At 61.4% G+C, this 56,332-nt stretch carries 52 protein-coding genes (2 of these 52 running past the window's edge); 34 read left to right on the top strand and 18 right to left on the bottom strand.

Features of this window, described 5'->3' with window-relative positions; translation table 11 throughout:
• Positions 1-190, top strand: partial view of a hypothetical protein gene (locus tag AC0JZ8_RS19445; protein WP_062453719.1) — the 3' portion only. 131 nt of this gene lie to the left of the window's left edge; the window shows 190 of its 321 coding nt (coding positions 132-321); the start codon falls outside the window, past its left edge; its stop codon occupies positions 188-190.
• 118 nt (positions 191-308) lie between these two features.
• Here AC0JZ8_RS19445 and AC0JZ8_RS19440 read toward each other — a convergent pair whose 3' ends face one another.
• From AC0JZ8_RS19440 to groES, 3 genes are all read right to left on the bottom strand, one after another.
• A complete protein-coding gene (locus AC0JZ8_RS19440) occupies positions 309-2,243 on the bottom strand; it encodes a methyl-accepting chemotaxis protein (RefSeq protein WP_471893237.1) in 1,935 nt (644 codons plus the stop codon).
• A gap of 239 nt (positions 2,244-2,482) precedes the next feature.
• Entirely contained in the window at positions 2,483-4,129 is a 1,647-nt protein-coding gene (gene groL, locus AC0JZ8_RS19435; RefSeq protein ID WP_062453717.1) for a chaperonin GroEL, read from the bottom strand.
• Between the two features lie 59 nt (positions 4,130-4,188).
• Positions 4,189-4,485: a co-chaperone GroES gene (gene groES / locus AC0JZ8_RS19430; RefSeq protein WP_062453716.1), complete on the bottom strand. Its 297-nt coding sequence runs from the start codon at positions 4,483-4,485 to the stop codon at positions 4,189-4,191.
• A gap of 158 nt (positions 4,486-4,643) precedes the next feature.
• Here groES and chrA point away from each other — a divergent pair, with 158 nt between their 5' ends.
• The 4 genes from chrA (at position 4,644) to AC0JZ8_RS19410 (ending at position 8,249) form a co-directional block, all read left to right on the top strand.
• Positions 4,644-5,993 carry a chromate efflux transporter gene (gene chrA / locus AC0JZ8_RS19425; protein WP_471893236.1) on the top strand — a complete coding sequence of 450 codons (1,350 nt, stop codon included), beginning with the start codon at positions 4,644-4,646 and terminating at the stop codon, positions 5,991-5,993.
• A 145-nt stretch (positions 5,994-6,138) separates the two neighbouring features.
• The gene (locus AC0JZ8_RS19420) at positions 6,139-6,987 is read left to right on the top strand and encodes a TIGR01459 family HAD-type hydrolase (RefSeq protein ID WP_471893235.1); all 849 of its coding nucleotides are present in this window, start codon (positions 6,139-6,141) and stop codon (positions 6,985-6,987) included.
• Between the two features lie 13 nt (positions 6,988-7,000).
• Positions 7,001-8,005, top strand: coding sequence for a bifunctional riboflavin kinase/FAD synthetase (locus AC0JZ8_RS19415; protein ID WP_471893234.1), 1,005 nt, complete (start codon positions 7,001-7,003; stop codon positions 8,003-8,005).
• 4 nt (positions 8,006-8,009) lie between these two features.
• Entirely contained in the window at positions 8,010-8,249 is a 240-nt protein-coding gene (locus AC0JZ8_RS19410) for a BrnA antitoxin family protein (protein ID WP_092661361.1), read from the top strand.
• Here AC0JZ8_RS19410 and AC0JZ8_RS19405 read toward each other — a convergent pair.
• Positions 8,246-8,704, bottom strand: a complete 459-nt coding sequence (locus tag AC0JZ8_RS19405) for a type II toxin-antitoxin system VapC family toxin (protein ID WP_325261742.1) — start codon at positions 8,702-8,704, stop codon at positions 8,246-8,248. The two genes, AC0JZ8_RS19410 and AC0JZ8_RS19405, sit on opposite strands and share 4 nt — an antisense overlap.
• Positions 8,701-8,967, bottom strand: a complete 267-nt coding sequence (locus AC0JZ8_RS19400) for a type II toxin-antitoxin system Phd/YefM family antitoxin (RefSeq protein WP_062453709.1) — start codon at positions 8,965-8,967, stop codon at positions 8,701-8,703. The genes AC0JZ8_RS19405 and AC0JZ8_RS19400 overlap by 4 nt, the downstream gene beginning before the upstream one ends.
• 297 nt (positions 8,968-9,264) lie before the next feature.
• Between AC0JZ8_RS19400 and ileS the strand changes: the two genes are divergently transcribed.
• Together ileS and AC0JZ8_RS19390 are read left to right on the top strand one after the other, a co-directional pair.
• A complete protein-coding gene (gene ileS / locus AC0JZ8_RS19395; RefSeq protein ID WP_471893233.1) occupies positions 9,265-12,240 on the top strand; it encodes an isoleucine--tRNA ligase in 2,976 nt (991 codons plus the stop codon).
• A 135-nt stretch (positions 12,241-12,375) separates the two neighbouring features.
• Positions 12,376-13,014 (top strand): hypothetical protein, encoded by a 639-nt coding sequence (locus AC0JZ8_RS19390; protein ID WP_092662408.1) that lies wholly within the window; start codon positions 12,376-12,378, stop codon positions 13,012-13,014.
• A gap of 13 nt (positions 13,015-13,027) precedes the next feature.
• Here the strand turns inward: AC0JZ8_RS19390 and AC0JZ8_RS19385 are convergent, their stop codons facing one another.
• Complete coding sequence (locus AC0JZ8_RS19385; RefSeq protein WP_062453707.1) at positions 13,028-13,480, bottom strand: nucleoside deaminase; 453 nt, start codon at positions 13,478-13,480, stop codon at positions 13,028-13,030.
• 144 nt (positions 13,481-13,624) lie between these two features.
• On the opposite strand from AC0JZ8_RS19385, the gene AC0JZ8_RS19380 reads away from it, so the two are divergent.
• From AC0JZ8_RS19380 to AC0JZ8_RS19370, 3 genes are read left to right on the top strand one after another with little or no spacing between them, the layout of a single operon-like run.
• Complete coding sequence (locus AC0JZ8_RS19380) at positions 13,625-15,841, top strand: pseudouridine synthase (protein WP_471893232.1); 2,217 nt, start codon at positions 13,625-13,627, stop codon at positions 15,839-15,841.
• Positions 15,842-15,844: 3 nt separating this feature from the next.
• Positions 15,845-16,405, top strand: coding sequence for a 16S rRNA (guanine(966)-N(2))-methyltransferase RsmD (rsmD, locus tag AC0JZ8_RS19375; RefSeq protein ID WP_113109555.1), 561 nt, complete (start codon positions 15,845-15,847; stop codon positions 16,403-16,405).
• Positions 16,406-16,425: 20 nt separating this feature from the next.
• On the top strand, positions 16,426-17,310 hold the full coding sequence (locus AC0JZ8_RS19370; RefSeq protein ID WP_209903282.1) for a patatin-like phospholipase family protein: 885 nt from the start codon (positions 16,426-16,428) through the stop codon (positions 17,308-17,310).
• On the opposite strand, the gene AC0JZ8_RS19365 is transcribed toward AC0JZ8_RS19370, so the two are convergent.
• Entirely contained in the window at positions 17,311-19,119 is a 1,809-nt protein-coding gene (locus AC0JZ8_RS19365; RefSeq protein WP_471893231.1) for a monovalent cation:proton antiporter-2 (CPA2) family protein, read from the bottom strand.
• Positions 19,120-19,229: 110 nt separating this feature from the next.
• Between AC0JZ8_RS19365 and AC0JZ8_RS19360 the strand changes: the two genes are divergently transcribed.
• From AC0JZ8_RS19360 to lpxK, 6 genes are all read left to right on the top strand, one after another.
• Positions 19,230-20,576, top strand: coding sequence for a TldD/PmbA family protein (locus AC0JZ8_RS19360; RefSeq protein WP_471893230.1), 1,347 nt, complete (start codon positions 19,230-19,232; stop codon positions 20,574-20,576).
• 3 nt (positions 20,577-20,579) lie between these two features.
• The gene (locus AC0JZ8_RS19355) at positions 20,580-21,383 is read left to right on the top strand and encodes a 3'(2'),5'-bisphosphate nucleotidase CysQ (protein WP_471893229.1); all 804 of its coding nucleotides are present in this window, start codon (positions 20,580-20,582) and stop codon (positions 21,381-21,383) included.
• A gap of 62 nt (positions 21,384-21,445) precedes the next feature.
• Positions 21,446-21,682 (top strand): DUF4170 domain-containing protein, encoded by a 237-nt coding sequence (locus AC0JZ8_RS19350; RefSeq protein ID WP_471893228.1) that lies wholly within the window; start codon positions 21,446-21,448, stop codon positions 21,680-21,682.
• A 167-nt stretch (positions 21,683-21,849) separates the two neighbouring features.
• The gene (gene waaA, locus AC0JZ8_RS19345; protein ID WP_471893227.1) at positions 21,850-23,178 is read left to right on the top strand and encodes a lipid IV(A) 3-deoxy-D-manno-octulosonic acid transferase; all 1,329 of its coding nucleotides are present in this window, start codon (positions 21,850-21,852) and stop codon (positions 23,176-23,178) included.
• The gene (locus tag AC0JZ8_RS19340) at positions 23,178-23,936 is read left to right on the top strand and encodes an HAD family hydrolase (RefSeq protein WP_430240948.1); all 759 of its coding nucleotides are present in this window, start codon (positions 23,178-23,180) and stop codon (positions 23,934-23,936) included. Before waaA ends, AC0JZ8_RS19340 begins: the two co-directional genes overlap by 1 nt.
• Positions 23,937-23,939: 3 nt before the next feature.
• Positions 23,940-24,980: a tetraacyldisaccharide 4'-kinase gene (gene lpxK, locus AC0JZ8_RS19335; protein WP_471893226.1), complete on the top strand. Its 1,041-nt coding sequence runs from the start codon at positions 23,940-23,942 to the stop codon at positions 24,978-24,980.
• 32 nt (positions 24,981-25,012) lie between these two features.
• Here lpxK and AC0JZ8_RS19330 read toward each other — a convergent pair whose 3' ends face one another.
• The gene (locus AC0JZ8_RS19330; RefSeq protein ID WP_471893225.1) at positions 25,013-25,246 is read right to left on the bottom strand and encodes a DUF2093 domain-containing protein; all 234 of its coding nucleotides are present in this window, start codon (positions 25,244-25,246) and stop codon (positions 25,013-25,015) included.
• Positions 25,247-25,325: 79 nt separating this feature from the next.
• Positions 25,326-27,149 (bottom strand): DNA mismatch repair endonuclease MutL, encoded by a 1,824-nt coding sequence (gene mutL, locus AC0JZ8_RS19325; RefSeq protein ID WP_471893224.1) that lies wholly within the window; start codon positions 27,147-27,149, stop codon positions 25,326-25,328.
• Positions 27,150-27,475: 326 nt separating this feature from the next.
• Between mutL and AC0JZ8_RS19320 the strand changes: the two genes are divergently transcribed.
• The 3 genes from AC0JZ8_RS19320 (at position 27,476) to AC0JZ8_RS19310 (ending at position 32,795) form a co-directional block, all read left to right on the top strand.
• Positions 27,476-29,158, top strand: coding sequence for a response regulator (locus AC0JZ8_RS19320; RefSeq protein WP_062453698.1), 1,683 nt, complete (start codon positions 27,476-27,478; stop codon positions 29,156-29,158).
• A gap of 111 nt (positions 29,159-29,269) precedes the next feature.
• A complete protein-coding gene (locus AC0JZ8_RS19315) occupies positions 29,270-30,625 on the top strand; it encodes a putative bifunctional diguanylate cyclase/phosphodiesterase (RefSeq protein ID WP_471893223.1) in 1,356 nt (451 codons plus the stop codon).
• Between the two features lie 124 nt (positions 30,626-30,749).
• Positions 30,750-32,795 (top strand): oxidoreductase, encoded by a 2,046-nt coding sequence (locus tag AC0JZ8_RS19310; RefSeq protein WP_471893222.1) that lies wholly within the window; start codon positions 30,750-30,752, stop codon positions 32,793-32,795.
• Between the two features lie 90 nt (positions 32,796-32,885).
• On the opposite strand, the gene AC0JZ8_RS19305 is transcribed toward AC0JZ8_RS19310, so the two are convergent.
• Both AC0JZ8_RS19305 and AC0JZ8_RS19300 read right to left on the bottom strand, forming a co-directional pair.
• Complete coding sequence (locus AC0JZ8_RS19305; RefSeq protein ID WP_062453695.1) at positions 32,886-33,494, bottom strand: PRC-barrel domain-containing protein; 609 nt, start codon at positions 33,492-33,494, stop codon at positions 32,886-32,888.
• 227 nt (positions 33,495-33,721) lie between these two features.
• Positions 33,722-34,615, bottom strand: a complete 894-nt coding sequence (locus tag AC0JZ8_RS19300) for an SMP-30/gluconolactonase/LRE family protein (protein ID WP_471893221.1) — start codon at positions 34,613-34,615, stop codon at positions 33,722-33,724.
• Between the two features lie 189 nt (positions 34,616-34,804).
• On the opposite strand from AC0JZ8_RS19300, the gene AC0JZ8_RS19295 reads away from it, so the two are divergent.
• From AC0JZ8_RS19295 to AC0JZ8_RS19255, 9 genes are all read left to right on the top strand, one after another.
• On the top strand, positions 34,805-35,539 hold the full coding sequence (locus AC0JZ8_RS19295) for a helix-turn-helix transcriptional regulator (protein WP_062453693.1): 735 nt from the start codon (positions 34,805-34,807) through the stop codon (positions 35,537-35,539).
• A 379-nt stretch (positions 35,540-35,918) separates the two neighbouring features.
• The gene (locus AC0JZ8_RS19290) at positions 35,919-37,085 is read left to right on the top strand and encodes an Mrp/NBP35 family ATP-binding protein (protein ID WP_471893220.1); all 1,167 of its coding nucleotides are present in this window, start codon (positions 35,919-35,921) and stop codon (positions 37,083-37,085) included.
• A 272-nt stretch (positions 37,086-37,357) separates the two neighbouring features.
• Positions 37,358-39,259 (top strand): potassium transporter Kup, encoded by a 1,902-nt coding sequence (locus tag AC0JZ8_RS19285; RefSeq protein ID WP_192086963.1) that lies wholly within the window; start codon positions 37,358-37,360, stop codon positions 39,257-39,259.
• A 239-nt stretch (positions 39,260-39,498) separates the two neighbouring features.
• A complete protein-coding gene (locus AC0JZ8_RS19280; protein WP_062453690.1) occupies positions 39,499-40,674 on the top strand; it encodes a cell wall hydrolase in 1,176 nt (391 codons plus the stop codon).
• A gap of 243 nt (positions 40,675-40,917) precedes the next feature.
• Complete coding sequence (locus tag AC0JZ8_RS19275) at positions 40,918-41,271, top strand: AtpZ/AtpI family protein (RefSeq protein WP_062579350.1); 354 nt, start codon at positions 40,918-40,920, stop codon at positions 41,269-41,271.
• A 63-nt stretch (positions 41,272-41,334) separates the two neighbouring features.
• On the top strand, positions 41,335-42,087 hold the full coding sequence (locus tag AC0JZ8_RS19270) for a F0F1 ATP synthase subunit A (RefSeq protein ID WP_062453688.1): 753 nt from the start codon (positions 41,335-41,337) through the stop codon (positions 42,085-42,087).
• A gap of 67 nt (positions 42,088-42,154) precedes the next feature.
• Entirely contained in the window at positions 42,155-42,382 is a 228-nt protein-coding gene (locus AC0JZ8_RS19265; protein ID WP_037087706.1) for a F0F1 ATP synthase subunit C, read from the top strand.
• Between the two features lie 80 nt (positions 42,383-42,462).
• Entirely contained in the window at positions 42,463-43,107 is a 645-nt protein-coding gene (locus AC0JZ8_RS19260) for a F0F1 ATP synthase subunit B (RefSeq protein ID WP_371816117.1), read from the top strand.
• Positions 43,108-43,111: 4 nt separating this feature from the next.
• On the top strand, positions 43,112-43,597 hold the full coding sequence (locus AC0JZ8_RS19255) for a F0F1 ATP synthase subunit B (RefSeq protein ID WP_062453686.1): 486 nt from the start codon (positions 43,112-43,114) through the stop codon (positions 43,595-43,597).
• Positions 43,598-43,649: 52 nt separating this feature from the next.
• Here AC0JZ8_RS19255 and AC0JZ8_RS19250 read toward each other — a convergent pair whose 3' ends face one another.
• Entirely contained in the window at positions 43,650-44,360 is a 711-nt protein-coding gene (locus AC0JZ8_RS19250) for a ribonuclease HII (protein ID WP_471893401.1), read from the bottom strand.
• A 240-nt stretch (positions 44,361-44,600) separates the two neighbouring features.
• Positions 44,601-45,758, bottom strand: coding sequence for a PA0069 family radical SAM protein (locus tag AC0JZ8_RS19245; protein WP_062579354.1), 1,158 nt, complete (start codon positions 45,756-45,758; stop codon positions 44,601-44,603).
• Positions 45,759-45,888: 130 nt separating this feature from the next.
• Here AC0JZ8_RS19245 and AC0JZ8_RS19240 point away from each other — a divergent pair, with 130 nt between their 5' ends.
• Positions 45,889-46,419, top strand: coding sequence for a glycosyl transferase (locus tag AC0JZ8_RS19240; RefSeq protein ID WP_092661396.1), 531 nt, complete (start codon positions 45,889-45,891; stop codon positions 46,417-46,419).
• A gap of 9 nt (positions 46,420-46,428) precedes the next feature.
• Here the strand turns inward: AC0JZ8_RS19240 and moaB are convergent, their stop codons facing one another.
• The 4 genes from moaB to AC0JZ8_RS19220 all read right to left on the bottom strand — a co-directional run bounded on the left by moaB (position 46,429) and on the right by AC0JZ8_RS19220 (position 50,957).
• A complete protein-coding gene (gene moaB / locus AC0JZ8_RS19235; protein ID WP_471893219.1) occupies positions 46,429-46,980 on the bottom strand; it encodes a molybdenum cofactor biosynthesis protein B in 552 nt (183 codons plus the stop codon).
• Positions 46,977-47,894 (bottom strand): 4-(cytidine 5'-diphospho)-2-C-methyl-D-erythritol kinase, encoded by a 918-nt coding sequence (locus tag AC0JZ8_RS19230; protein WP_471893218.1) that lies wholly within the window; start codon positions 47,892-47,894, stop codon positions 46,977-46,979. The genes moaB and AC0JZ8_RS19230 overlap by 4 nt, the downstream gene beginning before the upstream one ends.
• Before the next feature lie 18 nt (positions 47,895-47,912).
• Positions 47,913-49,748: a tetratricopeptide repeat protein gene (locus AC0JZ8_RS19225; protein WP_471893217.1), complete on the bottom strand. Its 1,836-nt coding sequence runs from the start codon at positions 49,746-49,748 to the stop codon at positions 47,913-47,915.
• 192 nt (positions 49,749-49,940) lie between these two features.
• Entirely contained in the window at positions 49,941-50,957 is a 1,017-nt protein-coding gene (locus AC0JZ8_RS19220; RefSeq protein ID WP_062453680.1) for a polyprenyl synthetase family protein, read from the bottom strand.
• Between the two features lie 106 nt (positions 50,958-51,063).
• Between AC0JZ8_RS19220 and AC0JZ8_RS19215 the strand changes: the two genes are divergently transcribed.
• The 4 genes from AC0JZ8_RS19215 (at position 51,064) to AC0JZ8_RS19200 (ending at position 53,264) form a co-directional block, all read left to right on the top strand.
• A complete protein-coding gene (locus tag AC0JZ8_RS19215) occupies positions 51,064-51,285 on the top strand; it encodes a putative signal transducing protein (RefSeq protein WP_062453679.1) in 222 nt (73 codons plus the stop codon).
• Positions 51,282-52,088, top strand: coding sequence for a tRNA1(Val) (adenine(37)-N6)-methyltransferase (locus AC0JZ8_RS19210; RefSeq protein ID WP_371816118.1), 807 nt, complete (start codon positions 51,282-51,284; stop codon positions 52,086-52,088). Before AC0JZ8_RS19215 ends, AC0JZ8_RS19210 begins: the two co-directional genes overlap by 4 nt.
• Positions 52,089-52,172: 84 nt before the next feature.
• Positions 52,173-53,039, top strand: a complete 867-nt coding sequence (locus AC0JZ8_RS19205) for a S49 family peptidase (protein WP_471893216.1) — start codon at positions 52,173-52,175, stop codon at positions 53,037-53,039.
• Positions 53,040-53,069: 30 nt separating this feature from the next.
• Positions 53,070-53,264, top strand: a complete 195-nt coding sequence (locus AC0JZ8_RS19200) for a hypothetical protein (RefSeq protein WP_184653991.1) — start codon at positions 53,070-53,072, stop codon at positions 53,262-53,264.
• Between the two features lie 253 nt (positions 53,265-53,517).
• Here the strand turns inward: AC0JZ8_RS19200 and AC0JZ8_RS19195 are convergent, their stop codons facing one another.
• Positions 53,518-55,338, bottom strand: a complete 1,821-nt coding sequence (locus AC0JZ8_RS19195) for a methyl-accepting chemotaxis protein (protein WP_471893215.1) — start codon at positions 55,336-55,338, stop codon at positions 53,518-53,520.
• A 339-nt stretch (positions 55,339-55,677) separates the two neighbouring features.
• On the opposite strand from AC0JZ8_RS19195, the gene AC0JZ8_RS19190 reads away from it, so the two are divergent.
• On the top strand, positions 55,678-56,332 hold the 5' portion of the coding sequence (locus AC0JZ8_RS19190; protein WP_192087167.1) for a glycine--tRNA ligase subunit alpha. It continues 281 nt past the right edge of the window; the window shows 655 of its 936 coding nt (coding positions 1-655); it begins with the start codon at positions 55,678-55,680; the stop codon falls past the right edge of the window.

Genomic DNA, 56,332 nt, shown 5'->3' with positions numbered 1-56,332 from the left:
CACCGGCAAACTGACGCCGCAGGAGCTTCGCAACATCGCTCGCCAGCAGAACCGCATCGATCGCGCCCAGAACCGCGCAGCCCGCGATGGCGTGATCACCCCGCGCGAGCGCCGCGAGATCGAGCGCCGCCAGAACAACGCGTCGCGCAACATCTACCGCAAGAACAACAACGGCCGCACGATGTACTAAGCCGAGCGGCACTTGAAATGACCCTTCACCGTCCGGCTCTGCCGGGCGGTTTTTTTATGGGCGCGAAACAAAAAAAGGCGGCCCGAAGACCGCCCTTTCGGTTCGTCAATGTGGTCAATCAGAACTCTTCCCAGTTGGAGGCGGCTGGCGCTAGCGAACCGAAGGCTGACGCAACCTTCTTGGCGAGGGTGCGTGCCGGCGAGGGGGTGGCGCGGGCGGTTGCCTGATCGGCGACGCGCACCGATGCGGACATTCCGCGGTCGCCTTCGGTGTTGAACCGGCCGACGAGCTCGCGCAGGCGCTGGGCTTCCTGGGCAAGCGCAGCGCTTGCCGCCGTTGCTTCTTCCACCATCGCGGCGTTCTGCTGGGTTACCTGGTCCATCTGGTTGACGGCAACATTGACTTCCGACAGGCCGACCGACTGTTCCTTTGCGGACGTGGCAATCGCATCGAGCTGCGAATTGATCGCCACGACATGATTCTGGATCACCTGAAGCGCAGTGCCTGTGGCGCTCACCAGTTCGACGCCATTCTTGACTTCGGACGCCGAGTTCCGGATCAGGTCCTTGATCTCCTTTGCCGCCTGCGCTGAGCGCTGCGCGAGCTCGCGTACTTCCTGGGCAACCACCGCAAAGCCCTTGCCGGCTTCACCGGCGCGCGCCGCCTCAACGCCCGCATTGAGGGCGAGAAGGTTGGTCTGGAAGGCGATTTCGTCGATCACGCCGATGATGTTGGAGATCTGCGAGGACGACTGTTCGATCCGCTGCATCGCATCGACCGCTTTTGCAACGACGGCGCCGGACTGGGCAGCCGATTGATTGGCTTCGATCGCCATCGACCGGGCTTCTTCCGTGCGGCTGGTGGAGGTGCTGACATTGGCCGTGATCTGGTCGAGCGCTGCAGCTGTCTCTTCGAGCGAGGCGGCCTGCTGTTCGGTACGTTTCGACAGGTCGCCGGCGCTCTGGCTGAGTTCGCGGGATCCGCCGTCGATCGCGTTGGTGGCGTTGGCGACGGAGTGGAGCGTGTCGCGCAGCTTGGCGACCGAGTCGTTGAAATCCGCTCGCAAGCCTTCGAAGTCTGCGGCGAAAGCCCGGTCCAATTGGAAGGTCAGGTCTCCGGCCGAGAGCCGCTTGAGGCCTTCCGCCAGACCATTGGTCGCCTCGGCCATCGCCTCGCTGCGTTGGCGTTCGCTCTCCGCGTTGCGGACACGGTCCGCTTCCTGGGTCGTACGGTTCAGCTCGGCTTCATGCTCCATTTCCTTGCTGCGCAGAGCATTGTCCTTGAACACCTGCAAGGCCTTGGCCATGCTGCCGACCTCGTCGCGGCGGTCCGCGCCGGCCACCAGCGCCGACAGATCCCCGTTTGCAAGGGTCAGCATCGTGCGCTGCAAGTGCTGGATGGGTCGTGCAAGCCAGGCACGGATCAGGAAGAAGCCTGCGACGAGCACGAGGGCGAGACCTCCGATAACAGCCCCGAAAGTGGCGTAGATGGTTGTCTTCGCACTGGCGCTGAGATTTTCGCTTTCCTGATTTGCAGCTGTCATCACTTCGTCGGTCACCACCGTGAGTTTTTCGGTAACGGCCGCAAACTTCGGCTTGCAGTCCCTCATGAAGGCTTCCTGAGACGCCAGCACGGCAGCCTCGTCCGTGGCCTGAGCTGCGGCCTGAACCACAGGGCCGCAAGCGTCATTGAGAACGCTCAAACCTTCCGCCTTGATCGGCGCCAGCTTGGCATTAGCGGGAAGGGCCGCCATCGCCTTGTCCATCCAGCCACCAAAAGAGGATTTGGCTTTTTCAAACGCCGCAAGATTGCTCGCGTTCTCTTCGTCAGTGCGCGACACAAGCAGGTCGCCAGCGGCAGCGTGCCCGGTCTGCATGTAGCGATTGGCGCGTGCAATTGCCAAAGTTGCCAGGCTTTCCTGCTGGAGAAGCCCGCCATACTCGCTATCCAGCGTTCGAATGCTGTTGCTGCTGTAGAAGGCAGTTGCGACGACGAATATGCCGAAGAACGACATGAGCGTCAGAAATTTACCGATCAAAGATACGTGCTTCATGGCAACCTGCGCGTTGGTGTTTGATTAAGCGCAGTTAATGTGAAGTTGCTTAGAAGAGCGTCACTGCCGAATTACTATTTTATACGAATAAAAATTATCAGTCCTTGTCGTTCGGTAAGTTCAGAGGGGGAAATGCTATGCATGCTGTATGCCTCAATAGCAGAAAGGGCGCCGGTTGCCCGACGCCCTTTCCGAAACACTGAACCTGAAGGATCAGATGTGCAGACCTTACGGCCTGATCACATCATGTCCATTCCGCCCATGCCGCCCATGCCGCCGCCGCCCATGCCGCCGCCAGCCGATTCCTTCTTAGGAAGTTCGGCAATCATGGCTTCGGTGGTGATCAGCAGCGAAGCAACCGAAGCTGCGTTCTGCAGAGCCGTACGAACGACCTTGACCGGGTCGACGATGCCCATGGCGATCATGTCGCCATATTCCGACGTCTGGGCGTTGTAGCCGAAGTTGTCGCTGTCGCCGTCGAGGATCTTGCCGACAACGATCGAAGCTTCGTCACCAGCGTTGGTTGCGATCTGGCGAACCAGCGACTGCAGCGCCTTGCGGACGATGTTGATGCCGGCTTCCTGGTCGTCGTTCGCGCCCTTGGACGTGATCTTGGTCGAAGCGCGCAGGAGTGCGGTACCGCCGCCTGGGACGATGCCTTCCTGAACGGCAGCGCGCGTCGCGTTGAGCGCGTCGTCGATGCGGTCCTTGCGTTCCTTGACTTCGATCTCCGTGGAGCCGCCGACGCGGATGACGGCAACGCCGCCAGCGAGCTTGGCAAGACGTTCCTGCAGCTTTTCGCGGTCATAGTCCGAAGAAGTTTCTTCGATCTGTGCCTTGATCTGTGCAACGCGGCCTTCGATGTCGGTCTTCTGACCGGCGCCGTCGACGATCGTCGTATTTTCCTTGGTGATCGAAACCTTCTTCGAACGGCCGAGCATGTCGAGCGTTACGGTTTCGAGCTTGATGCCGAGGTCTTCGGAGATGACAGTGCCGCCCGTCAGGATGGCGATGTCTTCCAGCATGGCCTTGCGGCGATCGCCGAAGCCAGGAGCCTTGACAGCAGCAATCTTCAGGCCGCCACGCAGCTTGTTGACGACGAGCGTTGCAAGAGCTTCGCCTTCGACGTCTTCAGCGATGATGAGGAGCGGCTTGCCGGTCTGAACGACAGCTTCGAGAACAGGCAGCATGGCCTGAAGGTTCGAAAGCTTCTTTTCGTGCAGAAGGATGTAAGCGTCGTCGAGATCGGCGACCATCTTTTCCGGGTTGGTCACGAAGTAAGGCGACAGGTAGCCGCGGTCGAACTGCATGCCTTCGACGACTTCGAGTTCGGTTTCAGCGGTCTTGGCTTCTTCGACGGTGATAACACCTTCGTTGCCGACCTTCTGCATGGCTTCAGCAATGTCACGGCCGACCTGTGCGTCGCCGTTTGCCGAAATCGTGCCGACCTGTGCAACTTCTTCCGAAGTCGAGATCTTCTTGGCGTTGGCCTGGAGATCCTTGACGACTTCTGCAACGGCGAGATCGATGCCGCGCTTCAGGTCCATCGGGTTCATGCCGGCTGCAACGGCCTTGTTGCCTTCGCGAACGATGGCCTGTGCAAGAACGGTAGCAGTCGTGGTGCCGTCGCCCGCGATGTCGTTGGTCTTCGAAGCAACTTCGCGGACCATCTGGGCGCCCATGTTTTCGAACTTGTCTTCAAGTTCGATTTCCTTGGCGACCGAAACACCGTCCTTGGTGATGCGCGGAGCGCCGAAGGACTTGTCGATGATGACGTTACGACCCTTGGGGCCGAGCGTGACCTTCACTGCGTCAGCGAGGATGTCGACGCCGTGAAGCATCTTTTCGCGCGCGGTGCGGCCAAACTTGATTTCTTTAGCTGCCATGTTGGGAACTCCTGAAAAGGGGTGTCAGCAAATATTGGAAGAAGAGCAGTCGGCTAAAATCAGCCGATGATGCCCATGATGTCGGCTTCCTTCATGATCAGAAGGTCGACGCCATCGAGCTTGACTTCGGTGCCCGACCACTTGCCGAACAGAACGCGGTCGCCGACCTTGACGTCGAGTGCAACCTGCTTGCCGCTTTCGTCGCGGGCGCCAGGACCAACGGCGATGATTTCGCCTTCAGCTGGCTTTTCCTTGGCGGTATCGGGAATGATGATGCCGCCCTTGGTCTTTTCTTCAGACTCGACGCGCTTGACTACAACGCGGTCGTGCAGGGGGCGAAAATTGGTGCTTGTCATTGTCTAATCCCTCGATCAAATGACATGGACGGGTCTCAAGGACCCGCGGAGTGACGTTTAGCACTCATCTATCGAGAGTGCTAACGAGACCCGAGATAAGGATGGCTGCGAGCTGAGTCAAGAACGGGCTTGAAAAATTCAGGGCTCAAGGAGCGGCCATGCAGAATACGCTTAACGACCAAAACCCGGGCCCGGCGCCGAGCTTTCGTGAGCTCACAGGCGTGTTTGCCCGTATCGGCGCCCTTAGTTTCGGAGGGCCTGCCGGACAGATCGGCATGATGCACAAGACTTTGGTGGAAGAAAGACGCTGGCTCTCGGAAGAGCGGTTTCTGCATGCCCTCAATTACTGCATGCTGCTGCCCGGCCCGGAGGCGCAGCAACTGGCCACCTATATCGGCTGGCTGCTGTTTGGCGTGCGCGGCGGTATCGTTTCAGGCCTGCTTTTCGTGCTTCCCGGCCTTGCCATCATTCTGGGGCTTTCGGCGGCCTACGTCCTCTACCAGGATGCGACATGGCTTGCCGGCCTGTTCTTCGGCCTGAAGGCGGCGGTCCTTGCAATCGTGGTGGAGGCCGTGATCCGCCTCGGACGCCGAACACTGAAAACCACATTCCTGCGCTGCGTCGCGGCCGCGGCCTTCGTGGCCCTGTTCTTCTTCAGCCTGCCGTTTCCGCTCGTCGTGTTTGCGGCCGGTCTCGCAGGCTATCTGATGACGCGGGCAGGGGGGCAGCAAACTCAAGACGGCGTCGCCAAAGGAGACGGCCCTCCCGGCGCGAAAACACCTGGTGTCGCCCGCACGATCGCGACGCTTGTATTCTGGATCCTCATCTGGCAGTCGCCTGTCCTAGCGCTCTGGGCCTTCGGAGCACCGGAAAGCTTGTCCAGCCTGTTCGCGTTTTTCTCCAAGATGGCACTGGTCACCTTCGGCGGCGCCTATGCGGTTTTGGCCTATGTGGCGCAGGTCGCAGTCGCCGATTACGGCTGGCTTAAGCCGGGGGAGATGCTGGACGGACTGGCGCTTGCCGAAACCACGCCGGGCCCGCTCGTGCTGGTCCTGTCCTTCGTCGGCTTTCTTGTTGGCTTCAGAGAGGCGTCCGGTCTCGGCCCCGTCACGGGCGGAATTGTCGGCGGCCTGCTTGTCGCCTGGGCAACCTTCGTGCCGAGCTTCGTCTTCATCTTTGCGGGCGCCCCTCTGATCGAACGCCTGCGCGGCAACGCCCTTTTATCCGGCGCGCTGTCTGCCATCACCGCCGCGGTCGTCGGCGTCATCCTCAACCTCGCGATCTGGTTCGGCCTGCATGTTCTGTTCAGAGAGGTTCGCCACGTCGATCTCTTTGCGCCAGCAGCATTTGGCCTTTCCGTCCCGGTCTGGTCCAGCCTCGATCCCGTCGCTCTTTTGCTTTTCGCAGCCTCCGCCATCATGCTGCTCGTCCTGAAGCTCGGCATGGTGCCGGTGCTCGCCATCAGCGCGGCGGCGGGTTTTCTCGCCCAGATCTTCCTGATGTCGTGAGGATCGTATCATTGCAAAAATATGAAGTTTTGCCGGGATCTACGTCGCGCGGCCCGCTTTCACCGCCTTCTCCCTTGTAATCTCGCCAACGGTTTGCGATGTCAGCCTCCTAATCGAGCAGGCAAAACCGGCAGGAACTTTTGATATGGCAAAGCGCATCCAGAATTTGAACGACGTGATCGAGGGCTACGATGTCGTGCTTTCGGATGTCTGGGGCGTGGTCCATAACGGTGTCGAAGCCTTCCAGCATTCCTGCACGGCGCTCGCCGCCGCCAGAGAAGCCGGCGCCACTGTCGTGCTGATCACCAACTCGCCGCGCCCCGCACCTGGTGTTATCGAGCAGATGAAGCATCTCGGCGTGCCGGACGAAAGCTACGACCGGATCGTCACCTCTGGCGATGTCACCCGGCATCTGGTCGCCGAAGGTCCGAAGAAGGTGTTTCTGCTGGGGCCTGAACGCGACCTCAATTTCTTCGACGGACTGGGTATCGAGATCGTTTCTGAAGCCGACGCCGACTGCGTCGTCTGCACCGGCTTCTTCGACGACGAGAAGGAAGTGCCCGAAGACTATACCCAGATGCTGACCACCTTCATCAACCGCGACGTGCCGATGATCTGCGCCAACCCGGATCTGGTGGTCGAGCGCGGTCACCGGATCATTCCCTGCGCCGGTGCGGTCGCCGCCTATTACGAACAGCTCGGCGGCCAGGTCCGAGTGGCCGGCAAGCCGCACAAGCCGATCTACGACGAAGCGATCTCGCTTGCCCGCAAGGAGCGCGGTGATGTCGACAAGGCGAGGGTTCTCGCGATCGGCGACGGCATGCCGACCGATGTTCGCGGCGCGCTTTCGCAAGGCCTCGACCTGCTTTATATCAGTGCCGGCATTCACATCGCGGAATATTCCGTCGATGGCGAAACCGATGAGGCGATCATGCAGGAATGGCTGAAAAGCGAGAACGCCGCGCCGAAATTCTGGATGCCGCGCCTCGCCTGATCCGGAACCTGACATGACCGTATTTCATCGCAACGAAATGAAGGAGCCGCTGCCCGAAAGCCTCAAGGGCGGCGTCGTCGCGATCGGCAATTTCGATGGCGTCCATCGCGGCCATCGCAGCGTGCTCGATCGGGCGCTGGAACTTGCCAGTGAACGCGGCGTGCCAGCACTCGTGCTGACCTTCGAGCCGCATCCCCGCACCGTCTTCAAGCCCGACCAGCCCGTGTTCCGGCTGACACCGGCACCGCTCAAGGCACGGCTCTTGGAGGCCATGGGGTTCCGCTCGGTCATCGAGTACCCGTTCGATCGCGACTTCGCGACCCGATCGGCCGAGGATTTTGTGAAGACCATCCTGACCGATTGGCTGGGCGCAAGCGCCGTCGTCACCGGCTTCGACTTCCATTTCGGCAAGGGCCGTGAAGGCGGACCGGCCTTCCTGATGACCGCCGGCGATCGTCACGGGTTCACCGTTTCGCTGGTGGATGCCTTTCGCGATGAAAACGCAGAAGTCGTGTCGTCGAGCCGCATCCGCGATCTGATCGCCGAAGGAGACGTCGTCGCTGCCGCAGGTCTGCTCGGCTATCGCTATACGGTCGAGGCAGAAGTGATCGGCGGCGAACAGCTTGGCCGCCAGCTCGGCTATCCCACCGCGAACATGAAGCTTGCACCCGAAACGGAACTGAAGCCCGGCATCTATGCCGTACGCTTCAGACGAGCCGACGGCACGCTGCACGACGGCGTCGCAAGCTACGGCCGCCGCCCGACCGTGACTGACGACGGCGCACCTCTTCTCGAAACCTTTCTGTTCGATTTCTCGGGAAACCTCTACGGCGAGCTCTGCTCGGTCTCCTTCTTCGGCTACCTGCGCCCCGAACTCAAATTCGACGGCCTCGACCCCCTGGTCACCCAGATGAAAAACGACGAGGCAGAGGCGAGGGCACTGCTGTCAGGCGTAAAGCCGCTCGGCGAGCTGGACATGAAGATCGCGTTCGAATCGAATGTCGACAACGGAGGATAAGCGCATGGCAACCCCACCCCGCAGGCCCGTAAACCCGATGGAAGCGGCCGAAGCGCTGTTTAAGCCGGTCAAGAAACCCGCTGCTCCAGCAGTGGAACGACGCGCCGCTCCGCAGGCAAAGGAACTCGTGTCCCTGAAGCTCGACAGCGCCGTGATCGAATATTTCCAGGACGACGGCCCCGGCTGGCAGGACCGCATCAACGATGCGTTGGTGGCGGTGATGAAGGCGAACCCGAAGGATTAACGGTCGCTCAACGGAAACAGCGCGACATCGTCCTGCCAGGGATCGAAGATCGCTGCGCCCGACATGCGGAAGTCCTTCACGTTGCGGGTGACGAGATAGAGATCGTGCTCGATGGCGGTGGCCGCAAACAGCGTATCGATAACTGGCGGCGCGTGACCGGTGGCTCGCTTCACGCGTCCCGAAATCTCGCCCCACCGGCGTACGATAGCATCGGTCACTGACAGGATACGACCACTGAACCGCGCTTCCAGTGCATCGGTGGCGGCTTTGTAGCGGTAGCGATTGGCATCGTCGTCGGGCAGGTTCGCTATTCCCTTGTCGTATTCGGCGAGCGTCAGAACGCTGATGAACAGCCGCTCTTCATCCTGGTCCGCCGCCCAGCGCTTGACGGAAGGCGCGCCGTTCGGGTTGATCAGGGCGGAAATGACGTTGGTGTCCAGAAGCCAGCCGATCACAGTTCCACGTCCCGTCCGCGGTCGGCATCACGGTCGAGATTGAGATCCTCCAGTCCCAACCCTTCCATGAAATCGATGAGCGATGTCTTGGGCGCCGGCCGGCTCAACCGCTCCAGCTCCTCGCTGCTGATTACCACGACGCTGTCTTTTCCGCGCACCGTCACATGCTGCGGGCCTTCGTTACGGGCGCGCCGCACCACCTCGGAAAACCGTGCCTTGGCATCTTCGAGCTTCCAGATGTTTTCCTGACGTCTTTCCGGCATATCATCCTCCAACTGGTCAGATAGTCAGTTGTAATCCAAGGGCGGGCAGGGAGTCCACGAACCATCTCGGTTTTGCCCCTTCCTTTCACCCGAAAAACACCGTAATAACCGCCCCCATGACAGATTTCCGGCGGGCCAGGATCATGGCCGCGATGATCATACGAATTATCGGCCCGGCCTTCCGCGCGGCTTGAACAGTCGGCCGGAGGGTCCGGGTTTTCGGCGCTTCCAGGAGCGCTTCTGCCACCGAATTCATCCGCATGCGCCCCTGTCCCGGCGCCAGAGACGATAGCCAATATGACCGATACAGTGACTGAAAAGCTCGATTACTCGAAGACCCTCTATCTGCCCGAGACCGAGTTTCCGATGCGGGCAGGCCTGCCGCAGAAAGAGCCGGAAACCGTTGCCCGCTGGCGCGAGATGGACCTATACAAGAAGCTGCGCACCTCCGCCGCCGGTCGTGAAAAATTCGTGCTGCACGATGGCCCTCCTTACGCCAACGGCAACATCCATATCGGCCATGCGCTGAACAAGATCCTCAAGGACGTCATCACCCGCTCGTTCCAGATGCGCGGCTATGACGCGAATTACGTTCCCGGCTGGGATTGCCACGGCCTGCCGATCGAGTGGAAGATCGAGGAAGAGAACTACCGTGCCAAGGGCAAGGCCAAGCCCGACCTGAAGCAGCCGGACGCGATGATCGAATTCCGCAAGGAATGCCGCGCCTATGCTGAAAAGTGGATCGCGATCCAGGCGGAAGAATTCAAGCGCCTCGGCATCGTCGGCGATTTCGACAAACCCTACCTGACCATGGATTTCCACTCGGAAAGCCGCATCGCCGGCGAACTTCTGAAGATCGCCATGAGCGGCCAGCTGTATCGTGGGTCGAAGCCGATCATGTGGTCGGTTGTCGAGCGGACTGCGCTTGCCGAAGCCGAGGTCGAATACCACGACTACGAGAGCGACACGATCTGGGTGAAGTTCCCGGTAATGAAAGCAACCGGCCATAGCCGGCTTGATGGGGCAGGCACGCAAGAAGATGTCCAAGCAAGCGCCGGCGACCAGCTGCACGATCTTACGCAGGCATCAGTTGTCATCTGGACGACCACGCCTTGGACCATCCCGGGCAACCGCGCGATCGCCTATTCGCCGAAGGTCGCTTACGGGCTCTATGAAGTTACCGAAGCGGCTAACGACTTCGGTCCGCAGCCGGGCGAAAAGCTGATCTTTGCGGACAGCCTTTCAGCGGAATCTGCCGCAAAGGCGAAGCTTGCCTTCAAGCGTTTGGCAGATGTTTCTGCGCGCGAGCTTGCTTCGATGACAACTGCCCATCCCCTTAAGGATCTCGGCTACGACTTCACCGTCCCACTCCTCGCCGGCGACCACGTCACCGACGATGCCGGTACCGGTTTCGTCCACACGGCGCCGTCCCACGGCCGCGAGGATTTCGAGGCCTGGATGTCCAGCGTCAAGGAACTCGAAGCGCGCGGCATCGATCCGCGCATCCCGTTCCCGGTGGATGACTCGGGCACCTACACCACCGACGCCCCCGGTTTCGAGGGCGCCCGCGTCATGGATGACAACGGCAAGAAGGGCGATGCCAACGACCGCGTCATCAAGGCGCTGATCGAACGCGAAGCGCTGTTTGCCCGTGGCCGCCTCAAGCATTCCTATCCGCATTCCTGGCGTTCCAAGAAGCCGATCATCTTCCGCAACACGCCGCAGTGGTTCGTCTATATGGACAAGGACCTCGCCGACGGCACGACCCTGCGCACCCGTGCGCTGACCGCTATCGACGATACCCGCTTCGTGCCCGCCGCCGGCCAGAACCGTCTGCGCGCCATGATCGAGCAGCGCCCGGACTGGGTTCTGTCGCGCCAGCGCGCCTGGGGCGTCCCGATCTGCGTGTTTGCAGATGAGGAAGGCAATGTCCTGCAGGATGAAGAGGTCAATGCCCGCATCCTGGAAGCCTTCGATGCAGAAGGTGCCGATGCCTGGTTTGCCGAAGGGGCCAAGGAACGCTTCCTCGGCAATGCCCATGACGGCGCCAAGTGGACGCAGGTCATGGATATCCTCGACGTCTGGTTCGATTCAGGCTCGACCCACACGTTCACCCTCGAAGATCGTCCGGACCTGAAATGGCCGGCCGACGTCTATCTCGAAGGCTCCGACCAGCATCGCGGCTGGTTCCATTCCTCGCTTCTGGAATCGGCTGCCACCCGCGGCCGCGCGCCCTATGACACGGTCGTCACCCATGGCTTCACCATGGATGAAAAGGGCCAGAAAATGTCGAAGTCGCTCGGCAATGTCGTGGCGCCTCAGGATGTCATGAAGGATGCTGGCGCCGATATCCTGCGCCTCTGGGTCATGACGACCGATTACTGGGAAGACCAGCGCCTCGGCAAGACGATCATCCAGACCAATGTCGATGCCTATCGCAAGCTGCGCAACACCATCCGCTGGATGCTCGGCACGCTGGCCCACGACGATGGCGAAGAGATCGCTTATGCCGAGCTGCCGGAGCTCGAAAAGCTGATGCTGCACCGCCTGTCCGAACTGGATAAGCTGGTGCGTGAAGGCTACGATGCGTTCGAATTCAAGAAGATCGCCCGCGCGCTGATCGATTTTAGCAATATCGAACTGTCGGCCTTCTACTTCGACATCCGCAAGGATGCGCTTTATTGCGACGCCCCGTCGTCGCTGCGCCGTCGCGCCTCGCTTGCGGTCATCCGCAAGATCTTCGAATGCACGGTCACCTGGCTCGCACCCATGCTGCCCTTCACCACGGAAGAGGCATGGCTGTCCCTGAAGCCCGATGCCGTCTCCGTGCATCTGGAACAGTTCCCGGATGTGCCTGCCGAGTGGAAGAACGATGCGGTTGCCGAGAAATGGGCAAAGATCCGCAAGGTTCGCTCGGTCGTCACAGGCGCGCTGGAAATCGAGCGCAAGGACAAGCGCATCGGTTCGTCGCTGGAAGCCGCACCCGTTGTCCATGTCGCCGATGCCGAGCTTTTGAAGGCGCTGGACGGGCTGGATTTCGAAGAAACCTGCATCACATCCGCCATCACGATCGTGGCAGACGAAGGCGCGCAGACGGCGTTCCGTCTTGCGGAAGTGTCCGGCGTATCGGTCGAGCCGAAGCCTGCGGACGGCGTCAAATGCGCCCGCTCGTGGCGCGTGACGACGGATGTCGGGTCCGATCCCGCCTGGCCGGATGTTTCGGCCCGCGATGCGGCGGCACTGACTGAACTGGCCAAGCTTGGCCGGCTCTGATGGCTTGAAGATTACCGGATGATTGCGCTTGGCCGCGTCATCCGGTATTCCTGCCTGAAATTGGCCGGAATGTTCCGGCACGAGATGACTTCCAGGTTTGAAGGCGTCAGGACGGGCGCCGATGGTAGGGGTTTGATGAAAACGACTTATGCGTTTCGTGCCGCGATCGGTGCGGTTGGCATGCTGGCTGCAACCGTGTCTCTTTCCGGCTGCATGGGCGGCCCGACCTATGGCACCGACAAGACGGCAATGGCCCAGCTCGGCGACGATCTTGGAGCAGCCGTGGCTCTCGGCAGCGCCCGCGATGAAGAAAAAGAAAAGCTGCGCTACAATCCCCGCCCGACGCTAGTCGTTGCCGGCAAGGGTCAGAGCAGTCTTCCTGCACCCCAGCAGTCGCTCGCCAACCGCGAAAGCAACCCGAACTGGGTTGAATCTCCGGAAGAGACCCGTGCGCGCCTGCGTCTGGAAGCCAAGGAAAACGAAGGCAACAACAATTACCGTTCGCCGCTGATGGCCGGTCGTGGCCAGGGCGGTCAGATGACCGAAACGGAAAAATGGGAAGCCTTCCGCAAGGCCAAGCAGGATGTCGAAACGGTCAACATGGGCTCGCGCCGCCGTTCCCTGTCCGAGCCGCCGGCTGAATTCCGTGCCGCCGATGCCGCAACGCTTCAGGATCTCGGAGAACCCGAGAACGAGAAGGAGCGCCGTCGCAAGAAGGAAGCGCAGAGCGCAACCCAGGCGTCGAACAGCAGCTGGTGGAAGCCCTTCCAGTAAGACCTTGTCTTGCCTAATCCCGGCGTGAGCGAAAGAAGCCTGTCAGAATGTCGGCGGCTTCCCGCTCTCCGAGCCCGGAATAGACGTCCGGCGCGTGATGGCAGCTCGGTTGTGCAAAGAAACGCACGCCATTTTCCACAGCGCCCCCCTTCGGATCTCCCGCGCCGTAATACAGCCGGCGAATTCGCGCGAACGAAATCGCCGCCGCACACATGGTGCATGGTTCCAGCGTCACGTAAAGATCGGCACCACTAAGCCGTTCCTGGCCAAGAACCCCGGCCGCAGCCCGGATAACCGCAATCTCGGCATGCGCCGTCACGTCGTTCTTGGTGCGGGTCAGGTTGCCGGATCTGGCGATAATCTGGCCGTCCATGACCAGCACGGCACCCACGGGAACTTCGCCCTGTGCCGCTGCAAGCCTGGCTTCTGTGAGTGCGGCATCCATGAAACCGTCGCTCTTGGGCATTTCCGCGATTTCCTCTTAACCCGGCTCGCATGAACTGGTAGGAAGCATTCAACACGAAGCGCGCTGTGCGCGTGTTTCATCACCATCCACGAACACGAATGTCCGGTTCGTTTCCGTAGACATCATGCTTCAGGCAAACAACAAATGACTTCAAAAGACAAGCCGAAGCGCGGCGAAGCCAAAACCTTCATCCGCGAGATCAAGCCGAAATCTGCAGATGCTGCAGCCGGCAAGACAAAGACGGGGACGGGCTTCAAGAAACGGGCGCCCGCAAAGCCCGGTTCCGACGCGCCCCGCTCAGAACGGCCGCGCTCCGTTGCGCCGCGCGCTGAAAAGCCCCGTGGCGAAAACGCTGCCGCCGACAAGCCGGCAAAGCCGATGCGCCGTCAGGCAGCCTCTGCCGAAACGGCTGCGTCGGATGGCAAGCCCGAGCGTATTTCCAAGATCCTCGCCCGCGTCGGCGTGGCGTCCCGCCGCGATATCGAGCGGATGATCATGGATGGCCGCGTCTCGCTCAACGGCAAGGTTCTCGATACGCCCGTCGTCAACGTCACCTTCGACGATGCGATCGAGGTGGATGGCGTGCCGATCCGCGGTGTCGAGCGCACGCGCCTGTGGCTCTACCACAAGCCCGGCGGCCTGGTGACGACGAATTCCGATCCGGAAGGACGTCCGACCGTGTTTGAAAACCTGCCCGGCGAACTGCCGCGGGTTCTCTCCATCGGCCGTCTCGACATCAATACCGAAGGCCTGCTGCTTCTGACCAACGATGGCGGTCTGTCGCGCGTGCTGGAACTTCCGACCACCGGCTGGCTGCGTCGCTACCGCGTCCGCGCCCATGGCGAGGTGGATCAGGAATCGCTCGACAAGCTGAAGGACGGCATTGCCGTCGATGGCGTTCTCTATGGCTCGATCGAAGCCACGCTCGACCGTTCGCAGGGCCGCAACGTCTGGATCACCATGGGTCTTCGCGAAGGCAAGAACCGCGAGATCAAGAACGTCCTCGGCGCGCTCGGCCTTGAAGTTAACCGCCTGATCCGTATCTCCTACGGCCCGTTCCAGCTCGGTGACCTGCCGGAAGGCGAGGTCATGGAAGTGCGCGGCCGCACGCTGCGCGACCAGCTCGGTCCGCGCCTGATCGAAGAAGCGAAGGCGAATTTCGACGCGCCGATCTACAACGAAACGCCTGCCGCTGCTGAAGACGAGAAGCCGGCACGTTCCTCTCGCTCCGAATGGTCGAGCCCGGCGGATCGCCCGGCACGTCCTCGCGACGAGGACAGGCGCGAACGCTCGCTCGGCCGTCTCGATACCAAGGCGACCGAACGCAAGTTCTCCGAAAAGCCGGCCGGCAAATTCGCCGGCAAGCCTGAGGGCAAGTTCGGCGCAAAGCCGGGCTTCAAGTCCAATGACCGCGATCTCGGCGACGAAAAGCCGAAGAAGCGTCCGCCGATGGGCACCAGCCGCACCGCCAATGTCTGGATGGCGCCGGGTGCGCGTCCAAACGCCGACGGCAGCGTCCGGGCTGTCTCCGCTCGTGCGCAGGCAGAGCAGCTGTTCAGGAAACAGGTTCCGGAAAATGACCGCCGCGTGATCGTGAAGCGCGCCGATGACGACGCCGACTGGATCCGCGCGGATTCTCCGCCGGAACCGGAAAAGGGCGAATTCGGCGCCAAGCGTTCCTTCGGTGACAAGCCGCGCGGCGACAAGCCAAGAGGCGATAAGCCGAGAGGCGACAGACCCCGCAGCGATAGCCCTCGCGCTGATAGCCCAAGAGGCGAACGCTCCTTCGGTGACCGTAAGCCGCGCGAAAGCGGCGATCGTCCCTATGGCGACAAGCCCCGCGGCGAGCGTTCGTTCGGTGATCGTCCGGCCCGCGGAGATCGTCCGACAGGTGACCGCCCAACCGGCGACCGTCGCCCCCGTCAGGATGGCGACCGTCCCGCCCGTGCTTTCAACGCCGGCGAGGGCCGTTCCGATCGTCCGCGCTCGGATCGCCCTTATGGCGACAGGCCGGCGCGCGGTGATCGCCCCACCGGTGACCGCCCAACGGGCGACCGTCGCCCGCGCGAGGATGGTGATCGTCCCGCGCGCTCGTTCAGTGCTGGAGAAGGTCGTCCCGATCGTCCGCGCTCGGATCGTCCGTTCGGTGACAAGCCCGCGTTCGGCGATAAGCCCAGAGGTGCACGGCCTGCCGGCAAATCCTTCGGCGGCAAGCCTTCCGGTGGTAAGCCAAGCTTTGGCGGTAAACCGTCCGGCGGCAAGCCTTCGGGTGGCCGTCCCTCGGGTGGCAAGCCAGGCGGACGTCCGGCTGGCGCTCGATCAGGCGGCCCAGGTGGAAAACCGCGGACCCCGAGAGGCTGATCCGTGCGCATCGTAGGGGGTGAATTCCGCGGCCGCACGCTCGCCACGCCGAAAACCAGCGCGATCCGGCCGACCATCGACCGGACGCGCGAAAGCCTGTTCAACATCATCGGCCATGTCTATCCGCAGGCGCTGGATGGCACGCGGGTGATCGATCTTTTCGCCGGCACCGGTGCCGTCGGACTGGAAGCCGTCTCGCGCGGCTGTCGTCATGCGCTGTTCGTCGAAAACGGTGTCGAAGGTCGCGGTCTCCTGTGGGAGAACATCGACGCTTTCGGCCTGCATGGCCGCGCCCGCATCCTGCGCCGCGATGCCACCAAGCTCGGCCCGGTCGGTACGCTGGAACCCTACAACTTCCTCTTCGCCGATCCGCCTTATGGTCAGAAGCTGGGTGAGGGGGCTCTGTTTGCCGCCCATGTCGGCGGCTGGCTGGTGCCCGGCGCGCTCGCGATTCTCGAAGAACGCGCCGATGTGACGGTTGAAGTCGATCCGGCCTACAAGCTGCTCGAAAGCCGAACATTCGGCGATACGCGGATGGATTTCTTCCGCTACGAGCCGGCCTGAGCAAAGGCGGGAGGCGATCCATGAACACGAGGCTGACCCTTGCTGATCATGAGACTGCGGATCGCCCTGGCGGCAAGAAGGGCGATCTGCGCTATGCGGTCGCCTTCGGCGGCGGCGGCGCCCGCGGCATTTCCCATATCCATGTCATTGAAGCGCTGGACGAACTCGGCATCCGGCCGGTAGCAATTTCCGGCTCTTCGATCGGCGCGATCATGGGTGCCGCCATGGCATCGGGCATGTCGGGCCGCGAGATCCGCGACTATACCGTCGAGACCGTCGGCAACCGCGGCTCGCTGGTGAACCGGCTCTGGGGTCTCGGCCCGTCGACGATGCGGGATGCACTCGGCGGATTTCGCTTCGGTCACTTCAATCTGGAGCCGATCCTCGAGGCCTTCCTGCCGAGCCAGATCCCCCAGGATTTCGCCGATCTCGTCATACCCTTGAAGATCTCCGCCACCGATTATTATGGCCAGGCGGAGGTGATCCTCGAGACGGGCAATCTGCGCAAGGCGATTGCCGCCTCTGCCGCCATTCCCGGCCTGTTCATGCCGGTCAGGGTCAACAACCGCATCATGATCGATGGCGGCGTCTTCAATCCCGTCCCTTACGAGCAGTTGATGGATCTCGCCGACGTTGTGATCGGCATCGACGTGGTCGGCGCGCCGGAAGGCGATGGCCTGCATCCGCCAAACCGCTTCGACAGCCTGTTCGGCGCAAGCCAGCTCACCATGCAGGCCAGCATTGCCCTCAAGCTGAAACTCAATCCCCCGCACATCTTCCTGCGTCCCAGCGTCAATCGCTTCGGCGTGATGGATTTCTACAAGGCGCGCGACATCCTCGAAGCCTCAGAAGGCACAAGAGAAGAGCTCAAGCGGGCGATCGAGGCTCTGGAAAGGGCTGCCTGATCACCACTTGCCGATCGAAACACCGGAAGCCTTTTCCTCCGGGCTTTTGCCGGTGCGTTTCGGCTTGATCAGCGGCTCGGGGCGAACGGGACTGTTGAAGAGCATCTCGCGGCCGGCGCCCAAACCCTGCACGGCCTGAACCTGCAGCCGTTCCTCGTCGCGACGGCGGATATCGTCGCCGATCTCGGAGGCGGCAGCCTCGCTCATGCCGAGCGCTTCCAGCGTCCGTCGCCCGAACAGCAGCCCGGACTCCAGCGTTTCGCGCAACTCGTATTCGACGTTCTTTTCGCGAAGCGCCAGCGAATGAACCCGGTCGTAGGACCGCACGAACAGGCGCACATCGGGAAATTCCGACGCAATCAGGTCGACGATCCGGTCCGTCGTTTCCCGTTTCTGCGTCGCGACCACAACTATCTTCGTCTTCTCGATACCGGACGCGATCAGAACGTCCTTGCGCGCACCATCGCCGAAATAGATCCGGAAGCCGAAATTGGCCGCCTGCCGGATACGCTCCGGACTGTCATCGATGACAGTCACGGAACTGCCGCCGGCAAGCAGGATCTGCGCGGCGATCTGGCCGAAACGGGAAAAGCCGATCATCAGCACATCGGCTCCGGCGCCTTCGAAATCCTCCTCCAGATGTTCGCGCGTCTCGCTCTTCTGCAGGCGGCGGGCAAGCGCCGAGCCGAGCGGCGTCAGCGCCATCGACAGCGTCACGCCGGCAATCAGAAGCGAAGCGGTGGCGGAAGAGAGGAGGCCCGCCGCGGTCGCGGTGGTAAACAGCACGAAGCCGAATTCGCCACCCTGCGGCAACAGGAACGCGATCTTCAGGGCGTCATTGGGCGGCGAACCCCACAGGCGCGAGAGAGCGTAGACCACGGCGGCCTTCACACCCATGAACACGGCAACCGCGGGGATCAGGAAGGCAAGGTTTTCGAAGATCACCTGGACTTCGAGCGAAAGACCGACAGCGACGAAGAACAGCGCCAGAAGCAGGCCGCGGAAGGGTTCGATATCCGCTTCCAGCTCGTGCCGATAGGAGGATTCCGCCAGCATGACGCCGGAGAGGAAAGCACCCATCGCCATCGACAGACCGACGGCCTGCATCGCAGCCGCCGAACCGAGCACGACGAGAAGGGCGGCGGCAATCATCACCTCGCGGGCACCGCTGCTGGCAATGATCTGGAACATCGGTGTCAGCAGGTACTTGCCGGCAATCACCATGGCGCCCACGGCAGCGACAGCGATTGCAAAGTCCAGCATCGGGGTGGCGGCAGCCTCGCTCGTGCCGGGTGCCAGGATTGTGATCAACGCCAGAAGCGGCACGATCGCGAGATCCTGGAACAAGAGAACGGAGAAGGAGCGCTGGCCGTAGCGGCTGTTCATCTCACCTGTGTCATTGAGGATCTGCAGCGCAAAGGCGGTGGACGACAGGGCAAGCCCGAAGCCGATCATCAGGCTGCCGCGCCAGTCCGCCATTTCCGACAGGTAGGCGAACCCGCTCAGGATGCCACCCGATATCACCACCTGCGCCGGTCCGAGCCCGAACACGTCGGCCCGCATCTGCCACAGACGCGAGGGTTTCAGCTCCAGCCCGATGACGAAGAGCAGGAACACGACGCCGAATTCGGCGACATGCAGCACTTCCTGCGTATCGGTCACCTGTTGCAGCACCGGACCGATCATGATGCCGGCCGCGAGATATCCAAGCACGGTGCCAAGACCGAGCCTGCGAAACAGCGGGGCGGCGATCACCGCACCGGCAAGCAGCATCAACATTTCGGTAAAGTGGGAGCCGTTTGCAGTCATGGGGCACTTTCGGGTCGGGAATGCGGAAGGTCAACCGGGGAATCGGAGCGCTGCCCTTGATGCTTTGGTCGGTGCACAATAAATGGGGTGCAAACGAAAGGCTTGCAAACATGACCTCGCAAATCGATTCCGCCTCCCTTCTGGCGCGTGCCGGCGAACTGATCGATCTGGCCAAGGCGGCGGGCGCCGACAAGGCGGATGCGGTGGTCGTCCGCTCCCGCTCCAGTTCGGTCAGCGTCCGGCTCGGAAAGGTGGAAGGAACCGGATCCTCGGAAAGCGACGATTTCTCGCTGCGTGTCTTCGTCGGCAACAAGGTTGCAAGCGTTTCCGCCAATCCGGGTTTCGATCTGAAGGTGCTGGCCGAACGCGCTGTGGCGATGGCAAAGGTCTCGCCCGAGGATCCCTTCGCCTGCCTGGCCGATGAAAAGGACCTTGCGAGGGACTACCCGGATCTCGACCTGTTCGACCCGACCGAAGTCTCAGCCGATACGATGCGCGAGGTCGCGCTCGAGATGGAACAGGCAGCCCGCGATGTCGCAGGCGTCACCAACTCGTCGGGATCCGGCGCCTCTGCCGGCATGGGCGGAATGGTTCTCGTTACTTCGCACGGATTTTCCGGCGCCTATATGGCCAGCCGCTTCGGCCGCTCCGTCAGCGTCATCGCCGGCGAGGGCACGAAGATGGAGCGCGACTACGATTTCGACAGCCGTCTGTTTGCAGCCGATCTCGACGATCCGAAGCTGATCGGCCGGCGTGCCGGCGAGCGGGTGGTCAAGCGCATCAATCCGCGCCAGGTCGATACCGGCAGCAATGTCACCGTGGTCTTCGATCCGCGCATCGCGCGCGGCTTTGTCAGCCATATCGCCGGCGCCATCAACGGCGGATCGGTTGCCCGCAAGACATCCTTCCTGCGCGACAAGATGGGCCAGCAGGTGCTGAAACCAGGCCTCAATATCACCGACGATCCTTTGATCGTGCGCGGTTCCTCCTCGCGCCCCTTCGATGGCGAGGGTGTGAAGGGCGAGCGTCTGGTGATGATCGAGGACGGCGTGCTGAACCACTGGTTCCTCTCCACCTCGACAGGACGCGAGATCGGGTTCCCGACCAATGGCCGCGGCGTGCGCGGCGGCACGTCCGTCACCCCGGCCTCCACGAACCTCGCGCTGGAACCGGGCAACATTTCGCCTGAAGACCTGATCCGCCAGATCGGCACCGGTTTCTACATCACCGAACTGATCGGCCAGGGCGTCAACATGATCACCGGCGAGTATTCGCGCGGCGCGACCGGCTTCTGGATCGAGAATGGCGAGCTTGCCTATCCGGTCTCCGAAGTCACGATCGCCTCCAATCTGAAGGACATGTTCATGCGGATGACGCCGGCCAACGACATCGACCGCAAGTTCGGCACTGCCTCTCCGACGATCGCCATCGAAGGCATGACGCTGGCGGGACGCTGACCGATGGCTGGCGCGGAAGGGCAATGGCTTGAAGATCTGGACCTGATCCGCGATGCCGCCCGTCAGGCCGGCGAGATCGCGCATGGCTATTTCGGCCAGTCGCCGGAAGTCTGGTGGAAAAACGAGGGCTCGTCGCCCGTCAGTGCCGCAGACTTTGCGGCAAACGACATTCTCCAGAGCCTGCTTCTGACCGCCCGTCCCAATTACGGCTGGCTGTCCGAAGAAACGGATGACGACGACGCCAGGCTTTCGCTCGACACGCTGTTCGTGGTTGATCCGATCGATGGCACGCGCGCCTTCATCAACGGCGAAAAGACCTGGTGCGTCTCCGTCGCAGTCGTCCACCTCGGCCGGCCGGTTGCGGGCGTCCTTGTGGCGCCCGCACTCGGCGAGGAGTTCTTTGCCGTCAAGGGCGGTCAGGCGATCCGCAACGGTGCTCCGATCACGGTCACCACGCCGGATCACGATAAGCTCGTGATCGCCGCCGATGAAAGTCTTGTGAAGAAATTTGATCAGCCGTTTCGAAGCGAGGTCGAACGTCATCATCATATCCCGTCGCTCGCCTACCGGTTGGCCATGGTGGCAGACGGCCGCCTTGATGGCACGGTGGTCAAGCGCAACTCGCACGACTGGGATCTCGCGGCTGCCGACCTTATTCTCGAATGCGCCGGCGGACGGCTGACGGACCTTTCCGGCAGCCTGCTCACCTACAACCGGCGCCAGGTCCGCCACGAGATGCTGGTGGCGGGCGCCGAGCACGCACTGGAACGGCTATTGCCGCAGATCCGGGGATTTCCGGCAGCTTGACCTTTGTGGCGTAATGCCGCAGATGAGGGCCGGGCGGAGAGGATAAAAGGGACAGGATGGACATGACTGCGACGACTGACAAGAAACAGCTTCTGCATCTGGTTTTCGGTGGCGAGCTTTCGAGCCTCGAAGAGGTTCAGTTCAAGGATCTTGCGGCGCTCGATATCGTCGGCATCTATCCCGACTACGCATCGGCCCTGACCGCCTGGCGCAGCAAGGCGCAACAGACGGTCGACAACGCCCAGATGCGCTATTTCATCGTTCACATGCATCGCTTGCTCGAGCCGGGCGCGAAGTAACGCTGAAGCAAGCCTGATCTGCCAGGTTACGAAATGCCAAGGTCTCGAACATCTGGTCCGGGACCCCTTTTTGACGCATTTGTGAATCACAGAATTTCGGCTACTGATAAGTCATCAGAAGGACGACAGGGATTGACGACGGCCATCATGGAGCAGGGGCGAAAGCGATGAGCGGCAGAATGGCTCGCATGGCCCTGGCGGGATACCGCCTGGCCGGCATCGCGCTCTATCCTTTTGCCGGGCCGTATCTCACGTACCGGTCGATGAAGGGCAAGGAAGATTCCTCGCGCCGTCTCGAAAGGCTCGGCTATGCCAGCCTCCCGCGCCCGCGCGGACCGCTGGTCTGGGTTCATGCCGCAAGCGTCGGCGAAACCATGTCGATCATGCCGCTGATCCGCGAACTTCGCCGTCGCGAGATCCATGTCCTGCTGACGACAGGGACCGTTACATCCGCAGCACTGGTCGATGCCAGGCTCGGCGATGAAGTCATTCATCAATATGTGCCGTTCGATCTGAAATTCTCCATCAAGCGCTTTGTCTCCTACTGGAAGCCGGATGCGTGCATTACGGCCGAGTCCGAAATCTGGCCGACGACGGTGGCCGAGCTGGCGCGGCGTCGCATCCCGCAGATCCGCGTCAATGCACGCCTCTCCGATCGCTCGTTCACGCGCTGGCACAATCATAATACCATCGCCGAAGCGCTGTTCGAAAAGCTGGCGCTCGTGGTGGCCCAGTCCGATCTTGATGCCGAGCGTTTCCGTGATCTCGGCGCCTGGCCGGTCATCGTGTCGGGCAACCTCAAGACCGACACCGACCCGCCGCCATGCGACGAGGAGCTTCTGGCCCGCTACAAGGCCGAAATCGGCGAGCGCAAGACCTGGGCTGCGATCTCCACGTTCGATGGCGAGGAAAAGGCCGCCGCCACCGTGCATCGGGCGCTGAAGCCGAAAAGCAACCTGTTGACCATCCTCGTGCCCCGTCATCCGGATCGCGCAGATGCGATCGAGGAGATGCTGAAGGCGGAGGGGCTCACCGTCGCCCGCCGCTCGCGCAACGACACGATCACGCCGGAAACCGATATTTTCCTCGGCGATTCCATCGGCGAAATGGGTCTTTATCTGCGGCTGACCGAAATCTCCTTCGTCGGCAAGTCGTTGACCAACGAGGGCGGCCAGAACCCGCTGGAGCCGGCCATGCTCGGATCTGCCGTTCTGTCCGGCCCGAACATCGACAATTTCCGCGATGCCTACCAGCATCTCGTCAAGAAGGGCGGTGCCCGGATGGTCCGCGATGTCGAAATGCTAGCAAAGGCCGTGCATTACCTGATGATCAACGACCTTGCCCGCCGCAAGATGGTCGAAGCCGGCCATGACGCGATGGACGAAATGCGCGGTGCACTGGCAAAGACCGTCAAGGCGCTCGAACCTTACGTCAATCCGCTCACCGTCAGCGCCAGACTTCAGCCGAAGACAGCCGCCGCCGGTGCTGCACGCTGATGGCCGGGGCGACAAGCGACGTGGTGGATATGGACTTCTCGCATATCGCCGGCATCCTGTTCGACAAGGACGGCACGCTTTTGCACTATGATGCGAGCTGGGGACCGGTGAACCGCGAAGCGGCCCGCATCGCGTCGGGCGGCGATGCGGATCTGGAAACGCGCCTCCTGCAAGCCGGCGGCATGGATCCCGTCTCCGGCCACACCCGTGCCGATAGCCTGCTTGCGGCCGGCAATGCCGCCGAGATCGCCGCAGGTTTCGTGTCCGCAGGCGCCCCCATGGATGTGGCAGATCTCACCCGTCAGCTCGATGCACTCTTCGTGCGCTCGGCCGAATATTCCGTTCCGGTCACCGATCTCGCCGCCTTCTTCGGCGCGCTGAAGGCACGCGGCCTGAAGCTCGGCATCGCCTCCAGCGACAATGAGGAAGCCATCCGCCAGACGGCGATCCGTTTTGGCTTTATCGATCATGTCGATTTCATCTGCGGCTATGACAGCGGTTTTGGTGTGAAGCCGAAACCCGGCATGTTCCTCAAATTCTGCGAAGTCGTCGGTCTCGACCCCGCGCAGGTGGCGATGGTCGGCGACAACAATCACGACATGCATATGGGCGAGGCGGCAGGCGCCGGCATCAAGGTCGCGGTTTTGACCGGGACCGGTTCGCGCCAGACGCTGTCGACTGCCGCCGATCTCTGCCTCGACGATATCTCCGCCTTTGCCGCCCTCCTGCCGGTCTCGGCACCGGCTGCGGCGGGCTGAGCGGTGGTTTCCGAAGCACCGCCATTCTGGTGGACGAAGGCCGACTGGCGCGTCTGGGCGCTGTCGCCGGTGTCGTTTGTCTATGGTGCCGTGTCCGGTCGCCGCATGGCGAAGTCGAAGCGGGCGCAGGCGCCGCTGCCGGTCATTTGCGTCGGAAACTTCACCGTCGGCGGTGCCGGCAAGACACCGACGGCGATCACGCTTGCCCGCGCCGCCAAGGCGAAGGGTCTCACCCCCGGCTTCCTCACCCGCGGCTATGGTGGATCGCTCGACGTCACGACAATGGTCGATCGCTCCAAACACAGGGCCGAAGCCGTCGGCGACGAAGCGCTGCTTCTCGAGCGCGAAGCGATGACCGTCATTTCCCGCCGCCGCGTGGACGGTGCGAGGATGCTGGCGCAAAACGGCGCCGACCTGATCATCATGGATGACGGGTTCCAGAGCGCCCGTCTCTCGATCGATTTCGCGCTTGTCGTGATCGATTCCGTCCGCGGCATCGGCAACGGCCATCTCGTGCCGGGCGGTCCCGTGCGGGCACCGCTGGCCGAGCAGATGCGTCAGGCCTCCGCCATCCTCAAGGTCGGCAACGGCGACGCGGCCGACAGGATCGTGCGCCAGGCATCGCGCGCCGGCAAGCAGGTCCACGTCGCGACACTCGATCCAAGCCCCGGCCAGTCGCTGGCGGGCACAAATCTTCTCGCCTTTACCGGGATTGCCGATCCGGAGAAATTCTACCGCACCGTCAACAGCGTCGGCGGGCTGATTTCAGAGCGCCGGTCGTTCCCGGATCATCATTTCTTCACGGCGGATGAAATCGAAAGCCTGCTGGAGGATGCCGACAGGAACGGTCTCCATCTCGTGACGACGGCAAAGGACGCGGTGCGTCTCGTCGGTCATCACGGTCCCGCCGAAAAATTGCTCAACCGGGTACAGGTGGTGGGCGTGGAGATGATCTTCGACAATCCGAAGGCGCCCGGCCAGATCATCGATGCGGCTTTCGCAAGGTTTCGGGAGCGTCGCTTGAAGAACGGCGTGAAACCCTGATCAGGGCGCAAACGCGCGTCGGTTGATTGTGCTTAAGCCCGGCTCTGGTTCGGCAGTATGCCGGCGCGCTTGTCGGCTTCCAGCGAGGACGCGCAATCGGCATAGGCTTCCTGCCGCGCCACGCTCCAGTATTTGAGCTCGTCGACCGGGATCTGTGCTCCCGTCATCGCGCAGATCACGTACGACCCGCTGCTGACGATCTGGTAGTCGCCATCCAGGTACCGGATTTTCGCCTCGCGGAAGCTGCCGCCTTCGAACCGGTTCATCTGTCTGCGTCTCCTGCGAAAAAACATCGGATTGCTCGCGCGTTATGCCGTCATTCCCTACACCGCGTCTGGCGCGCCTTCAAGTCCGCCCGAACAGGCGTTCGATGTCGGACAGCTTGAGTTCGATATAGGTCGGGCGGCCGTGGTTGCAGGTGCCGGAACCGGGCGTTGCCTCCATCTGGCGCAAAAGCGCATTCATCTCGTCGGGCCGAAGCCGGCGCCCTGAGCGCACCGAGCCGTGGCAGGCCATGGTGGCCGCGACATATTCCAGCTTGCCGCGCAGGGCACCGGCCGTGCCCCATTCGGCCACTTCGTCGGCGAGATCGCGGATCAACGAGGATGCATCCACTTCGCCCAGCATCGCCGGCGTTTCGCGCACCGCAACCGCGCCGGGACCGAACCGCTCGACCGCCAGCCCCAGCCGGTCGAGTTCCTCCGCATGCAGCATCAGCCGGTCGCAATCCTCTTCCGGCAGATCGACGATCTCCGGAATGAGCAGAACCTGCGACGCCAGTCGCTTGTCGTTCAAAGCCTGACGCAGCGCCTCGTAGACCAGCCTCTCATGGGCTGCATGCTGGTCGACGATGACAAGGCCGTTTTCCGTCTGGGCGACGATATAGTTCTCGTGCACCTGCGCACGCGCCGCACCGAGCCGGTGGCGCTGCCTGTCTTCCGAAACGTGCACCGTTTCAGATATGGCATCGTCCGTGCGGGCCGCCGGCATGGTCAAACCGTCGAAATCCTGTTGCGCCCGTTCCCCGAAGCCGAACGGTGCCTGCAGCGGCCGCGACGGAGAGGCCGCCGGGCTCCAGGGAGCGGGCGTCGGAGACCGATAGGCGGGCGAAGCCGAAAACCCTGCCGAGAATCCAGGGCGGAACGCCTGCATCATGCCGGATGCGCCGGTCGTGTTCGCCCGGTCGCCCTCGCGGTGCAACGCCTCGCGGATGGCGCCGACGATCAACCCGCGCACCAGCCCCGGATCGCGAAACCGGACGTCTGCTTTGGCCGGGTGCACGTTGACATCCACCAGCGCCGGATCGAGCGTGATCGACAGCACCGCCACCGGATAGCGACCGGACGGCATCCGCTCCGCATAGGCACCGCGGATGGCCGACAGGATGAGCTTGTCCTGCACCGGCCGTCCGTTGACGAAAGCGTATTGATGTCCGGAATTGCCCCGGTGGAATGTCGGCAGCCCGACAAAGCCTGTGAGGCCCACATCCTCGCGCATCGCGTCGATCTCGATCGCATTGTCGCGAAACTCGGCCCCGAGAACCTGCGCCATGCGCGCCAGATGGTCCTCGCCGGTCGCCGGCAGGTCCAGCGTGGTGCGGTCGGAGCCCGACAGAACGAAACGCACATGCGGAAAAGCGATCGCCATGCGCTTGACGATTTCGGTGATCGCACCGGCTTCCGCCCGTTCGGTCTTCAGGAATTTCAGGCGTGCCGGCGTTGCAAAGAAGATGTCGCGAACTTCCACCACCGTGCCGGGATTGGCCGGTGCCGGCCGCGCCGCGGTCGTCTTGCCGCCGGTCACCGACACCTGCGAGCCGCTGTCGCTCCCTTGGCGCCGGCTGGTGATCGTGAGTTTCGCGACCGACCCGATCGACGGCAGTGCCTCGCCGCGAAAGCCGAGCGTTCTGATATCGTCGAGCGTCGTCGCGATCTTCGAGGTGCAGTGGCGGCGGATCGCGAGGTCGAGATCGGCGGGCTCCATGCCCGATCCATTGTCCGTGACGCGCAGAAGAGACTTGCCGCCGCCCGCCGTGGCGATCTCGATGCGCGTCGCACCCGCATCGATGGCGTTTTCGACCAGTTCTTTGACAGCGCTCGCGGGTCGCTCGATGACCTCGCCGGCAGCGATCTGGTTGATGAGCGTTTCGGAAAGCTGCTTGATGAACATGGCGCTATTTTCAAGGATTTCCGGCGGGAAGGAAAGGCTGCCGGATGGTTTGTCCCCTGCAAGCCCTGCAGCAAGCCTATCTTAATTCGGCCTTAACCGAAAACCGATATTCAATCTGAGTTGAACAGGATGAACCCGGGAGAGCGCCAGCTCTCCGCAGAGGAACCGATGTATGGGCCGGCTGGGCACCCGTACACGAGGATCGGCCCTTTGTTCGAGGACTTGAAGCCAGCATGTGTCTTACCCGACTTGATTAATTGAGACGGATTGCACCGCATGGTGCCGGCGATTGGCCGAGTCTGTGAACACACAGGGGGTTTTGTCACATGAATGATTTGGCGTCGGCGGACGCGGACATTCAGACTGCGATGATGGAAGTGATTTCCGAGGCGATCTCGGGTGGGCACTCAGGCGGCCTTGTCGTCTACGACAAGAACGACCTGTTGATCTTTGCCGGTCAACAACTGACCATCCTTCTCGGCATTCCTGACAGCGTCCTTGCACCCGGTACACGGCTGCGCGATCTCCTTGGTGCCATCTATGACGGCGGCGGACGGTTCATGTCCGAGACCGGCGGCACAAAACGATTGCTCAGCCGCGACGACTGGATTTCCGACAATATTGCCACGCTCTGGAAGGAGCGGCACGAGGCGCTGATGCGCCGTGGTGCCGATCGCTGGATCAGTCTTGCCAAACGGCGCCTGCCGTCAGGCTACGGCGTCTGCATCCTCCGGGACGTTTCCGAACAGCGCAAGCGCGAAGAGCAGTGGCGCGCCGACATGGAGCGTGTGCAGTTGACCGAGGATATCCTCGACAACCTGCCGTTCCCGGTCATGGTCAAGGACACCAATCTCGCCTTCGTCGCCGTCAACAAGGCTGCCTGCCGCTTTCACGATCTCCCCGCCGAAGCGCTGCTCGGCTGCACGGGGACCGACATCCATGCTCCGGCCTTGGCCCAGCGGCTCGACGGTATCAACCGCCGGGTGGTGGAAGACGGCGAAGAGATCCAGCTGCCGGAGCGTCTGACGCGGCCGGATGGCTCGCAGATGGTGATCGTCGCCAACAAGTACCGGATCGGCAAGCCGGGCCGGTACTATCTCGTCACCGCCATGCAGGACATTTCCCGGATGGTGGAGGTGGAAGAGGACGGGCGTGGCTTTATCCGCCTGTTCGACGACCCCAATCTGTTTTCCGCCAAGCTGCATCGCAAGAGCAAGATGCGGGACGCTTTGCAGGGCGCGGATCCCGATATCGCCGGAAGCCAGATCCTGATCGTTTCAAGCGACCCGCTTTTCACCGGAACCGCGAAGGCGATCCTTGCGGATTTTCAGGTCGAGGCATCCTCGGTCGTTGATGAACACGAACTGGCGCTTTGCCTCGAACTCGTGTCCAACGCCGCGGTCAGGGTCGATCTCATCGTCGCGGATCGCGATCTGGCATCCGCCTGCCGCGCCATCGGCTCAAATTACGACAAACAGGTCGTGGCCTTCGATGCTGCGGCTCTCGAAGAGCATCTCGTTCCCACCCTCAGCCGCGAACTGACCAAGTTGCGTGGACCTGTCGAACAGGACGAAGAAGACAACTGGCAGATCCTGCCCGATGACCCTCAGCCCTGCGTCGATATCCTTGTTGCTGAAGATAACGAGGTGAACCAGATCGTGTTCTCGCAGATCCTCGAAAGCCTCGGGTACCGCTATGCGATTGCGGTCGATGGAGAAGAGGTGGTCAGGATGTGGCACGAGCTTCGTCCTTCGCTGGTGCTGATGGATGTCACTCTGCCGACCCTGAACGGCTTCGAGGCAGCGCGGGCGATCCGCACGCTCGAGGAAGAAGGGCAGGCGTCGACACCGATCGTCGGCGTCCTCGCCCAGGCATTCGACCGCGACCGCGAGGAATGCTTTGCATCGGGAATGGACGACGTGATCCTGAAGCCGATCAGTCCCGATGTGCTGGAAACCCTGTTCGCGAAATTTCTCGTCGTTGCCGGTTCGCAGCAGATGCTGTCTTGAGCATGGATCGGAAGCGCGGACGGCTATCCCGAAACGCTACGGTTCCGCTATGAAATGTTAAGCTTTGTCCCGCATCGTCGCCTATCAAATGTGGTGCAAGCGGATAAACTTATGACGTTGGCGGAAAACCCGTTGCCGCAGCTCCGTCAGCATGAGCTGCAGGCCAAGGCTTATAGCGACCCGCTTACGGGTCTTGGAAACCGACACCGTATGCGCGACAAGGTTCACCTTCTCGCCGCAGAGCGTGCAGCCGATCCCGCCCCGTTTACTGTTTGCATTGCCAATCTCGATGGTTTCAAGCCGATCAACGACCTGTTCGGCATGGAAGCAGGCGACGAGATCCTCTGCCAGGTCGCGCATCGCCTCAAGGCCTGCATTCCGGATGGCGCAACGGTCACCCGTCACGACGGCGACGAGTTTGCCTTCGTGCTGCCGCTCGTCTTCGAGCGCACCGGCGCCGAACGGATCGGCCAGATGATCCGGGATGTTCTTTCCGCACCCTATGATCTGGGGGATCGCAATGTGCGTCTCTCGGCGTCCTTCGGCTTTGCCATCTACCCCTTCGCCGGCGAGCATTTCGAGGAACTGCTGAAGAGCGCCGAAACCGCGCTTTACCGGTCCAAACGCCGCGGTCGCGGCCAGATTACGGTCTATTCCCAGGAAATCGCGCAGGAGATGATGCGCGCGACGCAGCTTGAACAGGCGCTGCGCCATGCAATCATCAGCGATGCCGTGGATGTCCATTTCCAGCCGATCGTGCGGCTCGACGATGGATCTGTCGTCGGGTTCGAGGCACTCGCGAGATGGAACGACAAGGATCTCGGTTTCGTATCGCCCGCCGTCTTCGTACCGCTTGCCGAAGAGCGCGGTTTCATCGATGCGCTGTCGGAAACCCTGCTGCGCAAGGCGGCCGAGGCAGCACTGTCCTGGCCGCGGGATCTGTTCCTGTCCTTCAATCTCTCCTCCGCTCAGCTGATGGATCCAACCACCACGGAAAGCATCCTTTCGACGCTCGCCCGCGTCGGGCTCGATCCGCATCGGCTGGAATTCGAGATCACCGAGACTGCTGTGATGACCTCGGCCGATACGGCAGAGCGCATCATCACGGATCTTCGCAAGGCAGGCGCACGCATCTCGCTCGATGATTTCGGCACCGGTCAGTCCAGTCTCGGACGTCTGCGCGACTTCACCTTCGACAAGGTCAAGATCGATCGCGCCTTCGTCTCCCGCATCACCTCGGACCGTGCCTCTGGACACATCGTCAGGGCGATCATCGCCATGTGCGACGGTCTGGAACTGGAAGTGGTCGCCGAGGGCATCGAGCAGCCGGAAGAAGCGGAAATGCTGCAATCGCTGGGCTGTGCCATGGGGCAGGGCTATTACCACGGCAGACCCGCCGATACGGCCTCGACGCTGCGGTATCTGAGCACCCATCACCGCGACTTCATGACCCCCGAACGGGACTGATCTTCCGCCTCCACCACCGTTGAGGAGAGGGCGCGGAGTGGACAGTCCGCGCCGCGTCTGATGCTCGCACGGGGCTGTCCGCTGCGCGATGATGTGGTTTTGCAAGCCGCATTGCGAGATCACCATGTCCGTTTCAAACGATCCCCTTCTGCAGCCGTTTCAGCTGAAGCATCTCACCCTCAAGAACCGCTTCATGTCGACGGCTCACGAACCGGCCTATTCCGAAGACGGCATGCCGAAGGATCGTTACAGGCTCTACCATCTCGAAAAGGCAAAGGGCGGCATCGCGCTCACCATGACCGCCGGTTCCGCGATCGTCTCGCAGGACAGTCCACCCGCATTCGGCAACCTGCACGCCTATCGCGACGATATCGTGCCGTGGCTGAAGAAGCTCACCGATGACTGTCATGAATACGGCACGGCGGTGATGATCCAGCTCACCCATCTCGGTCGCCGGACCGGATGGAACAAGGGCGCCTGGCTTCCTGTGCTGGCGCCATCTCCCATTCGCGAACCCGCCCACCGCGCCTTTCCCAAGGAAATCGAGGACTGGGATATCGAGCGCATCGTCGCAGACTATGCCGATGCCGCCAGCCGCATGCAGGCGGCGGGTCTCGACGGTATCGAGATCGAAGCCTACGGCCACCTGATCGACCAGTTCTGGTCGCCCGCCACCAACCACCGCGACGACGCGTTCGGCGGATCGCTCGAAAACCGCATGCGGTTTTCGACCATGGTGATCGATGCAGTGCGAAAATCCGTCGGTCCGGATTTCATCGTCGGCATCCGCCTGGTTGCCGACGAGAACTGGGACAAGGGGTTTTCCCGCGAAGAGGGGATCGAGATCTCCCGCCGGCTGGTGGCGTCGGGTGGCATCGACTTCCTGAACGTCATCCGCGGTCATATCGATCACGATGCGGATCTGAACGAGGTTATCCCGATCCAGGGCATGCGATCCTCGCCGCATCTCGACTTTGTCGGCGATGTCAGGAAGGCGACGAAATTCCCGGTCTTTCATGCAGCCCGAATCGCCGATGTTGCAACGGCCCGGCATGCGGTCGCCGAAGGCAAGCTCGACATGGTCGGCATGACCCGTGCCCACATTGCCGATCCGCATATCGCGAACAAGGTAGCAAGTGGCAAGGAGGCGACCATTCGCCCCTGCGTCGGTGCGACCTACTGTCTGGATCGCATCTACGAGGGAGGAGAGGCTCTCTGTATCCACAATGCGGCGACGGGGCGCGAAGCCTTGCTGCCGCATGTGGTCGAAAAGGCGGCAGCTGTCCGAAGGGCCGTCGTGATCGGTGCCGGTCCTGCCGGGCTCGAGGCGGCCCGCGTGCTGGCAGAGCGCGGCCATTCCGTCACCGTGCTTGAGGCAACGGGGGAGGCGGGTGGCCAGATCAATCTTCTGGTTCGCAATCCGCGCCGCCGCGAGATGATCGGCATCATCGACTGGCGGCTGGCGGAGCTTGAGCGGTTGGGTGTCGAGATTTGCTACGACGTGTTTGCCGGCGCCGACGATGTCCTCGAACTCGAGCCAGATCTCGTCGTCGTCGCGACCGGCGGCATACCGCAATCGCCGCAACTTGAGGCGGGCGAAGAGCTTCTGACCTCCAGCTGGGATATTCTCGCCGGATCTGCCAAACCCGCAGGCCCGGTTCTGCTGTTCGATGACAATGGCGGCCATCCGGGTATGAGTGCCGCCGAAGTCATCGCCACATCAGGCGCGGATCTCGAGCTTGTCTCCCCCGAACGCTTCTTCGCACCTGAGATGGGGGGCATGAACCATGTCCCCTACGCACGGATTTTTGCCGAGAAGGGTGTCCGCGTGACGATCAACACGCGGTTGAAGTCGGTGCGGCGTGACGGCAATGCATTGGTGGCAAGCCTCGGATCCGATTACGCAAAGGATGTGGTCGAGGAAAGGCGTGTCGCACAGGTCGTGGTCGAGCACGGCACGGCCGCGAACGCGGATCTCTATTTCGAGTTGAAGCCGCTCTCGCGCAATCTTGGCGCCGTGGACTACGCGATGCTGATCAACAGAAGAGCGCCGCTGCTGCCGAAGAACCCCGGCGCGGCTTTCGATCTCGTGAGGATCGGCGACGCTGTGGCAAGCCGCAATGTCCATGCAGCGATCTACGATGCACTGCGATACTGCTCGCTTCTGTAAACCGCGCACGAAAAAGGCGGCATTATCAATGCCGCCTCTTCCATTCAATCGTCTGTCACGTGGCGTGTAGCCCGTTCCAGGTCCCTAAAATTAGTTCTTAGGAGCCGTCGACGGCGTTGTGGCGCCATTTTCAGCCGGTGCTGCCGGAGTGCCCGGAGCCGGGTTCATCGTGGACGACGTGGTCGATGTGTCGGATGCTGCCTGCTTGTCGTCCAGTGTCTTGAACTCTGGAGCAGACTTCAGCGCTTCGGCCGTTTCGGTGGTCGAAAGACGCACTTCGTTGTTGTTCTGTGCGTCGCGGGTGAGCGTCAGCTTGCTGATCGGAAGGGCTACATCCTTTTCGCCGATGCCGAGGAAGCCGCCGACGCCGACAACTGCTGCAACGAGTCCGCCGTTTTCTTCAAACAGGAGGTCGTTGACGTCACCGATGCTTTCGTTAGCCGAATTGTAGATCGACTTGCCGATATAATCGTTGGCGCTGACCTGGGTGGTCGCCTGTTCTGTCAGGTAATTGCCGTCTGCAGTGGTAGCCATGCCACCTGCTGGTGCAGCCGGGGTCGTTGTCGTGGTATCGGCCGGTGCCGAAGGTGCTGCCGGTGTCGCCGGAGCAGGCTGTGCCGTCTGGGCAAAAGCCGGCGCAAGTGTGGTGGACGCCATGAGAACGGCTGCTGCGGCGATCGTGCTGAGAGTCTTTTTCATCGTGTTCCTACCTTTTCCATCTAATTCGTCGTGAAGGACGGCTTCTCGGATTGAAGGGCCGTCTCGACCAAGAAGGACGCGTTCGTTCTGCTTGGCTTCGGTAGGGAAATGGCCGAAACGCCGGTTTGGTTCCGCATTTCCATGCCGTTTTATTAGGCAGAGACTGCGGAACGTTTCAGCACTTGGCGGGTTTGGGGCTTTATCAGCGAGAATATAGATCCTTAAAGTCAGGCCGAGTATCGGGGTTCCTGACCAAGCGTGACTGGAACGGCGAGTTCGAACAACGCTCCCGCCAGCGGATCGGAGGTTCGGGCGTCCTGGTCCATTCCCTCCCAGGCTGATGTGACAGCCAAGCGCCCATTTCCGATCACGACAGGGCAGGTCGTTCTCTTGGCGGGCACTTCGAAACGCGCGAGAAGGACGCCGTCCAGACCATAGTGGTCGACCGCACCTTCACTCCAGCGGGCGTTCCAGATCGTGCCGTCCTGATCGCAGATCGCGCCATCCATTCCACCGGGGCTGCCGCTGCCATCGATGAAGAGGGTGGGTTTTGACGTCGGGAGTCCGGTCAATGGATCAAGGTCGACACGCATGAGGTGGTTGATGCGCGTGTCGACATAATAGCCGATGCTTCCGTCAGGCGAAAAGCAGATCGCATTCGGAATGCTCATTTTGTCAAACAGCGTCGTGACCTTGCCGCCCACGACATGATAGATCGCACCCGCGCCTTCCGCAGCGGTGCGCCCCATCGTGCCGATCCACAGCGCACCGGAAGGGTGCAGCCGGCCGTCGTTGGAGCGGTTGTCCGGCTTGTCCTTCTCGAGGTCGCAGTGCAGGGTCAGTTCGCCGGTGGCGCGATCCCGTATGAAGAGCCCTTGATCGGAGGCGATCAGCTGCCGCTCGGCGTCGATCGGGACGAGAACGCTCCCCATTATGGGGAGGATCTGCACAGATTCTTTGCCGGTGTTGATGTCGAGCGAGCGAAGCTGCTTTTCGAGAATGCTGAACCACCAGATCGTCCCGGTGTCCGCATCGAAGCTGGCTCCTTCGCCAAGTTCACAAGGCGTCGAGGACAATACGCTACCCTGGAACGGGTGAGAGACAAAATCGGCTGTGGTCACGGGCATCCTCCGCAGAAGCTTCTGTTCGTTGCAGAATTAACGCGAACCGCCGCGATGGCTAGCCGCGTCATCAGATTTTCCCTGACAAATTCCTGAAACCATGCGACAAGATTCGCAAATGCGAGAACCTATCACCATCACGTGGTGACGTTTGCGTGCGTAAGGTCTGGTCGGAGCAAGAAGCAGTACATGTCTAAGACCGAAAAAGCCGAAGAGATGTCCTTTCTCGACGGCAGTGTCGCCGAAATCGCCACCCTGCAGACCCAGTTTGATGTCATCCGGTTCCTGAAGCGAGTGACGCAGTATTATAACTGTCGCACCTTCATGGTTCTCAACCTTCCGTCGATCACGTCGCGCGAACTGTCCGAAAATACCGTCGTTACCAATTGGCCGGCAGAGCTGATGTCGCAGTTCGACAAAAGCGGTCTGATGCAGACCAGCTCCGGCCTTGCACATCTGCGCAAGTTCACGACGCCCTTCGTCTTCGATCTCTCGAGCGATCGCGGCGTGATCAATTCGAGCGACGAGGTCACGCAGATCTTTTCCGGGTTCGGCATCCAGCGCGGCGCCTGTTTCCCCGTCCATGACCGGCTCGGCAATCGCGGCGCCGTTTGCTTCGGCGGTACGGGCAAGACATTTGACCAGCAGCAGATGATGGAACTGCATTATCTCTCGGTTCACGTCTATGAACAGCTGGCGCAGATCCGCAGCCTCGACGTCAAGACCAACGATGTCCTGACCGAACGCGAAGTCGATTGCCTGAACTGGACGGCTGCGGGTAAGACCAGCGCGGAAATTGCCGAAATCCTTGGACTCTCCGAGCACACCGTAAACCATTATCTCAACCGCACGGCCCGCAAGCTCGATACCGTCAACCGCACCCAGGCGGTTGCCAAGGCGTTGAGATCCGGAATCATCAAGTAACGATGCCGGCGATCATTATTTGATCAACGCCTCTGTTTTCTACGCGGTCAATTGATCGTTCACTGGGCAAATTCCCAACGCTCTCCAGTTGCGTGTCCCTAACACCCTGTTTCGACTACGTAAACATCCGCATTACGGTCTGGCATGGTTCGTGCTTGTTTACAGGCAGGTCCAGAGGGGGCTGAAAGCGTCCCAAGAGGCGCGATAAAAACAAGCCGCTATCCGGGGCGCCGTCTGGCTGCCATCCGGGTAGCGGCTTTCTTTTTTCTGACGTGGGGCGTTTCAACGAAGCGTCTTGCTCGAGACCGGTGACACTTCCTATATAAGCCTTGGATCCGGCGCGGGCAGTTTGTGTCGAGATCGCTATCAGGAGCAGGCAATGTCGGACGTCACCAAGGAACAGGTTCTGGCGGTTCTCGCGAAGATTCGCGGACCCGACCTCGAGGGTGATATCGTCTCTCGCGGAATGGTCTCCGACGTCTTTATCTCCGACAAGAAGGTCTATTTCTCGATTACGGTGCCGGCCGATCGCGCAACCGAACTCGAGCCGCTGCGCATGGCCGCCGAACGGACGGTCGCCGCGATGCAGGGCGTCAACGGCGCGCTGGTTACGCTGACGGCCGATCGCAGAGCTGGAACGGCACCTGCCAAGACGGCACCTCCGCCAAAGCTGCAAGCGCCTGCCGCCGGTCACGCGCATCCGCACCCCCCCGCCACACCCGGGCCGAGACAGCCCGCACCGAAAGCCGGCGTTCCGGGCGTGGGTGCCATCATCGCGGTGGCGTCCGGCAAGGGCGGCGTCGGCAAGTCGACGACAGCAGTCAATCTGGCGCTGGGTTTCCAGGCCAACGGTCTCAAGGTCGGCATTCTCGATGCTGACATCTACGGCCCGTCCATCCCGCGTCTCCTCAACATCTCCGGCAAGCCGCAGCAGCTTGAAGACCGGAAGATCGCCCCGATGCAGAACTATGGTCTGAAGGCGATGTCGATCGGCTTCCTGGTCGAGGAGGGCACCGCGATGATCTGGCGCGGCCCGATGATCCAGTCGGCACTGCTGCAGATGCTGCGCGAAGTCGGCTGGGGCGAGCTCGATATTCTCGTGATCGACATGCCGCCTGGAACCGGCGACGTGCAACTCACGCTCGCCCAGCAGGTGCCGCTCGCCGGTGCCGTGATCGTCTCGACGCCGCAGGATCTCGCCCTGATCGACGCCCGCAAGGCCATCGCCATGTTCGGCAAGGTCGAGATACCCATCCTCGGCATCATCGAGAACATGAGCTACTTCCTCGCTCCCGATACGGGCACCCGCTACGACATCTTCGGCCATGGTGGCGCAAAGTCGGAAGCCGAGCGCATCGGCGTTCCCTTCCTCGGCGAAATCCCTTTGACGATGGACATCCGCGAACGCTCCGACGCGGGCACGCCGGTCGTCGTTTCCGACCCGGACAGTGCATCCGCCGCCGTTTATCGGGAGATCGCATCCAAGGCCTGGGCAGAGATTAAGGGCAAGCCGCTGCGCAAGGCGCCTGCCATCGTTTTCGAATAGAACCTATTCGAGTTTGGACGGTCTCCCGGGCAGGAATACACGGTCAGTGGCGGTCAATACTCTGAAATCGCCTCTCTTTTCGTTTCGAAATTGTTAAACATCGCCGCTAGACGTCTGCGGCGATAGTGAAAGCATGCAGTTGCAGCCCTTGCCTTGTGCAATTGCTGTCTTTATAGGCGCCTCCCGCCGGAGGGCACTTCCTTGCTCTTCGCGGGCGGAGCGAAGTATCCGCATTTTTCCGTTGAAAGGCTGGCTCGAACGCCAGATGCCGAATGGGCCACCCAGCAGAACATAGTGCCGCCGAGAAAACCAAAGGACATGGGCTGTTCGCGCTTGCGCTCGGCTCTGTCGGTGTCGTCTATGGCGATATCGGCACGAGCCCGCTCTATGCCTTTCGCGAGGCGTTGAAGCCCGTCGCCCATGACGGCGTCACGCAGATGGAGATCATCAGCCTCATCTCGCTGATGATCTGGACGCTGACCATCATCGTCACCTTCAAATACGTTCTCTTCCTGCTGCGCGCCGATAACGATGGCGAGGGTGGCACGCTGTCGCTTCTGGCGCTCATGACCAAAGGAGCGTGCGGCCATCGGGCTGTCCTGATGCTGCTCGGGCTGATCGGCGCCGCGCTGTTTCTAGGCGATGCGATGATCACGCCGGCGCTGTCGGTCCTGTCGGCGGTGGAAGGCCTGAAATACGTATCACCGCATTTCGAAAGCGCCGTTCTGCCGATTTCGATTGCCATCCTGGTTGCGCTGTTTGCCATCCAGTCGAAGGGCACCGGCATGGTGGCGAAGTTCTTCGGACCGATCACCGCCATCTGGTTTCTCGTGATGGGCGGCATCGGCCTGGTGCACATTTTCGACGACCTCAGCATTCTGGCCGCCTTCAATCCATTGCATGCCTTCCAGTTCATGAGCGAAGAAGGCTTTGCCGGCGTCGTCGTTCTCGGCGCCGTCTTCCTGACGGTGACAGGTGCGGAAGCGCTTTATGCTGATCTCGGCCATTTCGGTCGCCGTCCCATCCAGTGGGCTTGGTTCGTCTTGGTCTTTCCGGCGCTGACGCTGAATTATCTCGGTCAGGGCGCCATGGTGCTGAGCCATCCCGAAGCGATGAGCGATCCGTTCTATCTGATGTTCCCGCAATGGGCGCTCGTTCCGGTCATCATTCTCGCCACCTGCGCCACCATCATCGCAAGCCAGGCTGTCATTACCGGCGCCTTCTCGCTGGTGCGCCAGGCGATCCATCTCGGCTATCTGCCGCGCATGCAGATCCTGTTCACCTCGGAAACCAATACCGGCCAGATCTTCCTGCCGGGCGTCAACACGCTGCTTCTGGTCGGCGTCATCGCGCTGGTTCTTGGTTTCGAGAGCTCCGATGCTCTGGCCACCGCCTACGGAATCTCGGTGACCGGCGCCATGGTGGTGACGACGCTGATGGCGTTCGAGTTCGTTCGGCTGAGATGGCGCTGGCCGCGTGTGCTGGCAACCCTTGTGCTCGCGCCGCTTCTGCTGCTCGAATTCGTTTTCCTGGGCGCCAATCTCTTGAAGATTCATGATGGCGGCTGGGTGCCGGTCATGATGGCGATCGGCTTTACCGTCGTCATGTGGACCTGGAAGCGGGGTGCTGCGATCCTGTTTGAAAAGACCCGCCGCATCGATGTGCCGCTGCAGACCTTTATTCCCATGGTGGAAAAGAAAAGCGATCATGCTCCGGTGTCCGTGCCAGGCGTCGCCATCTTCCTGACCGGTGATCCGCAGACAGCACCGGCGGCCTTGCTGCACAACATCAAGCACAATCACGTCCTGCATGCGAAGAACGTCATCCTGACCATCATCACGGTCAACAAGCCGCGCGTATCGATCGAGGATCGCTACCGGGTCGAGAAGCTGTCGGATCGGTTCACGGTCATCGAACTGCGCTTCGGCTTCATGCAATCCCACAATGTCTCGCAGTCGCTTGCCTATCTGAGAAAGACCGGCTTCAAGTTCGATATCATGTCGACGTCGTTCTATCTCGGCCGACGCAAGCTGGTACCGGACGCAGCCTCCGGCATGCCCATGTGGCAGGACCGGTTGTTTATCGCGCTCGCCAATGCCGCAACCGATCCGTCCGACTATTTCCACCTGCCGGCCAACCGCGTCGTCGAACTGGGTTCGCACGTCATCATCTGACGGAAAGGTCGCCCAAAACCCGCGTGGCATTTCGGACACGAGCCTCTGACGTTTAAGTGAAAATGCCCAAATCCCAGCGTTACAAGGGATTCTGTCTATAAGCGTTAACTGCTCATCAAGGTTAATGATTGATGTTTGACCCATCGATCAGTCATTGAGGTCCCTGGTTGACCTGCCTTGTGGAGTAGCCGGTTTTGCGTTCGAAGACCGTACAGCGTCGAAAGTCCTCTAAAGTGGCCATGCCGGCGGCTCGGACGAAGTCTCTTTTGCACCGCGCCCTGTCGCGCCGCGATATCTGGCTGGCGCCTGGCGTCCTTGGACTTGCTGCCTGGCTGGTGTTTCCAGCCGTTCCCGCACAAGGCGATCTCACCGATCTCCTCTCCGGCATCGATCGCGGCCGCGACCAGTGGCGCATGGTCATGACCAACTCGCCGGCCGGTTCTATTCATAACGCATCGCTTGCCTTTCCGGGTGGCGGTTCCGTGCTCGGCGGCGATGCCGGCATGACGCTGCCCGACGGTCGCCGCGTTGCATTCACCGGCAACGAGAAGTCAGGTGAGGACACGCCGGACGAAGACCGCGTCAACCGCGCGGAAAAGAAGAGCCGGATCGTAGCCGTCGAACAGATGCAGCCGCCGAAGGCCTTTTCGGCCGGGTCGATCCTCGAGCGTTCCAGCTCGCTGACCACGCCTGTGGATGCCAGCGATGAAATGACCGCCTTCGTCAAAGCCGAAGCCGACGACCAGCCGGTCGAGCTCGCCGAATTCTATTTCCGCAAGGACGAGGTAAAGGAGCCCGGTCTTCCTTCGATGCTCGCCGACCTCATCACCAACGAAAAGGCAGATGTGCTGGCAACCGCCTATGCACCGGCCAAGCCCGACTTCTCGCGTAAGTCACCCTTCGATGCGATCCTCGGCGCAAAGCCCGAAACCGGCCGCTTCATTCCGCCGATCGGCCCGGAAGACCACGCCTGGGCAGCAACGGCGCTGCCGGAAGAATCGTTTTCGCCCAAGCAGCAGCAATGCCTGGCCGCCGGAATCTATTTTGAAGCGCGCGGAGAAGAAGTGCGTGGCCAGGCAGCGGTCGCACAGGTTATTCTCAACCGCGTCCGCAATCCGCACTATCCGAAAAGCATCTGCGACGTCGTCTATCAGAACGAAGACTGGCGCAACCGCTGCCAGTTCTCCTTCGCCTGCGACAACATTCCGGACCGAATCCGCGCGCCGGATCATTTCGAAACAGCCCAGGAAGTTGCGATGGCGGTGACCGCCGGCAAGATCTGGTTGCCGGAAGTCGGCTCGGCCACTCACTACCACGCGGTCTACGTGCGTCCGAACTGGGCAAAGACCATGAAAAAGGTCGGACGCATCGGTCTGCACGTGTTTTACCGTACCTATGGTGGTGGTTGGAGCTGATAAACCCGGCCGATCTGTGAATATTCCCGCGAAGGTTTTGCCATGTTGCCGGGAATTCAGCGATAACCGCTTGAAATCGAAGCGTTAATTTCCCCTGAATCAAGGCCCGGCACCGCCTTGACTATAAGTCCTCTCAAAACTATGTTGCGCGCGACTTAGAAGCGGGCCGGAAGGCGCGAAACCCCGCTGGCTGCTGTTGCGGTTGGTCCGCTCCGAACAAGGGCGGATGGGAGGACGTGAGGGATGGACAACCGCGAGGATGGTCTGGAAGAACGCCGAAAGCGTCTGTCCGCACAATTGGCGGATCGGAAGGCTGGTGACGCGGTAGAGGCGAAGCGGGAAGCGCAATCTGAAGAAAGTCGAAAGGGCATGGCCCTCGGCTTCAAGATTTCCTCCGAATTCATCTCGGCTGTCGCAGTCGGCGCCATTCTGGGCTATGGACTGGATTACTATGCCGGCACGTCGCCGTGGGGGATGATAATTCTTCTCCTTCTTGGTTTCTGCGCCGGTGTTCTGAACGTGCTTCGATCCGTGGGCAAGGTGGCCGAGCCGCCGCCCTTGCGGAAAAAAGGCAGCGGGGACGGGGCAGGGCACTAACATGCTCGGTTTCGCAACACGAATTGAGCCGCCGGCATGGCGGCATATGAAAGAGGGTAAGCGGTGGCAAACGATCCGATCCATCAGTTCCAGATCAGCAAGATCGTCCCGATCGAGATCGGCGGTATCGACCTATCCTTTACCAATGCATCGCTGTTCATGACTGCTACGGTCGCCTGCGCAGCCGGCTTCCTGTATTTCGCATCGTCCGCCCGCAGCCTGATCCCGGGCCGCGCACAGTCGGTTGCCGAAATGTCCTATCAGTTCATTGCCAACATGCTGCGCGAAGGCGCCGGCAGCCACGGCATGAAGTTCTTCCCGCTGGTCTTCTCGCTGTTCATGTTCGTCTTGACGGCAAACCTGCTCGGCATGTTCCCGTACTTCTTCACCGTCACCAGCCAGATCATCGTCACCTTTGCACTGGCTCTGCTGGTGGTTGGCACGGTCATCGTCTACGGCTTCTACAAGCACGGCCTCGGCTTCCTGCAGCTGTTCGTGCCAAGCGGTGTACCCGGCGCGCTTCTGCCGCTGGTCGTCGTCATCGAAGTCATCTCCTTCCTGTCCCGGCCGATTTCGCTCTCCGTTCGTCTTTTCGCGAACATGCTGGCCGGCCACATCACGCTGAAAGTGTTCGCGGGCTTTGTCAGCTCGCTTGGAGCACTTGGCGCACTCGGCATCGGCGGCGCCATCCTGCCGCTCGCCATGACGGTCGCCCTGACCGGTCTCGAATTCCTCGTTGCCTTCCTCCAGGCCTATGTCTTCGCGGTACTCACATGCATGTACCTGAACGACGCGGTCCATCCCGGCGGGCACTAAGAATAACTACCAAATTGGCGTCCTGAGGCGTCAGTCATCAGCCGCAAACCCATTCAAGGAGTTCATCATGGAAGCGGAAGCAGCAAAGTTCATCGGCGCAGGTCTGGCTTGCTTTGGCATGGCCGGCACGGCCCTCGGCCTCGGCAACATCTTCGGCAGCTACCTGTCGGGCGCCCTGCGCAACCCGTCTGCCGCTGACAGCCAGTTCGGCCGTCTGGTATTCGGTTTCGCCGTTACGGAAGCTCTGGGCATCTTTTCGCTGCTCGTAGCTCTCCTTCTCCTGTTCGTGGTCTAATACCAGACCTGGACTTCGGATCACGGTCGTTTTAAAGCGCACCGTGATCCTTCGCATTTGGAATTCACCCGGAGGTGATGATGTTCGTGACTTCGGCATATGCGCAGACCGCGCCGGCCGCTCCTGAAACGCCTGCAGCACCGGGCGCCGCACCGGCGGCCGAACCGCATGCTGCTCCGGCTGGCGAAGTGCATACCGAAACCGGTGTCGCCCACGACACTGAGCACAGTGGCGCGTTTCCGCCGCTCGACTCATCCCATTTCGCGTCGCAGCTTCTCTGGCTCGTCATCACGTTCGGTCTCTTCTACCTTCTCATGAAGAAGGTGATCGTTCCGCGCGTTGGCGGAATCATCGAGGATCGTCACGATCGTATCGCCAAGGATCTCGAGGAAGCCGGCCGCGCCAAGGCGGAAGCCGATGCTGCCGTCGAGACCTATGAAAAGGAACTGGCCGCCGCCCGCGCCAAGTCGCACGGCATTGCCGAAGCGGCCCGCGAAGCCGCCAAGACCAAGGCCGCTGCCGACCGTAGCGCCATCGAAGCCGAACTGGCCGCAAAGCTCAGTGCAGCAGAAACCCGCATCGGCGAGATCAAGGACAAGGCTTTTGCTGAAGTCGGCCAGATCGCCGAAGAGACCGCATCCGCCATCGTCGATCTCATGATCGGCGGCAAGGCAAGCGGCGATGACATCAAGGCTGCCGTCGCGGCCGCCAAGACGGGGGCCTGATCGCATGGCATTCGACGCAACATTTTTCGCACTCGTTGGTCTCGTCATTTTCCTCGGCATCCTGATCTACATCAAGGTGCCGGGCATGATGGCAAAGTCGCTCGACGAACGCGCCGCCAACATCCGCAGCGAACTCGACGAAGCCAAGAAGCTTCGCGAAGAAGCCCAGGCGCTGCTGGCTGAATACCAGAAGAAGCGCAAGCAGGCCGAAGCCGACGCTGCCAGCATCGTGGCTTCCGCCGAACGCGAAGCCGCTGCCCTGACGGAAGAAGCCCGCCAGAAGACGGAAGAATTCGTCGCCCGCCGCAACGCGGTCTCCGAGCAGAAGATCAAGCAGGCGGAAGCAGATGCCGTGAGCGCCGTTCGCGCTGCCGCCGTCGACCTCGCCATCGCCGCCGCCGAAAGCGTCATCGCCCGCAAGGCCGATGCAGCAACGCAGGAAGCCCTGTTCAGGGACGCCGTAGGTACGGTTCAAACGCGCCTGAACTAAGCTTCAGATACATGAATTAAGAAAAGGCCGGGCGAAAGCTCGGCCTTTTGCGTTATGGGGTGAGGGTAATGTCCGAGGCCTGGAGATCGGCGAGATCGTCTTCCGGCAGCGGATCTTTCCGCATCGGACGAAAGCTCATCCGGTGGAGCGGGCAGGGGCCGTGGCTCGTAATGCCGTCGCGGTGCTGCTTGGTGGCGTATCCGACATGCTTGGCAAAGCCATAGGCCGGAAAAACGGTGCAGGCGCGACCCATCATCCGGTCGCGGGTGACTTTCGCCACGATCGAGGCCGCGGCGATGGAGACAGAGCGGCTATCGCCCTTGATCACGGCCTTGCCGGGGCAGGCGAGCCCAGGCGGCATGTCGCGGCCATCGGTGAGGAGATAGGCCGGCTTGATATTCAGTCCGATCACCGCACGCCGCATGGCGTCGAGACTGGCGCGCAGGATGTTACGCTCGTCGATGAGGCGCGGACCAGACGATGCAATCGACACATGCGCCGTCGCCATGATCATCGCAAACAGCGCTTCCCGCTGCTTCAGGCTGAGCTTTTTGGAATCGTCGAGACCGGGTGGAATGTTGTCGGGATCGAGAATCACGGCGGCTGCCACAACCGGACCCGCCAAGGGACCGCGGCCTGCTTCGTCGGTGCCAGCCACCGGCCAATGTCCGGCATCCCGCGCCATCAGCTCCAGGCTGAAATCTGGAACAAATGGCGTCTCTTCAAACAATGTCGGAGAATCGGGCGGCGTGCGAAGCAACATGGCGGCAGTTTCGCACGCCCGCCCGACCTCCGGCAACCCCCGGACAACGAGTGCGGCGTCGTTGCCCACCATCGGGGGCGCCCTTTCGGGATGATGGTGGGAACCGGGGGTCTTTCGGCAGGTGATATGCGGGAACCGTGCCGAAATTCAAAATTAATCGACCTGAATGAAAGTCGCTGTAACTCTCGCGACGTCATCAGGCCGTTTCGCAGGGACGACGGGTGCCCCTGCAGGCCAAATTCAAAGCAGCGAAAGCTGAATGCCCGCGCCATTCGGACGAACAAACAAATCGTCCCTAAGCGGCACGCCCCGACGCGTCATGCCGAGCCGCTTCGTTGCCATCTCGAAGCGTCGCCCGATCTGCCAGGCGTAAGGACCGGTGCCCTTCATCCGCTTGCCGAACTCCGCGTCATAATCCTTGCCGTCCCGCATCGAGCGAACGAGCGACATCACATGCCGGTAGCGGTTCGGGTAATGCTGCAGCAGCCAGTCGCGGAACAGCGGCGCCACTTCCAGCGGCAGACGTAAGAGCACGTAACTCGCCTCCGTTGCGCCGGCAGCGTGCCCCGCTTCCAGGAGCCGCTCGATCTCGTGGTCGTTCAGCGCCGGAATGATCGGCGAGGTGAACACAGCTGTCGGTATGCCAGCGTCCGAGAGCGCTTTGATCGCCTCGAGCCGTTTGGCGGGCGTCGACGCGCGCGGCTCCATGCTGCGAGCAAGCTTGCGGTCGAGGGTGGTTAGCGATATCGCGACCTTGGCAAGGCCCTTCGACGCCATGTCGGAAAGAATGTCGATGTCGCGGGTGACCAGCGACGATTTGGTGACGATTGTTACGGGATGGTTGGCCTTCTGCAGGACTTCAAGGATCTGGCGCATGACGCGCCATTCCCGTTCGATCGGCTGGTAGGGATCGGTATTGGTGCCGATCGCAATCGCCCGGACCTTGTAATCGGCCCTGCTCAGTTCGCGCTCCAGAAGCTTCGGTACGTCAGGCTTGGCAAACAGTTTCGATTCGAAATCCAGCCCCGGCGAAAGCCCCATGAAACTGTGGCTCGGCCGCGCGAAGCAGTAGATGCAGCCATGCTCGCAGCCGCGGTACGGGTTGATCGAGCGGTCGAAGGGAATGTCGGGAGAATCGTTTCGGGTAATCGCGGTACGTGGCTTTTCCACCTGCACCTCGGTCCTGAACGGTTCCAGTTCCTCGATCGTCTGCCAGCCGTCGTCGAAAGCCTCGCGACGCTCCGTCTCGAAACGTCCTGAAGGGTTCAGTCCGGCGCCACGACCGCGCCGGCGATCCCCCTCGATCCGGAGGCCGGAGGTCTTCACCAATGCATCGGCAATATCAGCCGTATGAGCAGGCGCGAATGCGTCCTGCCGCAAATGGGACAGCTCGTTCATGGGGCACTCCTGACGGGAAAAATTCCCGTTCTCGAATGACAAGATTCCTATCGCGACATTGAGAACAATGCAAGAACAAACTCGCAAAGGATTTGTGGCAATCCGTTGTGCAATGCGCTAGACATTGAAAATGCTGACTGTTTTGTTGGAATGCCGGGATCAGGAAGCCGAGCTCGCGCAGACGTTGTCCGTCCTTGTTTCCGCCGCGGTGGAGGGGTTGGTCAGCGATGTCGTGGTGCTCGATCACAACTCGCGCGACGGGTCCTCCCGTGTCGCGGATGCGGCCGGCTGCCGTTTCCACAGCGCCTGGGATATCGTCGATATCCTGCACAAGGCGCGCGCCGAATGGCTGCTTCTGCTAGAGCCCGGAGCGCGTCTCCAGGCCGGCTGGATCGACGAGGTGATGGAATATCTGGCGCTCAACCGTCAGCCCGTGCGGTTCTCGCCTTCGCGAACCTACCGCAAGCCGTTCCTTACAAGGATCGTCCGTTCAGTCCCGCCGCTCGAGCAGGGGCTGATCCTGCCGAAGCGCGAAGCCGTCGCGCTCGCAAAGTCCGGCATGGGTCTCGTGGATGTCGCCAAGGCTGTGACGTCAGCCGCAAAGCCGTCGAGACTGGTGAGCGAGATGATCCCGGCGTGGGTTGCCGCGTCCGCGCGATAAATTAGACCGTTACTTGCCCGAACCGCGCCGCAGATGCTCGTCCAGCCGCGCCATAATCTCGATGAAGTTGCAGGGCATGTGGCGGTAGTCCAGCTGCGCTTTCAAGATGCCGTCCCAGGCATCCTTGCAGGCACCGGGAGAGCCTGGCAGCACGAAGATGAAGGTTGCATTGGCAACGCCGCCGGTGGCCCGCGACTGGATCGTCGAAGTACCGATCTTGTCGTAGGAAATCCGGTGAAACACCTCGGAAAACCCGTCCATCTTCTTGTCGAACAGCGGCTCCAGCGCTTCCGGCGTCACGTCGCGGCCGGTAAAGCCGGTTCCTCCGGTGGTGATGACCACGTCGATCTCAGGGTCGAGCGTCCATTCGCGCACCTGGCCGGCAATACGCTCCTTGTCGTCGGGCACGATGGCGCGTGCCCCAAGCCTGTGACCGGCCTCCGCGATACGGGCAACCAGCGTATCGCCAGATTTGTCGTCCACCATAGTCCGGGTATCCGACACGGTCAGTACCGCGATCGAAATAGGAATGAACTCGCGCGTTTCGGCGATCTTGCTCATGGCTTTGCTCCGACGGTTTCGACCGCTTCGAAATACCAGTCCGGCTTCAGGGCGGTCAGCGCCTGCGCGGCGGCTTCCGCGTCTGTCTTCGAAGGGAACACACCGAAACAGGTCGCTCCGGATCCGGACATGCGCACCAGCTCGGCACCTTGCGCTGCGATCATCGCGGAGAGTTCCTCGATCTCGGGGATGAGCGCGCGAGCTGGCGGCTCCAGGTCGTTGCGAAGCGTTTTCAGGTAAGGCAGCCAGCCGCCTGCGTCGGTCGGCGTCGGCGGCAGGGCCGCGTTTTCCTTGTCCACCAGTAGCTTGAAAATCTCAGGCGTCGAGACGCTGATCAGCGTGTTGGCGAGCACGAGGGATAGGGACGGCATGGTCGGCAGCGGTTCAAGCCTTTCGCCGATGCCCTCGGCCAGAACGGCAGCCCCCGTCAGGCACATGGGCACGTCGGCACCCAGCGAAAGGCCAAGCGCCAGAAGGGCTGCTTCCGGTATCTCCGCATTCCACAGCCGGAACAGGCCGCGAAGCGTGGCCGCCGCATCGGCCGATCCGCCTCCGATCCCGGCTGCGATCGGTAGTTTCTTCTCGAGGTGGATCGAAACGGGAGGCGCCGGAAAGCCGTTGGAAACCAGCTGCTGGCGAAAGAGATCGCGCGCCTTGATCACGAGATTGCCTGCCTGACCCGCCTCGTCATTTGAAAGCTCGGACGCAAAGCGGCCGGAAACGGAAAACTCATCCGATTCCGAGAGCGTGAAGGTCAGCTCGTCACCCAGATCGGCGAAGGTGACGACGCTTTCCAGCAGGTGAAACCCGTCATAGCGAAGGCCCACGACATGCAGGCCAAGATTGATCTTCGCAGGCGCAAGTTCTGTCAGGGCCACCTCTGTGGCGGCGTCTTGCGTATCGGATATGGTCATGCTGGAAAGCCCGCTTTATCAGGATTTCTTGTCGGGATTGGCAGGTGCCGGCGGGGCAGGCGGCACTGGTGCTGCCTGGCCGCGATCGGCCGTCGTCGCGTTCGGATCGAGCGGCGGCAGGCCGTTGGCGATCTTTTCCTTGACCATTTCCTTGTTGACGTCCTCGCCTTCGGAAATCAGCGTCCGGTTCCACTGGTAGACCGCTTCCAGCTTGCGGCCGACACGCCAGTAGGCATCGCCCAGATGGTCGTTGATCGTCGCATCGCCGGCCCGCAATTGTACCGCGCGTTCCAGTTCGGTCACGGCTTCATCGAACTTGCCGAGGCGGAAATAGGCCCATCCCAGCGAATCGACGATATAGCCATCGTCCGGCCGCGCATCGACTGCCTTGCGGATCATGTCGAGGCCTTCGGCAAGGTTGAGGTTGAGGTCGACAAGCGAATAGCCGAGATAATTCAGAACCTGCGGCTGCTCGGGATTGAGCTCCAGGGCCCGACGGAAATTCGGCTCGGCCTTGTCGAACTGCTTCAGGCGTTCATAGGAAATGCCGCGCTGGAAGAACACGGTCCAGTCGCCCGGCTTCGGCACGGAGCCGATCATTTCGACAGCCTTGTCGTAATTGGCGGCCATCGCCTTGTAGTCTTTGGCTTCGGAAAGTACGCTGCCATAGGCGATATAGCTGCGGATATCGGCCGGATCCGAATCGATCAGCGCCTTCAGATGGCTCTTTGCTTCGTCGACCTTGCCGGTATCGGACAGGGTGATGCCCAGCTGCAGTTCGGAAATCCGGCGCATCGGGCTGTCGGCCGGCACCTTTGCATAAAGCTCGATGGCGCGTTGCGGCTGTTCCATCTTCTCGGCAATGCCGCCGAGCAGGATCAGCGTATCGGCGCTCTTCGGGTCCATCGCATGGGAGATCTGCAGGTAGAGACCGACCATATCCTCGGCGCCCTGGCGGTTCAGCGCGCCGCCGATCGAAAACAGCACGCCGGCCGCGCCTTCGGCAGCGTTGGTGATCTGCTGCTCGGGCTTCTCGCCCTTTTCAATGCTCTGGCGAAGCGCCTTCAGTGGCGCATAGTTGCTGATCATCTGGTCGCCGACCGAAATTGCGTCGAGCGCCTTCTGCTTGTTGCCGGCAGCGGCTTCAAGACGGGCAAGCGCCATGATGGCGCGCATGAACGTATCGGGCGCTGTCGCAACCGCTTCCTGGTTGGTAATGGCGGTGGTCAGATATTTGCGTGCACTGGCCGTGTCGCCGGCAACCAGCGCCATGGCGCCAAGATGATAGTCCGTAAACACCTTGAACCAGTCGGGCCCCTTGAGGCCGGCAATAGTCGAGATCGCCTGACGGCCGCGGCCTGCGCCGACATCCGCCCACGCCATCATCATCTGGTGGGTCAGCCGGTCAAGATCGTTCGGGCCGGTATAGGCAAGCGTCTTCTTGCCGGCATCGAAGCGCTTGTCGCGGATCGCATCCAGCCCTCGCACGATGCGGGTGATGCGCTCGACGCCGGCATCGTCCTTCAGCCTCTCCGCTTCGCTCAAGCCGCCTTCGAAATCGCCGCTCAGGAACAGCGAAATCATCAGCCGTTCACGGATTTCAAGGTTGGCCGCATCAAAGGACAGCGCCTTGCGATAGAGCGCAATCGCGTTCGCGTAATCATGGTCGACATCGGCGGTGCGGGCAGCGAGGAACGCGCCCGAAAACGACTGCGCGTCGCTGGCATCAAACTTCACGCTCTCCGCGGCGGTCGGCTTCGCCTCTGGCGTCGCCGCTTGCGCTGCACCGGCGAGCATGAGAACGGCTGCGAGCGCTGCGCTGGAAAGCAGACGGAGGCTGTATTTCTGCCGCATAAAAAGAATGCCTTTCGTGGTGGGCCTTGAGCAGGCGACGCTTTGACGGTGGCAAATCGCCACCATCCCGCGCCAATTGAGTCATGACAGAATGGCTTTTTTGAAGCATGTCCGCAAGGAATTCTCCGGCATCGCAGAGAGCGGATGCCGGGCAGGAACGGTCACACCTTCGTCAACGCGACGGAGGGAGCGTCAGTTCACGCGCTGGATGGAGAAGTCGATCACCTCGAGCATCGCGGATTTGAGCGGCGATGCCGGCAGCGGCGCCAGCGCATCGCGGGCAATCGTGCCGTAATGCAGGGCCCGACCGATCGTGTCGTTCAGTGCGTCGTATTTCTTGATCAGGCCCAGCGCCTTTTCAAGATTTTCCTCGCTGCTTTCGCCCTGTTCGATCGCCGTCTTCCAGAATGCCCGTTCCGTTTCGGTACCGCGCCGGTAGGCAAGGATGACCGGAAGCGTGATCTTTCCCTCGCGGAAATCGTCGCCGACATTCTTCCCGAGATCGGCAGCGGTGCCGCCGTAATCGAGCGCGTCATCGACCAGCTGGAAAGCGTAGCCAAGGTTCATGCCATAGGAGCGCATTGCGGAACGCCCGGCCTTGTCGGCATTGGCGATGATCGGGCCGACTTCCGCCGCCGCCGCAAACAACGCCGCCGTCTTGGCGCGAATGACGGAGAGATAGTCGTCCTCGGTGGTTTCCATGTTCTTGGCGACGGAAAGCTGAAGCACTTCGCCTTCCGCAATCACGGAAGCCGCGGTTGCCAGAACGTCCAGCGCTTCAAGCGATCCGACTTCGACCATCATCTTGAAGGACTGGCCGAGCAGAAAGTCGCCGACGAGAACACTGGCCTGGTTGCCCCAGATCATCCGTGCGGTGGATTTGCCGCGGCGCAGATCGCTTTCGTCCACCACATCGTCATGCAGCAGCGTTGCCGTATGCATGAATTCGACGCTGGTCGCGAGCTTCACATGGCCTTCGCCCTTGTAGCCGAACAGCACCGCAGACGCGAGCGTCAGCATCGGCCGAAGCCGCTTGCCGCCCGACGAGATCAGGTGGTTGGCAACTTCCGGGATCATTTGCACGTCGGAGCCTGCCTTCGACAGGATCAGCTGGTTGACCCGCTCCATGTCTCCTCTCGTGAGGTCCACCAGGGGCTTCACGGAAGCAGATTTGTTTTTGCCTTCTTCAAGCGGTATTACGACGCCCAACGACCGGACTCCTAAATTAAGTTCCGGCTTGGACAATAGAAAGCGTGGCAGGATGCGGCAAGTGACAATTCGCTGACCTGCCGTTTTTGAGGGGGATTTTTGCCGCATGCGGGAACTCATTCGCGCTAACGACCCGGTGCTTCTCTCGGTTGCGAGCAGCCTGATGAAGGATGCCGGCATTCATTTCATGGTTGCGGACCAGTCCATGAGCGTGCTCGAAGGCTCGCTCGGCATGCTGTCGAAACGCTTCCTTGTCGAGGAGGAGAGGGGAGATGAAGCCCGCCGCATCCTGATCGATGCCGGCCTGGAGGCGGAGCTTCGCCCGTGACCACGTCCGCCGGCATCCCGCAGGATCTTTCGTCGGACTTCACCATCGATGCGTTTCACCGCGGCCGCTTCCATCTGGTGCAGCCGAAGGGCGGCGGCCACAGGTCCGGCGTGGATGCGATGCTGCTCGCCTCGCTTGTGGCGGACGAACGGTCCGTTTCGGTTGCCGATCTCGGATCCGGCGCCGGTGCCGCAGGACTAGCGGTCGCGAGCCGGCTCGAAAACGCCCGCATCGTTCTGGTCGAGAAGTTGCCGTTGATGGCGGAGTATGCGCGGCGAACGCTGGCTTTGCCGGAAAATGCTTTCCTGTCTGATCGTATCACGGTTCTCGGCGCCGATGTGACGCTCACGGGCAAGGCCCGGGTCGACGCGGGATTGCACGACGGCGTGCACGACCATGTGATCATGAACCCGCCCTTCAACCACGCCGACGACCGCATAACGCCGGATGCCTTGAAGGCCGAAGCGCATGCAATGACCGCTGGCCTGTTCGAAAACTGGCTGCGCACGGCCGCCGCCATCATGAAACCCGGCGGGCAATTGTCGCTGATCGCCCGTCCGGATTCCATCGTCGATATCATCGAGGCCTGCGGCAAGCGCTTCGGCGGGCTTGAAATAACCCCGGTCCACCCCCGCCCGGGCGAGGATGCGACCCGCATTCTGGTAACCGGGGTCAAGGGATCGAGAGCGCGGCTGGTGTTCCGCGCGCCGCTGATCGTGCATGGAGCGGATGGCAATTCCTTCATGTCGCAGGCGGACGATTTGAACAACGGCCGCACCGCCTATCACCGAAGACGGCGGTAAAACCCCGTTTTTAGAGGCTCAGCCATTGTGTTCGCCCTTCGAGAACATACATCCAGGCTTCCGATAGATGCTTGAACAGGATGGATGATGAGCTTCTTGAATCGCCTGCTGCCAAAACGTTTCCGCAAGACCGGTTTGTCGATCCCGGTGGTCCGACTGCATGGCACGATCATGGCGGGCGGCAGCCAGTTCAAGCAGACGCTCAACATCGCAACCGTGGCGCCGATGCTGGAAAAGGCCTTCGCAAAGAAGGATGCGCCGGTCGTTGCCATCTCCATCAATTCGCCGGGCGGCTCGCCTGTCCAGTCGCGCCTGATCTACCAGCGCATCCGGGCGCTCGCCGAGGAAAAGGACAAGAAGGTTCTGATCTTCGTGGAAGATGTGGCAGCGTCCGGCGGCTACATGATTGCCCTTGCCGGCGACGAAATCTTTGCCGATCCGACCTCGATCGTCGGCTCGATCGGCGTCGTGTCTGGTGGTTTCGGCTTCCCGGAAATGCTGAAGAAGATCGGCGTCGAACGCCGCGTCTATACGGCCGGCGAAAACAAGGTGATTCTCGATCCTTTCCAGCCGGAAAAGGAAGGCGACATCGAGTACCTGAAGACGCTGCAGCTCGAGATCCACAAGGTCTTCATCGACATGGTGAAATCGCGCCGCGGGTCGCGGCTTGGCGAAGATAGCACGATTTTCTCCGGGCTCTTCTGGACTGGCACCCGTGGCCTCGAACTCGGCCTCATCGATGGGCTGGGCGAGATGCGCGATGTGATTAAGCGCCGTTTCGGCAAGGATGCCAAGCTGGAGCTGATCGGCGGCACGCGGACCCTGTTCGGTCGCCGGGTGCCGGGCGTTGCGCTAGGATCCGCCAATCTGGGGGAAATTGCCTCAGGCGCCACGGCAGGTCTTGCCGAAGGCCTGGAAGAACGGGCAATGTGGAGCCGCTTCGGGCTCTGATATGCCCGCCTTATAAGGTTTCGACGGGAAATGGCTCAGCTCATACTTCTGGCCCTGCTGATCGGCGGCGGATGGATGCTCTACAAGCGCTTCATCAAGGACGCCGAAAAACTGACGGCCCGCACGCGCCGTGAGGAAGAGCAGCAACGCACCGGCGCCATGGGAACGCTGGAAAAGGATCCGGTGACGGGCGAATACCGGGTCAAGCGCGACGACGACGTCTGATCGGGCTGTCGCCGGCGGATAGTCGCTGTCGATACGGTTTGAAGACATAGACTTTGATATCGCGCTCATGGCCGCGTCACCCGCTTGCCACGTTGCTCCATCCTCTTCTCGCGCTCTCGTTCATTCCGGCGCCCACGCCTCCCTCTCTTCCCTGACAAGCACAGGAATGAGGGAGGTTGGCGCTCCACATACAAAAAAAGCAGCGTCCGTTCCCGGGCGCTGCTTTTGCGTTGGTAGTTCCTGGCTCCGATGATCAGGCAGCCCGGCGTGTCTTGTCATGCTTTGTGGCAGCGGGCCGGCCGAGTGTGAACTGTGAGATCAGTTCGTGCAGGCGGTGGCTTTCGGTGGCCAATGAGGCGCTGGCGGCGCTGGTTTCCTCCACCATCGCTGCATTGCGCTGCGTCACCTGGTCCATCTGGTTGACGGCTGTATTGACCTCGGCAAGACCGACCGACTGCTCGCGCGACGACGTTGCGATCGCGTCCATATGCTGGTTGATGGTGATGATGTAGTCGCCGATCACCTTCAGGGAGCCGCCGGTTTCCCGCACCAGTTTCACACCGCTCTCGACCTCTGTCGTCGAATTCCGGATCAGTTCCTTGATCTCCTTGGCGGCCCGAGCAGAGCGCTGCGCCAGCTCGCGGACTTCCTGTGCGACCACCGCAAAGCCCTTGCCGGCCTCACCGGCGCGTGCGGCCTCGACGCCCGCATTGAGCGCCAAAAGGTTGGTCTGAAAGGCGATCTCGTCGATGACGCCGATGATGCTGGAGATCTGTCCCGAGGACTCCTCAATCCGCTGCATCGCATCGACCGCACTGGCAACGACGATGCCGGACTGGGTGGCGCTGGCATTGGCCTGGATCGCGATCGCGCGGGCTTCGTCGGCGCGCTTGGAGGCGTTGGCGACATTGATGGTGATCTGGTCGAGCGCCGCAGCGGTTTCTTCAAGCGAGGCGGCCTGCTGTTCCGTGCGTTTCGACAGGTCGTCCGAACTGATGCTGATTTCGCGGGTGCCGGTGTCGATAGAGCCTGCCGCCTGTGCGACGGTGGTCAGCGTCTGGTCAAGCTGGTGTACGGCTGTGTTCAGGTCGTGCCGCAGCGCTTCAAAATCAGGTGCGAAAGCGTCCGAGAGATGAAAGCTGAGATCGCCTGCCGCGAGCTTTCGCAGCCCGCCCGCCAGGCTGGAGGTTGCCTCGTGCAGCATCACGCGGGCTGCCGCTTCTGCTTCCCTGGTCACCCGGATGCGATCGGCTTCGTTGCGCTCCCGCGCGGCAATCGCCTCCGCTTCCAGTCGCTTGTTGGTAATCGCTGCCTGCCGGAACACCTCGACAGCCGTCGCCATCTCGCCGATTTCGTCGGTGCGATTGATCCCCGTGATGGACAGCGCCGTGTTGCCTCCGACCAGCTTCTGCATGTCGCCTGCAAGAAAGCGGATCGGCTGAATGATGGTCTTTCGCGATACGAACAGCAGGACAAGCGCAGATACGGCCGTTGCGGCCAGCACAGTCTTGAGGATCGTGTCGATCAGAACCGCCAGCCGGTCGCTGTTGAGCTTGACGCCGTCGGACAGCGACGAGATGCTATCGCCTGCTTTTTCCATGGCGGTTTCGAGGATCGAGAATTGCTGCTGGAATGCAGGCAGCGACAACAGTGCTTGATCCGGGTGGCTCGCTGCCTGCGCGACAATGGCGCTGGCATTGTCGATGTAACCGCGCAGAGGCGTATCCAGGTTTTTAAGAACAGCCTGTATCTCGGGATCGGTCACCAGAGCCTTGTTGTCGTCGATTGCCTTGCGGAACGACTCGACATGCTCTTTCAGATCCGAGGTGACGTCAGCGGTGGAGATCTCGCCTTGTGCATTGCGCGCCATCAGAGCCGAAAGAACATCGGCGCGCAGGGCGTCGTGCATCATGTCGGCCTGCATATGATTGCGCAAAATCTCGGCGGTGCGCGCGACGGTATCGACATTGTTCGTCAGCGTCGTCGAACCCCAAATCCCGGCTCCGGCAGCACCGCCCGCAAGCACGAACATCGCAAGGCTCGTAAAGATCATCTTGGTACGAATTGTTACCATTTCAATCGTCCTATTGTGCGGATTTGTTGAAATTTAGCATAGTTTACTTAAGAAAAATGAAACGTTCCGACGCCCGGTCCGGTCTGGGTCGTTCTATACTTGGCAATAAAATCAGAGATTTATCCGAACGGTGCTTTGAACCATAGGTGACCTGCCCCTGCGTGAATTGCGATTGATCAAGTGACGTTTGGCCCGGCGATGTCGCGGTTCGCAACGGCGGCCGCAGGCGGGCGAATGCCGCAAAACTCTTGACCCCCAGTCCCGCCCGTGGCACCTGACGCCACCGGAAATAAGCAAATAGCGACCAGTCCCATGACCGCCACGACCCTGCCAGATCACATGAACCCGAAGCGCTCGTTCCAAGCGCTGATCCTGACCTTGCATGCCTATTGGGCTGACAAGGGATGTGCGGTCCTGCAGCCATACGACATGGAAGTCGGTGCCGGCACGTTCCATCCGGCCACAACGCTGCGCGCGCTTGGTCCGAAGCCTTGGAAAGCTGCCTATGTGCAGCCCTCGCGTCGCCCGTCCGATGGTCGCTACGGCGAAAATCCCAACCGGTTGCAGCACTATTACCAGTATCAGGTCATCCTGAAGCCGAACCCGTCCAACCTGCAGGAACTCTATCTCGGCTCGCTGGCCGCGATCGGTCTTGATCCGCTTCTGCACGATGTGCGCTTTGTCGAGGACGACTGGGAAAGCCCGACGCTCGGCGCCTGGGGTCTCGGCTGGGAATGCTGGTGCGACGGCATGGAAGTCTCGCAGTTCACATACTTCCAACAGGTCTGCGGCATCGAATGCTCGCCGGTCGCCGGCGAACTGACCTACGGTCTCGAGCGGCTGGCCATGTATGTCCAGGGCGTCGACAACGTCTATGACCTGAATTTCAACGGCCGCGAAGGCGAAGAGAAGATCTCCTACGGCGATGTCTTCCTGCAGGCAGAGCAGGAATATTCCCGCCACAACTTCGAATTCGCCAACACCGAAATGCTGC

This window comes from Velazquezella soli (genome assembly GCF_977018685.1).
Note: the sequence above shows the minus strand (reverse complement) of the source record. Positions and strands in the feature narration are given on the sequence as shown.

Excerpts from the sequence above, each read along its gene's own strand:
- moaB (WP_471893219.1), bottom strand. The coding sequence starts at position 46,980 with ATGAGCAAGATCGCCGAAACGCGCGAGTTCATTCCTATTTCGATCGCG.
- mutL (WP_471893224.1), bottom strand. The coding sequence starts at position 27,149 with ATGTTCATCAAGCAGCTTTCCGAAACGCTCATCAACCAGATCGCTGCC.
- chrA (WP_471893236.1), top strand. The coding sequence starts at position 4,644 with ATGCAGAATACGCTTAACGACCAAAACCCGGGCCCGGCGCCGAGCTTT.
- AC0JZ8_RS19240 (WP_092661396.1), top strand. The coding sequence starts at position 45,889 with ATGCTGACTGTTTTGTTGGAATGCCGGGATCAGGAAGCCGAGCTCGCG.
- AC0JZ8_RS19390 (WP_092662408.1), top strand. The coding sequence starts at position 12,376 with ATGAAAACGACTTATGCGTTTCGTGCCGCGATCGGTGCGGTTGGCATG.
- AC0JZ8_RS19400 (WP_062453709.1), bottom strand. The coding sequence starts at position 8,967 with ATGCCGGAAAGACGTCAGGAAAACATCTGGAAGCTCGAAGATGCCAAG.
- AC0JZ8_RS19260 (WP_371816117.1), top strand. The coding sequence starts at position 42,463 with ATGTTCGTGACTTCGGCATATGCGCAGACCGCGCCGGCCGCTCCTGAA.
- AC0JZ8_RS19315 (WP_471893223.1), top strand. The coding sequence starts at position 29,270 with ATGACGTTGGCGGAAAACCCGTTGCCGCAGCTCCGTCAGCATGAGCTG.
- AC0JZ8_RS19295 (WP_062453693.1), top strand. The coding sequence starts at position 34,805 with ATGTCTAAGACCGAAAAAGCCGAAGAGATGTCCTTTCTCGACGGCAGT.
- AC0JZ8_RS19225 (WP_471893217.1), bottom strand. The coding sequence starts at position 49,748 with ATGCGGCAGAAATACAGCCTCCGTCTGCTTTCCAGCGCAGCGCTCGCA.
- AC0JZ8_RS19255 (WP_062453686.1), top strand. The coding sequence starts at position 43,112 with ATGGCATTCGACGCAACATTTTTCGCACTCGTTGGTCTCGTCATTTTC.
- AC0JZ8_RS19420 (WP_471893235.1), top strand. The coding sequence starts at position 6,139 with ATGGCAAAGCGCATCCAGAATTTGAACGACGTGATCGAGGGCTACGAT.
- AC0JZ8_RS19280 (WP_062453690.1), top strand. The coding sequence starts at position 39,499 with ATGCCGGCGGCTCGGACGAAGTCTCTTTTGCACCGCGCCCTGTCGCGC.
- AC0JZ8_RS19215 (WP_062453679.1), top strand. The coding sequence starts at position 51,064 with ATGCGGGAACTCATTCGCGCTAACGACCCGGTGCTTCTCTCGGTTGCG.
- AC0JZ8_RS19250 (WP_471893401.1), bottom strand. The coding sequence starts at position 44,360 with ATGTTGCTTCGCACGCCGCCCGATTCTCCGACATTGTTTGAAGAGACG.
- AC0JZ8_RS19360 (WP_471893230.1), top strand. The coding sequence starts at position 19,230 with ATGACCTCGCAAATCGATTCCGCCTCCCTTCTGGCGCGTGCCGGCGAA.
- AC0JZ8_RS19320 (WP_062453698.1), top strand. The coding sequence starts at position 27,476 with ATGAATGATTTGGCGTCGGCGGACGCGGACATTCAGACTGCGATGATG.
- AC0JZ8_RS19355 (WP_471893229.1), top strand. The coding sequence starts at position 20,580 with ATGGCTGGCGCGGAAGGGCAATGGCTTGAAGATCTGGACCTGATCCGC.
- waaA (WP_471893227.1), top strand. The coding sequence starts at position 21,850 with ATGAGCGGCAGAATGGCTCGCATGGCCCTGGCGGGATACCGCCTGGCC.
- AC0JZ8_RS19245 (WP_062579354.1), bottom strand. The coding sequence starts at position 45,758 with ATGAACGAGCTGTCCCATTTGCGGCAGGACGCATTCGCGCCTGCTCAT.
- AC0JZ8_RS19275 (WP_062579350.1), top strand. The coding sequence starts at position 40,918 with ATGGACAACCGCGAGGATGGTCTGGAAGAACGCCGAAAGCGTCTGTCC.
- AC0JZ8_RS19385 (WP_062453707.1), bottom strand. The coding sequence starts at position 13,480 with ATGCCCAAGAGCGACGGTTTCATGGATGCCGCACTCACAGAAGCCAGG.
- AC0JZ8_RS19310 (WP_471893222.1), top strand. The coding sequence starts at position 30,750 with ATGTCCGTTTCAAACGATCCCCTTCTGCAGCCGTTTCAGCTGAAGCAT.
- AC0JZ8_RS19230 (WP_471893218.1), bottom strand. The coding sequence starts at position 47,894 with ATGACCATATCCGATACGCAAGACGCCGCCACAGAGGTGGCCCTGACA.
- AC0JZ8_RS19200 (WP_184653991.1), top strand. The coding sequence starts at position 53,070 with ATGGCTCAGCTCATACTTCTGGCCCTGCTGATCGGCGGCGGATGGATG.
- ileS (WP_471893233.1), top strand. The coding sequence starts at position 9,265 with ATGACCGATACAGTGACTGAAAAGCTCGATTACTCGAAGACCCTCTAT.
- AC0JZ8_RS19415 (WP_471893234.1), top strand. The coding sequence starts at position 7,001 with ATGACCGTATTTCATCGCAACGAAATGAAGGAGCCGCTGCCCGAAAGC.
- AC0JZ8_RS19440 (WP_471893237.1), bottom strand. The coding sequence starts at position 2,243 with ATGAAGCACGTATCTTTGATCGGTAAATTTCTGACGCTCATGTCGTTC.
- groES (WP_062453716.1), bottom strand. The coding sequence starts at position 4,485 with ATGACAAGCACCAATTTTCGCCCCCTGCACGACCGCGTTGTAGTCAAG.
- AC0JZ8_RS19285 (WP_192086963.1), top strand. The coding sequence starts at position 37,358 with ATGGGCCACCCAGCAGAACATAGTGCCGCCGAGAAAACCAAAGGACAT.
- AC0JZ8_RS19350 (WP_471893228.1), top strand. The coding sequence starts at position 21,446 with ATGACTGCGACGACTGACAAGAAACAGCTTCTGCATCTGGTTTTCGGT.
- AC0JZ8_RS19370 (WP_209903282.1), top strand. The coding sequence starts at position 16,426 with ATGAACACGAGGCTGACCCTTGCTGATCATGAGACTGCGGATCGCCCT.
- AC0JZ8_RS19365 (WP_471893231.1), bottom strand. The coding sequence starts at position 19,119 with ATGACTGCAAACGGCTCCCACTTTACCGAAATGTTGATGCTGCTTGCC.
- AC0JZ8_RS19330 (WP_471893225.1), bottom strand. The coding sequence starts at position 25,246 with ATGAACCGGTTCGAAGGCGGCAGCTTCCGCGAGGCGAAAATCCGGTAC.
- AC0JZ8_RS19410 (WP_092661361.1), top strand. The coding sequence starts at position 8,010 with ATGGCAACCCCACCCCGCAGGCCCGTAAACCCGATGGAAGCGGCCGAA.
- AC0JZ8_RS19205 (WP_471893216.1), top strand. The coding sequence starts at position 52,173 with ATGATGAGCTTCTTGAATCGCCTGCTGCCAAAACGTTTCCGCAAGACC.
- groL (WP_062453717.1), bottom strand. The coding sequence starts at position 4,129 with ATGGCAGCTAAAGAAATCAAGTTTGGCCGCACCGCGCGCGAAAAGATG.
- AC0JZ8_RS19195 (WP_471893215.1), bottom strand. The coding sequence starts at position 55,338 with ATGGTAACAATTCGTACCAAGATGATCTTTACGAGCCTTGCGATGTTC.
- AC0JZ8_RS19290 (WP_471893220.1), top strand. The coding sequence starts at position 35,919 with ATGTCGGACGTCACCAAGGAACAGGTTCTGGCGGTTCTCGCGAAGATT.
- AC0JZ8_RS19305 (WP_062453695.1), bottom strand. The coding sequence starts at position 33,494 with ATGAAAAAGACTCTCAGCACGATCGCCGCAGCAGCCGTTCTCATGGCG.
- AC0JZ8_RS19265 (WP_037087706.1), top strand. The coding sequence starts at position 42,155 with ATGGAAGCGGAAGCAGCAAAGTTCATCGGCGCAGGTCTGGCTTGCTTT.
- AC0JZ8_RS19340 (WP_430240948.1), top strand. The coding sequence starts at position 23,178 with ATGGCCGGGGCGACAAGCGACGTGGTGGATATGGACTTCTCGCATATC.
- AC0JZ8_RS19380 (WP_471893232.1), top strand. The coding sequence starts at position 13,625 with ATGACTTCAAAAGACAAGCCGAAGCGCGGCGAAGCCAAAACCTTCATC.